Below are 55,473 nucleotides of genomic sequence, written 5' to 3'. Positions count from 1 at the left end.
TGACCGCGTGGTCGACCTCCGGAACCAGGATTACTTGCAGATCCTTGATGTCGGCATTGACCGGCACGAGGTAATCCTGCAGATCGCGGTTCACGTAGCGGGCATAGCGCCTGTCGACCTCGGTCGCTTCATGCAGCGCCTGGCCGATGCCCCAGATCATCCCGCCCATCAGCTGGCTGCGCGCGGTGCGCGTGTTCATGATGCGGCCGGCCGCAAACGCGCCGACGATGCGCGGCACGCGGATTTCCCTGGTGTAGCGGTTGATGCGCACTTCGACGAACTCGGCGCCGAAGGCGTATTTCACCGAATCTTCGTCCTGATCGCCGCCGTGGAATTCCGGCGTGCCGGCATAGAGCTTCTTCAGTGCCTCTGGAGTCGCGCCCTTGGGCGCGAACTCGGCATATTCCTCGATCGCGCCGACCTGCATGGTTTTCAGGACGTCCTCGACCTTGGCCGACGCACCGCTCTTCGCGACGATCTTTCCGTCGGCAAGATCGAAATCCTCATTGTGGGAGCCGGCCAGCGGACCGCCCTCGGCAGTCGCGGCGGCATACAGCTTGGTTCGGATAGCATCGCAGGCCTTGAGCACGGCCGAACACACGCTGGCCGTCGAGATAGAGCCGCCCGAGACGGGCGCCGGCGGGAGGGTGCTGTCGCCCATTTCGACACCGACCCTGTCGATAGCGACGCCGAGCCGCTCGGACGCCATCTGGCCGGCCACGGTGCGAATACCCGTGCCGATCTCATGCGAACCGCATTGCAGGCGCACATCGCCATCGACCGTCAGGCGCACGCGCGCCGCGCATGGCGCGACGGCCGTTGGATAGATCGCCGTAGCGCAGCCCATGCCGACCAGCCAGTCGCCGTCGCGCATCGCGCCAACCTTCGGATCGCGCTTGGCCCATCCGAAGGCTTCCGCCGCCTGATCGTAGCACTGGATCAGCGAGCGGCTGGAGAACGGCTTCTTGCCGATGGGCTCTGTCTTCGGTTCGTTGATCCGGCGGAACTCGACCGGATCCATGCCAAGCGTTGCCGCCATCTCGTCCATGGCGTTTTCAAGCGCATAGACATAAGGCGTCTCGGGCGGCGAACGCATATAGCCCGGCGTGTTGCGATCCGCCTGCACCAGCGAGACATGGGTCAGCACCGAGCCGTAGCCGTACATGCGGCCAGTCGCCGACGTGCCGCCGACGACGTAGAGGTCGGGGCGCGAGGTCACCTCCCAGCCTTCATGCGCGAAAGCGGTGATGCGRCCGTCCCTGTCGGCGCCGATCCTGATGCGGTGCCGCGTTTCGGCCCGGTAGGTCTGGGTGCCGAACGCCTGCATGCGGCTTGTCACGCAACGCACCGGACGCCCGAGCCGCTTGGCGGCGACCGCGACGATCGCGGTGCGCGGCGTCATCGGGCCTTTCGAGCCGAATGCGCCGCCGATGAAGGGGCTTACGATGCGCACATTCGCCGGGTCCATCTTCAACTGCCTTGCAAGCTCGACTTTCCAGCCGGTGACGTTCTGCGAGGGCTCATGCACGACGAGCTGGTCGCCCTGCCAGTACGCGGTCGTCGAAAACAGTTCGATCGGATTGTGGTGCTGGGTTGGTGTGGAATAGCGCTGGTCGATCTTGACCGCCGCCGCGGCAAAGGCGGCGTCGAAGTCGCCGGCCTTCACGTCTTCCTTGAACATCGGGCTTTTGCCGGCCGCCGCAACGGTCTTCGTGCCCGGACTGTCGAAGCTCGCGGTTGGCTTTTCCTCGTCATATTCCGCGCGGATCAGCTGCGCCGCCTCTTCGGCCGCCTCGAATGTCTCGGCAACGGCGAGCGCGATGATCTGGCCGTCATGGAAGATCGTCCGGTCATGCAGTGGTCCGATCGATGTGGCGCTGGAATTGCCGAATTTCGGCTTGTCGACCTTGTCCATGTCGCCATAGGTGACGATGTCGAGCAGGCCCGGCACCGCGCGGGCGTCGTCGAGACGAAGCTTCGTCACCTTGCCCCTGGCGATGCTGCTGGTGGCCAGCGCGCCATAGGCGATGTTGGCGGTCGGCAGGTCGGCGGGGTAATGCGCCTGCCCGGTGACTTTCAGCCGAGCATCGACGCGCGGCAGCGGTTCGCCCTGGTTTTCCTTGGGTTTTGGAGCGGCAGCGTCCATGGTCACACCTTCATGTCACGGGTTTCGAGCAGCGCGCGCACCAGCGTCCGCTTGCCGAGCTCGATCTTGAATGCGTTGTGCTGGTGCGGCTGGGCCTCGGCGAAGGCGGCGTCCGCCGCCGCTCCCGCCGATGCCTCGTCGAGCTTCTTTCCTTGCAGGGCGTCCTCGGCCACGCTGGCGCGCCAAGGCACCGTCGCTACCCCGCCGAGGGCGATCCGCGCCTCGCGCACCGTCTCGCCGTCGAGGTCGAGCGCGACGGCCGCCGAAGCCAGCGCAAAGGCATAGGATTCGCGGTCACGGATCTTCAGGTAGAGCGAGCGCCGTGCCCAGGGCAGAGCCGGGACCTCGATCGCGGTGACGATCTCGTCAGCGGCGAGATCGGTCTCGATATGCGGCGTGTCGCCCGGCTGCCGATGCAGCTTGCCGAAGGGGATTTTGCGCGCGCCGCGCGAGCCCTCGGCATGAACGACGGCATCGAGCGCGATCAGCGCCTGGGCGAAGTCGCCATGATAGGTGGCGATACAGGCGTCGCTGCCTCCAAGCACCGCATGCTGCCGGTTGAAGCCGCCCATCGCGGCGCAGCCGGATCCAGGCACACGCTTGTTGCAAGCCCAGGACGTCTCGCGAAAATATTCGCAGCGCGTGCGTTGCAGGACATTGCCGGCGAGGCTTGCCATGTTGCGAATCTGGCCGCTTGCCGCCAAACGCAAACTGTCGGCAATGACCGGATAGCGCTCCTTGACCTCACGGTGATCCGCAGCTTCGCCCATCCGCACCAGGGCACCGAAGCGGATGCCGTCTTCCGTCACCCGGATCTGCCTGAGCTTTTGCTCCTCGAGCCGGTTGAGATCGAGCAGGCGGTTCGGCTCAGCGACCCCTAATTTCATATAATCGGCGAGATTGGTGCCGCCCGCGATGAACTGCGCATTGGCCCGCGTCGGCTGATCGTCACGGGTCGTGAAGTTGGACGCCAGCGCGACCGCTGCGGAGATGTCCGTCGGCTGTTCATAAATGAAAGGTCGCATCTCATGYCCCTCTCGTCTCGCCGCGTGCCTGCAGAATGGCGGCGACAATGTTGGGATAAGCGGCGCAGCGGCAGATATTGCCGCTCATATAGTCGCGGATGTCATTCTCGGAATCGGCGTGACCTTCATTGACGCAGCCGATCGCCGATACGATCTGGCCCGGCGTGCAGTAGCCGCACTGGAAGGCATCGTGATCGATGAAGGCCTGCTGCATGGGATGCAATTTGCCATCTGTCGAGGCGAGGCCTTCGATCGTCGTCACATCCTTGCCGTCGTTCATCACCGCGAAGCTCAGGCAAGAGAGAACGCGCTTGCCGTCGACCAGCACCGTGCACGCGCCGCACTGGCCGTGATCACAACCCTTCTTGGTGCCGGTGAGCCCGATATGGTCGCGCAAAGCGTCGAGCAGGCTGGTTCTGGTATCAAGCGAAAGCTCATAGGCCTGCTTGTTGATCCTGAGCGACGTCACGACAGGCTGCCTCAGTGTCGGCTGGGTTGCGGTCGGCGCTTCGGCCCGTGCGGTCGAAGTCAGCAATGGCGCGGCCGCGGCCGCCGAGACCGTGCCCGCCATGAACTTTCTTCGGCTGAGACCATTGGTGGACAGGGCTGAAGGCTGGGACATGGCTCGCTCCTGGCTGGCTGGTGTTGTGCGCTAACCTTTCAATGGTGCCATTGTTCCGACGGTGAGCGCAAAACCGCGACGCTTCACCGAAGTGTGAGGCTTCCGGCCCGAACTGGAATGCCGCGAGGTTTCACCCCCTGGCTGGAACATGCGGCGTGGCCGGGCGTTCTGTCCCATTCCATCTCTCCGTCTGCAGGGCATCATGAAATCGAAACTCGTCGCCGAGACCTCCGGACAAAGAATATTCGTGGTCGTGCTCGATCCGGGCGAGGAAGCCTTCGCGTCCCTTACCGCYTTCGCCGGTCAGAAGGGACTTACCGGCGCCTCGTTGACGGCGATCGGCGCGTTCGAGAGAGCGACGGTCGGTTGGTTTGACTTCGGCTCGAAATCGTACCGGAAAATTCCCGTGGACGCGCAGTGTGAGGTGCTGAGCRCCATCGGCGACGTCGCCGTCGACGACAGCGGCAAACCAAGCCTGCATCTCCATGCCGTGCTCGGACTGAGCGATGGGTCGACCCGAGGTGGGCATCTGCTCGAAGGCATCGTCCAGCCGACGCTCGAAATCACCGTGACGGAGGCGCCCGTCCATTTGCGGCGCACGAAACGACCCGAACTCGGCATCGCCCTGATCGATCTCGACGCCTGAGCCGAGCCTCAATTCCAGGCCGAAAGAACGGTCTCCATTTCGACCGTCTCCACCTGCTGGGCAAAGCGTTGATGATAGACGGTCATCAGCGCATCGTGCGTCGCATCGGAAGAGCTGCAAAGCGCGTCGGTGACCAGCACGACGCGGTAGCCGATGTCGATCGCTCCCAGGACGGTGGCAAGCACGCACACATCGGTCTCTCCGCCGGTGACGATCAGCGTATCGATCTGGCGAGCGGCAAGCACGGCCTGCAGCCTGCCTTCCGGCCAAGGCGAATAGACATGCTTGTCGATCACCTCCGCCGGCGGACAAAATGGCGACAGCTGCGGCAGCAATTCGATCATACCCGGACCGACATTCTCGATCGTCATCGATGCCCAGCGCTCGTAGTAGCGCTTCCAGGTGCCGGCGCCCTGCCCCGGCCTCGACGCCGGTATGAAGCGCGTGAAGATCGTCTGCCCGGCCCTTCTCTCCACGAGACTCACAATTCTCGGAAGGACCCTCGTAGTCCAGGGCGTCGCCCATTCCGATGGCTCGGCAAACAGCCTCTGCATGTCGACACAAAGGTGGGCGCAGCGGTCGCCGAGAGGACCGTAGATCAAGCCAGGGGCTGACATTGCAATGCCGTAAAGACTGCTTCCCCGACCTGCGGGGCCGGGGAAGATCGGGACGGTTTGGAACGGGCGACGTGGTATTTCAGGTACAAGCCTAGATCCTCGCACAGCTGGACCAACGCGTTGCTTCGACAGCTGTTCCGTCGAAACACAACTGCCGCCGATGCGTTCAAGATGGATGGAAACATCCGCGACCGCCGCCCAAGCCGCTGCCGTCGAACGAACGGGAGGATGCCTCTGCGRCAGGATCCGTTACCGCGTCACCGGCGACCCACGCGTTCACTATTGCCATTGCGACATGTGCCGCCGAGCCACCGGCAGCGCCTTTGCGGTTCTCGCCTGGGTGCCTTGCGCAAGCCTCTCCTGGCTTGATGAAGAGCCAGCCAGCCGCCGGTCCTCGCCCATCGCCAGGCGAGGCTTCTGTCGGGACTGCGGTTCTCCGCTGACCCTTTCCTACGATGCCGCCCGGGACGAGATCGCGCTGCACATCGGAAGCTTCGACGATCCGGCGGAGCTTCCGCCCCAATACAATTATGGATCATCGCAGCGCCTTGGCTGGGTCTGCTGCGGCCTCGACCTGCCCCATCACGATACGGAAGAGCGATGGTAGCGGCTTCGACCAAAGGATTTCCGCTGCCTCCCGGCACACCGCCGATGGAAGCGCATACCGCCGACGCGCTGCCGGAGGAGAAAGACGCCTGGCAGTACGAGCCAAAATGGGATGGATTTCGATGCCTTGCCTTCAAAGGCAGCGAGGCGGTCGAACTGCGGGCGAAATCCGGCAAGCCTCTCGGCCGCTATTTTCCGGAGCTGGAGGCAATGTTGCGCGGCCTGGATGCAAAGGATTTCGTCGTCGACGGCGAGATCGTCATCGAGATCGGCGGCCGCGCCTCCTTCGACGCGCTGCAGATGCGGCTGCACCCGGCAGAGAGCCGTATCCGCAAGTTGAGCGTGGAGACGCCGGCACGGCTGATCCTGTTCGACGTCCTGGTCGCCCCAGGCGGCAAGATCATGCTCGAACGACCCTTGCACGCCCGGCGCGACGCTTTGGAAGCCTTTATGTCCAAGGCACCGAATACCGCGCTCCGCCTGTCGCCATCCACCACTAAGATCGCCACCGCCAGGCAATGGCTGCAAGGTGCCGGCCATGGCTCAACCGACGGTGTCGTCGCCAAAAGGCTCGACGAACCCTATCAGCCCGGCGAGCGCGCCATGATCAAAGTCAAACGGCTGCGCACCGCCGACTGCGTTGTGGGCGGCTTCCGCTATCTGAACGCCAGGCGGCAGGTCGGGTCGCTGCTGCTCGGCCTCTACAACGACAATGGGAAGCTCGATCATGTCGGCTTCACCTCGACCATCGCCAATGACGAGCGCGCGGCGCTCACGGAGCGGCTCGAAGAGTTGCGCGGCGGCCCGGGTTTCACCGGCAAGGCGCCGGGCGGGCCGAGCCGCTGGAGCACGGAGCGCAGCGGAGACTGGGAACCGGTGAAGCCGGAACTGGTCGTCGAGGTTCGTTTCGACCATGTCACGAGCGAGCGTTTCAGGCACGGCACAAGACTCTTGCGCTGGCGGCCTGATAAAGCGCCGCGCCAATGCACGTTCGAGCAGATCGCGTAGCTGCGCCCTTGCCGGAACAATCGGCCGCCAGGGCGGTTCCTGAGGAAACAGTCAGCCAGCATTGGAGGACGACATGGACCCCCGTAACAAGCAACGATCCGAACGGCAGGACGAAGTCGAAGCGCCGACCATCGAACAGCAGGACTGGGATTCCTTCGAGGGCAACAAAGTGCTCCCTGACAGCGTGGTCACCGAGAATGGCCCCGATCAGCGCGAGACCGAGGGAGCCTTGCCTGACGAGGATGATGACAATCCCGATCAGGAGAGCGATGAGGCTCTGCCGGACGACGAGGAGGAACGCGTGCTGTCGCGAGATCCTTCCAAGGAAGGCAGCCGCTTCGACGAGGTCTAAAGTTCAGATTTCGATCAATGCGTAAGGCCGGCCCGTCGGCTTCGTGATGTGCATGGCGACGTTGTAGACTTTGGCGCCGCCGGGGGTTTGCCCTTCGTAGCTGCCGCGATGCGCATGGCCATGCACCACGGCGCTCACCTTGAAGCGGTCGATCGTTTCCGCAAGCCGGGATGATCCGAGGAACGGAAAGATTTCCGGCGGCTCGCCGGCGACGGTCTCCACGATTGGCGCATAGTGAAGGACCACCAGCGTGCGCTTGGCGCGGACTTGCCGCATGGCGTTCTCCAGCCGCATCGCTTCATTGACGCTCTCGGCCACCATGGTCTTGATTGCCGGCTCGCCGAAGGAGCCAAGCATCCTTGGCCCGAAGCCGCCGATAAAACCCTTGACGCCGACAAAGCCGACATCCATCAGTTCCGTCGCCTGACCATCGAGGAGGTAGACGCCGGCCTGACGGAGCGTGGCCGCGATCTGGTCGACGCAGCCGGATTCGTAGTCGTGATTGCCGAGCACTGCGACGACGGGGATCGAGCAGGCGCGCAGGTCCTCGGAGAGAAGCTCGGCCTCTTTGGGCTTGCCGAGATTAGTGAGATCGCCGGTAAGCACGAGGATGTCGGCTTCGCGCGAAACCTCGCCGAACAGATCTCGGTAGGACGTCTGCGAATCTTCCTGAACATGCAGATCGCCTACGGCGGCGATTTTGACCTTGCCGTTGCCATTCGCTTTGCGGTCTGCCTTGCTTGGTTCAGCCATCGCGGAGTTCTCCAACACCGCCGACGCCCGCAAAGCCCCATTCCTTGACGTCGATCTCATAATCGATCTGCGACAGCAGCCGGCCACGGCAGATCTTCATTCTGGGCGACGGCAGCCGCCGCTGCGTGGCCAGCCGCTTGAGCAGATCGTCGAGCAGCCAGTCGGGAACGAGGTCGCGCTCGCTCGGATAGATCCAGCGGAAGTTGAGCAACTGCATCAAAAGCACCTCCCAGTGGACATCGAGATAGGAAAGCAGCCTGTGCCAGTCGATCTGGTCATGCGCCTTGAGGATGGTGTGGGCGATGTCGGCGCCGTCGTGACGGCCCCTGTCCTGGATGAAGCATTTCGACCAGATGAGCTCCGTCGGTCCGATGATCCGGACACGGCTGCCGAGCAGCTCGACCTGCCGGGCATGCTCCAGCCACTGGTCCTCGACCTGCATGGTGCCGTTGGCTGATGCAAAGATCACATCGAAGAAATGCGGGCCTTCGAAGACCTTTCCCAGCCAGCGATCGTCTTCGATCTCGACGGCATAACCGATATCCTTGAAATGGGCGAGGATGCGCGGGCAATCGCCAGCCTTGCAGAAGATATCGAGATCCTTGGTCTGGCGTACGACGCCGGTATAGGCGCTTACCGCATAGGTGCCGGCAACCAGGAAGGGAATGTCGGTGGCGGCGAGTTCGCGGATCGCGTTCGTGTAGAAGGCCTCCGCCTCGGCGCTCTTCAGCGTCGGCTCCGCCTTTGCGTCGATCACCGGCAGCGTCGCAAGCACTCCCGGCAACTCGTCATTGGTCATCAACCGTTGCTCCGGTTTTTGATCTTCATCCATACGTTCCGGTAAACAGCGGTGATCCGGCGTTGTTCCGCGCTCGACGTCACGCTTCATGACGAGCGTCGCCGGGACAGAGGCGCTAGTCCCCTTCCTCTTGATAGAGGCGTTCGACCGCCCGGTCGCTCTCGCGCCGCTCCGCCGGTCCTCGGCGGCGGCGTGTAACGAGGACGTAGATGATCGCAAGCAGGAGGATGAGGGGACCGCCCGCGACGACGATGAGCCACAAATCGGTGCCGGACATTGCTCCTCCCTTCCCGGGTCGAAGGTGCCGCTCCAGCAACGAAGATGTTGCCGGTTCCCACGCTAACCGGTGAAGGGCTCGAATGTTCCGTCCGGCGCGGCAAACAATCCGCGGGCCGCTGCCCGCCGCTACCGCCTATTGCCGGCATCCATCGGCATCGTCCGCCAGCGCCGACTTGGCGTTTGGCCAAGAGGCAACGGGACATTGGCCCAAGAGTCCACGGCTGTGGCTGAAGATATCCGTGCCCGGTTCAACCGGCTTTTGATGGTGCCGATAGCGCAGCCGCAGATGCTCGCTGTCTCCTCATAACTTACGCCGAGGATGGCTATCAGCACCAAGACCTCCCGCTGCTGGGGAGGCAGTTTGCCGATAGCGGCATGAACCTCCTGGCTGCGAAGATGCCATTCCTGGTCACCATAGGTGATTGAACGGGCCGATGCGCAATCATTCACTCCCGGCGCCTCGCGCGTATAGACCTTGTGCTTCGTATAGAAGGTATTGCGCATGATCGTGAACAGCCATGACTTGATCCGGGTGCCAGGTTCGAATTGATCGATATGCGCTATCCCCTTGAGCAGGGTTTCTGCACAAGATCGTCGGCGTCAGTCTTAAGCGCAACGTATTGATATACAATAATTTGGTGGGCCCGGAGGGTCGTCGTTTTCTACAGGAAGTCAATACGTTAGCGGCTGGTTCGCCAACCCGTTTCCTTCGTATTCTCTCGTATGGTCTGGCGAACCCAAACACGACGAAAGAGATTAGACGATCGGAAACTATCGATGATTCCCACTCAAATCAGACGGCGCCATGGGATTCATGCGCTCGAGCGTCCGGTCTTTCAGAACGAATTGATGCCAAAGCGCGATCAGAGCATGCAGGCCGGCGAGCCAAAGGATCAGCGTTCCGGCGGTTTCGTGCAAGTCGGCAATCTCTCCTGGCGCGCCCTGCACTGCCGCCGTCAGGCTCGGCAGACCGACACCAAGAAAGGAGACTGGCACGCCGAGCCGAGAGGCGGCGTACCAACCGCTTAGCGGCAGCGCGATGAGAAGAACGTAAAGCAGAGTGTGTCCGGCACGCGCTGCGAGGTCGAGCCATGGATTCTGCGGATCTTCGATCCGGGGCGCGGCGCCCAGCCGTCGGGCCAGTAGACGAGGAATGACCAACAGCAACACGGCAAGCCCTACTGTAAAGTGAACGTAGGAGGGATCGGTCCGCGCGTGTCGGCCCCCTACGGCCGTGAACCACGCGACCACCACGAGCACCACCGTCAGCCAATGAATTGCGATCGTGATCTGCGAATAGCGATGCATCAGAGGTGCCTTTGAGGTCGTTTGGCGCTCTCACAATCGCACAAGCGCCGATATGTTCCAGATAGCTCCTCCACCGGCGCCGAGACGACATATGGGCCACTTGGACAGCGAAACATAAGAATTGGCATTCGCCTCTCGCTGGATAAAGCTTCAACGAGCCATGATGATCGGCAGCCTCGGGTCCTCGATCATCGATCTGGTGACGCCGCCGAAAATCCTCTCGCGCAGCCGGGAATGGCCGTAGGCCCCCATGACCATGAGTTCGGCGCCAGTGTCGACGGCATGTTGGCGCAGAACATCGGCGATCGAGTAATTTGAACTCGGCAGTCGGTCTACAGCCACCTTCACGCCATGACGGGAAAGATAAGTAGCCACGTCCGCGCCGGGCTCCGCGCCGTGATGCCGTTCGTCCTCGATCGGGTCGACCATGACGATCCGCACCTCATCGGCGCCCGAAAGGAGGTCGAGCGACTCCCGCAAGGCGCGCGACGCTTCCAGGCTGGCGTCCCATGCGACCAGAACGCGTTTCGGCTTCAACGTCGCAGTTGCCCCATCGGGGACAAGCAGGAGTGGCTTCCCAGACGAAAATAGCGCGCCTTCGATGACTTTCTCCTTGAGCGTTTGGCTCGTCAGCAAGTCTGGCCCAAGCACAGTTAGATCGGCGTAGCGCGCGCGCCGGCCAATGACCTCATCCGCCCAGGCATGGTCCGGGTAGTCATCGCTCAGGTCCGTCGATACCGGGCTCGCCGACAGCATTTTGGAGACGGCCGAATTCCGCTTCTGCAGCATTACCATCTCGGCTTCCCGCTCCGCGAGCCAAGCCGGCGAAACCACCTCGGCATATGCTCCGCCAGAAGGAGGCGCCGCGATGACCAGAACAAGCACCGAGAGATGGGCATTGATTTCTTCGCACAGGCCCGTGGCAAGCCTCAGATCATCATCTCCCTGATCGGCCCCTGTAACCGTGAGCAATGTCTTGAATGGCATGGCGGCTTCTCCTTGTTCGGGAAAGTTCACAGAGGAGCAGCCATAGCCAGGTGGTCGGAAACCGTCCTTGCGCTGAATCAAACCGATCCGCTCTCGAGATTGATCCCAGTCAACGCCATGCGCGCGACAAGCCTTAGCCTGTCCCCATGGCTGGAGGCGGATCAAATGAGATTCGGAACGACGATAGGTTTCTTGGTGCTGACGCTGAGTGCCGCGGCGGCACAGCAGATGAGCAATGGAGAGCAGGAATATCTGAATTCCTGCGCCGTCTGCCACGGTGTGGACGGCAGGGGTGACGGACCAATGGCTGACGTATTGCGCAAGCGCCCCGCGAACTTGACCACGCTTGCGAAGCGCAATGGCGGGGAGTTTCCGTACTGGCGGGTCTACGCGACAATCGACGGCCGCGGCCTCGTGCCCGAGCATGGCGAGCGCGACATGCCGATCTGGGGCAATCAGTTCCTGCCTGACGACGTGAAGAAATACGGGCCCTATGGCGGAGAGGCCGTCACCACGGAACGCATTCAAAACCTCGCCGGTTACGTCAAGACGCTCCAACGCTAGAGGGGCTCATAGGGCTTCAACCGGCAAGACCGAGGGACAATGCAATCAAGGTCGAGGACGCACTTTATGATCACTGAGAACCAAGACATCGTGGTCGACATGCTGAAGGACCCCGCCACCTATGGTGAGGCTGGTCCCGTCGAGGCGATCGAAACCCACATTTCGCGGATCTTCCTTGTTGGCCAACGCGCATTCAAGATGAAGCGCGCAGTCAAGCTGCCCTATGTCGATTTCTCAACGCCGGAGTTGCGGGTCGCCGCGTGCGAAAAGGAAGTGGAGTTGAACTCCAGAACGGCGCCCGGTCTCTATCTCGATGTCCACCGCATCACACGCGCGGGAGACAGGCTTGCATTGGATGGATCGGGCGAACTGGTTGACGCCGTTATCGAGATGGTTCGCTTCGATCAGTCGAACCTCCTCGATCGGATGGCCGCCGCGGGAGCGTTGACCCCCGCCCTGATGACGGGCGTGGCGCGCATGATTGCGCAATACCACCGCGGCGCCGACGTGATCCATGCCGGCGGCGGATCGGCGAACATCGGCGGGGTGCTTGAAATCAACTCGGCCGGATTTGCGACAAGCCACGTCTTCGACGGAAAGGAGATTGAAACGCTCGACGCAACATTTCGCGCCGCCCTCGCCCGCCATGCCGGCCTGCTTGACCGGCGCGAGGCGGCGGGCCGGGTCCGCCGCTGCCATGGCGACCTGCATCTGCGCAACATCTGCGTCTTCGATGGCGAGCCTCGCCTTTTCGATTGCATCGAGTTCAACGATCAGATCGCCACCGTCGATGTCCTTTACGATCTCGCATTCCTGCTGATGGACCTGTGGCATCGCGGTCTTCCTGAGTTCGCCAATCTTGTGATGAATCGCTATCTCGACGACGCCGACGACGAGGACGGCTTCATCCTGCTGCCTTTCTTCATGGCGGTACGCGCGGCGGTGCGCGCTCACGTGACCGCGACCCAGGTCGAGGAGGGCAGCCGCGACTCGACAAAGCTGATAGCTGAAGCGCGCGCCTATTTCCGACTCGCGCAGGCTTTGCTCGTCGAAACGCCACCTCGACTCGTCGCGATCGGCGGTCTGAGCGGCTCGGGCAAGACGACGGTCGCCGAAGCGATCGCTGCCCAAATCGGCGCGCCACCCGGTGCGCGGATTGTCGAAAGCGATCGCATCCGTAAGGCCATGCATGGCGTACCTGCCGAGACCAAGCTGCCCGACAAGGCCTACCGGCCCGGCGTGTCGGAACGCGTGTATCGCCAGATCGCCTGGCGTTCGGAGCTGATCCTTGCCGAAGGCGGTTCTGTCGTCGCCGACGCTGTATTCGACAGGTCGGAGGATCGCGACAGGATCGAGCGCGCCGCGAGCGAGGCAGACGTTCCTTTTGCCGGATTTTGGCTGGCGGCAGATCCGTCTGTGCTTTGGCGTCGTGTCAGCGAGCGCAGGGGCGGCCCGTCGGATGCCACGGTCGACATCCTGTCACGGCAGTTGCAGCGTGACGCCGGTGCATCGACCTGGCGCAAGATCGAGGCGGACCGCAAGGTGGGCGAAATCACGGCCGAGATGGTGCCCTTGATTGAAGGCAAGACTTCAACTGCACAGAGCTTCAGACAGACAGGATGATAGACACTGCCGCCGCTTAGCTGACCTCCAGCCTCGCTACAGACAAGCCCGGCTCGCTGGCATGGTGCGCAACCGAAAAGCCGAACTCCCGGCACATTGTGAGCATCTTGCTATTTTCATTGAGGATCATGCCTTCGATACGACCGATGCCGTCAGCCTTCGCATAGTCGATGAGCTGGTTCAGCAGGTCCCATCCGAGACCATGGCCCTGCAGGTCCGACCGGACGAGCAAGGCATATTCGCCTGTCCGGTGATCGGGGTCGCAGGAAAGCCGACCGATTCCGGCCAGCGCTCCGGTGTCCTTTTCCAGCGCGACGAAGGCGATGTCGCGATCGTAATCCAGCTGGGTGAGCCGCTTCAGCATTTGATCCGGAAAGTTCTTCCGCAGTGACAGGAATCGCAGCCGCAGATCATCGGGTGAAATCTTGGCCAGGAACGCAGGATAGAGCGCTACGTCCGCCGGCATGATCGGCCGGATGTGGAAGGAGAGACTATCCGAGACAAAATCCCGGTCCCATCCCGACGGATAGGGTCTTATCGCAAGAGCCGGGTTTGGCGCCGGATCGTCCACCCGTCGCGGGTCGATTTCGATGCGGGCGTCGAGCGCAATCACACCCTCGGCGTCCGCCAGCAGCGGGTTGATGTCGAGGGACACCAGGCAGGGAAAGTCGACGATCATTTGCGACAGGCCGTTGAGCGCGGCGATGATCGCGGCTCGATCGGCGGGCTTGTGATCGCGATAGCCGGCAAGCAGGCGACCTATCCTGGTCGCGTCGATCGCATCCGCGGCCAGCACGTCGTCAAGCGGCGGCAGGGCGATCGCGGTGTCGTTCACGACCTCGACCGCTGTGCCGCCGGCGCCGAACAGAATGACGGGCCCGAACATAGGGTCCACGCTCATGCCCAAAATGAGTTCCTGCGCATCCTCGCGCGCGACCATTGTTTGCACGGTATAGCCGTCCGGCTTCGATCCCGCCGCCTGCGCGCGCAAGCGTGTCTCGATCGACCGCGCGGCCTCCGCGGCCTTCTCGGCGGTCGCAATGTCAAGAACCACGCCGCCGACGTCCGACTTGTGTGAGACCACCTTCGACAGCAATTTGACGACCACTCTTTCCGAGCTTTCGAGAAGCTCGCCGGCCGCCCGCGCCACTTCCGCGACCGAGCCGGCGACAATGGTTCTCGGCACGGCGATGCCGTAGGCGGAGATCGCCGCCTTTGCTTCCGGCTCCGTCAGCATGCGCCGCCCTTCGCTGGCCACCTGCCGGAAAATCGCATGCGCCGCGGCCTTGCCGTGGACCTGGTCATCACCTTGGCTTGAGGGCGTGCGCAGGAGCGCCCGCTGGGCCTGCGACCATTCGCTGAGATAGGACGCTGCGATCGCCGCGTCCTCGGGCGTTTCGAAGCTGGCGATGCCGGCCTCCGTCAGGACGCGCCGGCCCTCTCGCGCGGTATGCTCGCCGAGCCAGCACGCGAGAAGCGGCTTTCCACCGATCTCGCCTTCGTCGCCAAGCTCGGCCACCTTCCTGGCCGCGTTTGCCGAAGAACCAAGCCCGGTGGGGCAGTTCATCACCAGGATGACGTCCGTCCCCGGATCCGCCGCCAAGGCTTCGAGCGCCGCCCCGTAGCGCTCCGGGGCCGCGTCTCCGACGATGTCGATCGGGTTCGCATGCGACCAGGTCGGCGGGAGCACATGGTCGAGTCGCGTGATCGTCGACGGCGCAAGTTCAGCCAACTCGCCACCACGATCGACGAGCTTGTCGACGGCAAGAACGCCGGCGCCGCCGCCATTGGTGACGATGCCGACGCGCGCCCGCTCGAGCGGAGCGTGGCGCGCGACCGTCTCCGCCGCATCGAGCAACTCGGCCAGATCATCCACACGCAGCACCCCTGCCCTCCGCAAGGCGGCGTCCACCACCCTGTCCGCGCCCGAAAGCGCGCCTGTGTGTGTCGCCGCCGCCCTGGCCGCCTGTTCGTGCCGGCCAGGCTTGATTGCGATGACCGGCTTGAGCCGCGCCGCCGCCCGCGCGGCCGACATGAACTTGCGCGGATTGGGTATCGTTTCGAGATACATCACGATGGCTCGCGTGTGGAAATCACCCGCCAGCATGTCGAGGCAGTCACCGACGTCGACGTCCGCCATGTCGCCAAGCGAGATGATCCGGGAAAAGCCGACATTGTTCTCGGCTGCCCAATCAATCAGCGATGTAGCGATTGCGCCTGACTGCGAGATCAACGCGATGTTCCCCGGTCGGGCCGCCATGTGGGCAAAACTTGCGTTGAGCTTCGCGGGAGGAACCATCAACCCGACCGTGTTCGGCCCGATGATGCGCATGAGCGACGGCTCAGCGGCATCGAGCATTGCCTGGCGCAGACCGTTTCCGTGATTGAGCCCCGCGGTGATGACGACGGCTACTCGCGTTCCTTTCTCACCCAGCTCGCGCACGATACCGGGGACGGCGTTGGGAGGGGTAACGATCACGGCCAGATCGGGAATGCCCGGCAGGTCGGCAACCCTGCCGTAGCAGCGGTGGCCGGCCACCTGCGAGTGTTTGGGATTAACCGGCCAAATCTCTCCCTCGAAACCGCCGACGACGATGTTGTCGAAGACGACACGACCGACCGAACCAGCGCGTTCAGTCGCGCCGACGACGGCGACGGATTTCGGTGAGACTGCGTACTCAAGATTTCGGATCGTCATTCCGGAAAACTCCTCGCCGCCACATTCACTGAAGGCGATGAACATTCATTGCGCTGGATCAAAGCGTCACCGGCACCCCAAGGCTAGCTAAAGCGACGCTGCGGCCAGGCTGCTCTGCGGGCGAAGACCGTCCGTCGAAGGAGAATCCCGATGAGTTACTATTTCAGCAAAAACCTCGACATGCCATTTGACGCGGCGATCGAACATGTCACCAAAAAGCTTGCCGGCAAGGGCTTCGGCATCCTGACGCGGATCGATGTCCAGCACACGATGAAGGTCAGGCTGGGCGTCGACTTCAAGCCTTACATGATCCTCGGCGCCTGCAATCCGCATTTCGCATGGCGCGCGCTGCAGGCCGAGGACAAGATCGGCGCGATGCTGCCCTGCAACGTGATTGTAACCGAGATCTCGCCAGGCAAAGTCGAGATTGCCGCGGTCGATCCGGCAGCGGCGATGGGGGCCATCGAAAATCCAGCGCTTGCCGCAACAGCAAAGGATGTCCGGTTGTTGCTGCAGGAACTGATCAACGAACTTTGACGGCCGACGCCATGGACGAGTCCGCATTACGGCGCGCGCTGCTGCTCATAGCCACAACGGGTCTGGCACTTGGGTTGGGCGTGTGGCGGAGCGGTGCTGGCCCGCTCTCGCCCGACACAATCTGGGCAGCGGCAACCCTGCCGGTCGTTATCACCCTCGCCATCTCCATCTTTCGCGATTTCTGGATCGGCCGGATCGGTGTCGACGCGATCGCGCTGGTTTCGATGTCGGCGGCCCTGTTGCTGGGGCAAGCACTGGCGGCGGTGGTTGTCGCCATCATGTATGCCGGCGGCACGGTGCTGGAAGACTTTGCGCGCGGCAGGGCGGAACGCAATCTCAGAGCGCTGACCGACAGGGCGCCGCGAGTGGCGCATTTGAAATCGGCACTCGGCACGGAAACCGTTCCGATTGATCGCGTCGCGGTCGGCGACGAGCTTCTGGTGCGCGCCGGCGAGTTGCTGCCGGTCGACGGAATCCTGCTCGACGCTTCGGCCTTATTGGATGAATCGGCCGTCACCGGCGAGCCCCTGCCGGAGCGTCGCGGCGCCGGCGACACATTGCGCAGCGGCACAGTCAATGCCGGCGAAGCCTTTGTCATGCGGGCCTCGGCCATCGCCGATAATAGCACTTACGCCGCGATCGTGCGCATGGTCGCGGCCGCGCAAACGGCCAAGGCGCCGTTCATACGCATGGCTGATCGCTTCGCGCTGCTCTTGCTTCCGGTCACGCTGCTGCTCGCCGGCATCGCCTGGCAGCTTTCGGGTGACCCGATCCGCGGCCTTGCGGTGCTGGTGGTCGCCACGCCCTGTCCGCTGATCCTCGCAGCGCCGGTTGCATTCATCGGGGGCGTGTCGCGCGCTGCCCACGCCGGCATTCTTATGAAAGGCAGCGCAGCGCTCGAGGCGCTCGCCCAGATACGCACCGCAATCTTCGACAAGACCGGAACTTTGACGCTCGGCGGCGCCGAACTGATCGAGATCGACGTCGCTCCGGACCAGCAAGCCGATGAACTGCTGCGGCTGCTGGCCTCGCTGGAACAGGCCTCCCACCATGTCCTCGCGGATTCGATCGTCCGCACCGCCCGCCATGGAAAGCTGACGCTTTCCCAACCCTGTGATGTCCGCGAGCATCGTGGAGAAGGCCTCAAGGGTCTGGTGGACGGGATGTCGGTCGCTGCGGGGTCGCGGTCACTCGTTCTTGGGGGCGAGCCGCTGCCAGGATGGGCTGAAAGTGGAGACAAACGGCACCGGAGCGCGCAAGTGCTGAGGGTGTTCATCGCCTTGGACGGTCGACTTGCCGGTATCTTCACATTCGGAGACGCCATCCGCGAGGATGCTGTCGAAACGATTGGCGCCTTGCGTTCGGCAGGCGTCACGCGGATCGTGATGCTGACCGGCGACGATGGCGCGGCCGCCGAAAAGATATCCGCATCGCTCAAACTCGACGCCATGTTTGCCGATGCCACGCCGGCCGACAAGGTCGGAACGGTCGAGACCGAGAAGGCGACGGCGCCGACGATGATGGTCGGCGACGGCATCAACGATGCTCCCGCGCTGGCCGCGGCGACCGTTGGCATCGCGCTGGGAGCTCGCGGCGGCACGGCCTCCTCGGAGGCCGCCGATGTTGTTGTGCTGACCGATAGCCTGCAGCCAGTCGCGGAAGCACTGTGGGTCGCCAGGCGCACGCGCGGCATCGCTCTTCAGAGCATCATCGCCGGACTGGCGCTTTCTGGCGCCGCGATGATTGCGGCCGCCATGGGGCACCTGACGCCCGTGGCAGGCGCATTGCTTCAGGAGGGGATAGACGTCGCCGTCATCCTCAATGCGCTGCGTGCGCTTGGCGAGGGGCGTTTGGAACGTAGGAGACCTGAAAGGTCATGACGCAGGACAATCTGGTGGTTTGCACCAAATGTGGTGTGGTCAATCGCCTGCCGCTCAGCCGCAACAGCGCCGATGCCAAATGCGGAAAGTGTGGCGCCTTGCTGTTCTCGGGGCTTCCACAGGACATCGACGCGGCAAACTTCGATCGCCAGGTCGGGCGCGGCAGCCTCCCCGTCCTGGTTGACGTCTGGGCCCCCTGGTGCGGTCCCTGCAAGATGATGGCGCCAGCCTATGAGGCGGCCGCCAAGACCCTCGAGCCTCACATTCGGCTGGTCAAGCTGAACTCCGACAAGGAGCAGGCCGTCGCGGCGAGGCTGGCTGTTCGCGGCATCCCCACCATGATCCTTTTTCACCGCCAGCATGAGATTGCCCGTATCTCGGGCGCGATGGGCACAAGCCAAATCGTGAATTGGGTTCGCAGCCACATTCCGACCGGCGGCAACTGAGCTCCACCCAGCAACCAAGCAGCCGTTTGATCCTGGTCAAGGTGGCGCCCAGGCGCTGCGCTAGGAATTGCCTGAAAAGGAGAATGCTATGACCACTTTGCAGGATCTCACCCCGAACTTCAGGACCATCCGCCTGCTTCTGGCCCGCGAAAAGAGCCATCCGGAGGGCGACCGCGAGGAAGGTTACGACGTGCTGGCGCCGCTTACCGATGAGGGACGGTTGAATGCCGATGAATGGAAATCGCACAAGGGTTTCTGTCGTGTCCGTCGCTTCCGCACCGGCGAAGACGATCTCATCGGCCGTTTGCGCCGCAAACCCGGCGGGCAATGGTATTTTGACTATGCAGAGGGTGATCGTGACGACGAGGTTGGCTTCCATCTCGGCGACGAACGCTTTGTGACCGGAGAATACGTCTCGATCACCCGCAACGGAGCCATGCACACTTACCAGGTCGCCCGCGTGGAACGGCCCTAGCAGTCCCTCCGTGGTGGGAGCCAAATGGTGCCTCGCCGTATCCTCATTGTCATCGGCCACCCCGATCCGTCCCCGGAGCGGCTCTGCCGCGCCTTGGCCTCCGCATACGCCGACGGCGCTGAACGCGCTGGCCATATCGTGCGCAAGATCGATCTGGCCTCGTTGGACATTCCGTTCCTTCGGACGATGCAGGAGTTCGAGCACGGAGCGATCCCCGACAGTCTCAAGGAAGCCGCCGAGGCGGTCGTTTGGGCGGAGCATTTCATCTTTGTCTTTCCGCTTTGGCTGGGCACTGTGCCGGCTCTGCTCAAAGCATTCATCGAGCAGGTGATGCGACCGGGAACGGCGTTCGCCTATCCCGCCAAGGGCGAAGGTTTCGCCAAAGCCCTGCTGTGCGGCCGCTCAGCCCGGCTGGTGGTGACGATGGGCATGCCCGCAACCCTCTACCGAATCTGGTTCCTCAGCCACGGGATAGCCGGCATGCGCCGCGGCATTCTCAACTTTGTCGGCATCAGGCCGGTGAGAGAAACTTTGTTTGGCATGGTCGCAAGCGCCAGTGAGGCAAAACGGGCGAGTTGGCTCAAACAGATGCAACGGTTGGGCGAACGCGCGGTCTAAAGCATGTCTCCCGAAGTGGGAACCGGTTTCGGGATAAAGACATGCGGAAAATCAAAAACCCAAAGCGCATGGAACGAATCTGAAAGATCGCGACGCGTTTAGTCTGCCGAATGTCACGGCACCAGAACAGCGGCGCCGCTCACCCTGCCCATCCGCAAATCGTCCAGCGCCTGGTTGGCCTGCGCAAGCGGATAGACTTTTGTGTGCGTGCGCACCTGAGCGCGCTTCGCTATCGGAAAGAATTCCTCCGCGTCTCGCCGGGTAAGATTGGCGACTGACAACAACTCTCTTTCTTCCCAGAGAAGTCGGTATGGCATCGACGGGATGTCGCTCATGTGGATACCGCCGCAAACCACGCGACCACCTTTGAGTACAGCCCGCAACGCTGCCGGCACCAGGTCGCCGACCGGGGCGAAAATGATCGCCGCGTCGAGCTCGGCGGTGGGCGGTTCCTCGGACGATCCTGCCCAGACAACGCCCAACGAGCGTGCGAATTCCTGTGCCTGAGCATCGCCAGGCCGGGTGAACGCAAAAATCTCACGCCCTTGCCAGACCGCGACCTGCGTGACGATATGCGCCGCGGCGCCGAAGCCGTAGATCCCCAGCCGCTTGCCACCGCCCGCCTTCTTGAGGCAGCGCCAGCCGATCAGTCCAGCGCACAGGAGCGGCGCCAGCGACATAGGGTCCGCCGTGGCATCGAGATCGAAGGCGAAACGCTCGTCGGCAACGACATGACTGGCGAAGCCGCCGTCACGTGTGTAGCCGGTGAAAAAGGGCAGATCGCAAAGATTCTCCGCGCCGGCGACACAATAGGGGCAATGGCCGCAAGTATGTCCCAGCCAAGGGACGCCCACTCTCTGGCCGAGCCGCGACTGTGACACGCCCTCGCCAACCAGGTCCACGATACCGACGATCTCGTGGCCGGGAACAAGCGGCAACTTTGGCCGCGGCAGATCGCCATCGACGATATGCAGGTCGGTCCGGCAGACGGCGCAGGCTTCGACCCTCAGCCTTATCTCGCCCGGTCGCGGCGTAGGGTCGGAGCGATCGACGAACTTCAGAGGAGTGCCGGGCCTCTCCAGCACCATTGCCTTCATGACGCACCTCGGTCCGGAAATGGTTGGGACGGATYGTTCCGCGTTCGCAAAAATCGGGAATGCACGGCCTGATGTCGAACGGTCCTATCGCGTATGCTTGCCCTTCACCGTGTGCGACCGCTCGTGGCGGCCGAAGCCGTAGCTCGCCGCAACGTGCAGGCGCTTCCGAGCGGACAGCATTTCGAAATAAAGGCCTAGGGCGCCGAGATAGGCCAGGCCGAGTATCCCAGCCCAGATTTCGACGGTGTCGGAGGTCATGGCCACATTCCCTTGGTTGGCTGGTTCTGACCGAATAATCGCCCAGCCAATTCCTGCCGACCTTGATCGTGGTCAATTGCATAATGCGCCACACGCTCGGCGATGCATGGATCGATCGGGTGATTTCGAGCTCGGCTCTAGGTAGTTTCCCGTAGGGACATAACCGAATTTCGGCGTGGCGGGATTTGCGCGATTGCTGTTGTCACGAATTCACCGGGACCACAGCCATGTACGCTCAAGCTTCCGCCAAGATCGAACTGCCGTCTTATCTGCCAAAGCAGGATTCCTCGCCCGTCTTCGAAGGAGCGATGGTACAGCCGGTCAGCTTCTTCCCGGCAGGCGCCGAGATTTACGCCCAGGGCGAAAAGGCAGGCGCCCTCTACCAGGTCGAATTCGGCGCCGTGCGCATCTATCGCCTGCTCACCGACGGCCGCAGACAGATCAGCGCGTTCCATCTGGCGGGCGAGACATTCGGCTTCGAGGCCGACGCTACCCATCACTTCTTCGCCGAAGCGATCAATGCAACCGGGGTCCGCGTCTATCGCACTCCCTCGGGCATGGACATGTCCCGCCAGCTCCTGCCCCTCGCCCTCAAAGGCCTTACCCGGGCACAGGAACATCTCCTGGTGCTTGGCCGCCAGAACGCCATCGAGCGCGTCGCGGCATTCCTCGTCGAAATGTCGGAGCGCCAGGGCGGGTTGAGGCAGGTGGAGTTGCCGATGTCGCGCAACGACATCGGCGATTATCTCGGCCTCACGATCGAAACTGTCTCGCGGGTCTTCACCCGCCTGAAGGAGAAAGGCGTGATCCGTCTGCTCAGCCTTCGCAGCATCGAGATCCTCAAGCGGGACACGCTGCTGGCAATGGGGGAATGAAGCATTCGAGCCAGTTCCACGCACCAATCCTGAAAGGGACGACAATGACAAGCACGCTCATCACGCACACCGGATTTCGGTTCGAAGTGCGCCGTGCCCGCCCTGATGACGAGCCACTCGTCGCCGAGTTCTTCAAACATGTAACGCCGGAGGATTTGCGCTTCCGTTTCCTCGGCGCCGTGCGGGAAGTGTCGCATGAGCGCCTGGTGGCGATGACCCGTTCCGACGATCCCCACATCCATAACTTTCTCGCCTTTTCGACCGATGGAATGCTGATCGCGGTGGCGACCCTCGCCGCCGATCCGGCCGACCGGCGCGGCGAGGTCGCCCTCTGCATCCGGGAGGATCGCAAGCATCTCGGCGTCGGCTGGGAATTTCTCGGCTACATCGGGCATTACGCAGACGATCACGGCATCGAGACAGTCGAGTCGATCGAGAGCCGCGAAAACCGCGCGGCGATCGAGCTCGAGCGCGAGATGGGCTTCACTGTGACGACGGATTCTGACGATCCGACCCTTGTCAGGGTCCAGCGGAAGCTCGGCGCCAAATTGGCGAGTTAAGACCTTGCCGTTTTCGACCGCATGGGAGCCCGCTACCAGGGTCGTCGAGACCGGTGGCGAGCCGGCAAATGGCTGCACCGCTGAGGGATCGACCATCCACCTCAACTGACAGCTCTGGCATTTGATCGACGTTCCGCCAATAGGCGAGCGGTTCAAATCCTGTCACGGCTGCGGGCCAGACTCAAGGCATCAGCCGCGCAATGCCCCACGAAAGCTCCACCCCCTAGGTGTCCACAGGTCTCACTGACTCTTCAACCAGAGCTGCCACGAGGGTGCGTGAGCACGGCCAATCCGAAGAGCCGCTTTTCGAATAAAGCCACCGATACACCCGTAGCCAGTTGCTCCTTCTTTGTCCCAGCGCAACGAGCATCCAGGCAACCGGATGCAAGATGCCGATCCTTAACGCGGACAGTCGGCATGAAACGCAAACTGAAGGATGACGCGACGATGGACGGGATCATGCGCGAGACGCCGGCGGCAATTCGTGTCGTTCTCCAGCACGGAATGCTGTGCGTCGGCTGTCCGATCGCTTCCTTCCACACCGTTTCGGACGCGGCACGCGAGCATGACCTGGACGAGGACCAGCTTCGCTGCGACCTGGAGGCGGCCATCGACGCCGGCTGAGCAGGCTAGCCCTTTGCCGAGCGGCCTTCGGCTATGACCAGGAGGCGATGGGGTTCGACCACGACCACCCTTTGTCGCCCGCTCTTGACCAGCCCCTGGTCTTCCCAGGCGGAAAGCAGCCGGCTGACCGTATGAAGCGTGGTGCCCGTCATCTCGGCAACGTCCTGGCGTGAAATGGGGAAGTCGATCATGATGCCTTCCTCGGTCTTTTTCCCCGACTGCTTGATCAGCTTCAGCAAGGCATGCGCAACGCGCTGCTCCACCTGCTCGGTGGACATCTCGATGACGCGAGCATGAGCATCCTGCAGCCTTGTTCCCACCGCCTTGTAGGCATTGGCGCCGAAGCTTGGGTAGCTCGCCGCGAATGTGGCCCAGAGCTGGCTCGGCCAGGCAAGCGCCACGCAATCGACCGCCGCGAGGGCATTCGCCGGATAGGTCGTCCGGCCCAGAGCGCTGGCGATCCCCATCAATTCGCCCGGGCTGATGTAGCGCACGGTCACCTCATGCCCATCCGGAGTCGATTTCACCACGCGCACATGGCCGTCGAGCAGCAGGAAGAACGAATGGGCCTCCTGCTCCTGCTCGAACACCGGTTGATCCTTGGCGATACGAATGGACCTTGCCTGTCCGATTATGCGATCGAGGTCCGCCGCGGCGATCCCGTCGAAGACGGGCAGCCCGGCAATCAATGACCGATCAAGGCTTGCCAACTGCCTTCCCTCCCCAACTCAACCGCGCTGCCCCCGACTTGCGGACCAGACTGTGTCACGAGGGACAGGCCGTCGGCAAGCGAAGCCTTGTGCCGGTAGCGCCAACCAACCGCTCTGTTGTTTGCGCTAAGGCCAATGTCTCTTCCTGAGGCCGGGGTAGAAGAGGCGCATGGGCACTTTTGCCCGGATTCAACGAGGCATGTCATGGCAATTCCGCGGACGCGGCCAAGCGCCTATCCGGCGATACTCTCCTACGGCTTCCGACCATTCTTCCTGCTGGCGTCGCTGCAAGCCGCCACTGCCATGCTTATGTGGCTGCCGCTCTATTACGGCAGGCTTGAAACCCTTAGTCTGTTCCAGCCTGTGGACTGGCACATCCACGAACTGCTCTTTGGCTACCTGACGGCGGTCGTGACAGGCTTCCTGCTCACTGCGATCCCAAACTGGACCGGACGCCTTCCCGTGCAGGACGGTCGCTTGCTGATACTGGTGCTGCTCTGGATCGCGGGGCGCTTGGCAGTGTTCTTTTCTGCGCAAATGGGCTGGCTCTTGAGCGCGATCATAGACTGCTCGTTTCTTCTAGCGGTGGTCGCTGCCGCGGCAACCGAAATCGTCGCCGGCCGAAACTGGCGAAACCTCAAGGTCCTACTGCCCGTCACAGTCCTTTTTGTGGCGAACGTCATGTTTCATGCCGAGGCGCACTACCAGGGCATCTCCGACATCAGCCGCCGCTTGGGTCTTGGGGCCGTCGTCGTCCTCATCATGATCATCGGCGGGCGGATAGTCCCCAGTTTCACCCGCAATTGGCTGGTCCGCGAGAAGCCCGGCCGGCTTCCCGCACCATTCAGCAGGTTTGATGTCGGGACGATCGCGCTGTCGGCCTCCGGCCTTGCCGCATGGACCTTCTTTCCCGAAAACACAGGCACGGGCGCGTTGCTGATTGCCGGAGCAATGTTCAACGCCGTCCGGCTCGCTCGTTGGGCGGGCGACCGGACACTGGCCGACCCGTTGGTCCTGATCCTGCACGTTGCATTCGCCTTTGTGCCATTAGGCCTGCTGCTTGCCGGACTGGCCGCGCTCGCGCCGGGAACTGTTCCTGTGGTGGCCGGCATTCATGCGTTGGCCGTGGGAGCGGTGGCCTGCATGACCCTGGCCGTCATGACCCGCGCCTCCCTCGGCCACACGGGCCGCGAATTGGCGGCGGACGCCGGAACACGGGCGATCTTTGCTGCAATCGTCATCGCCGCCATTTTGCGCGTGGCGGCCGCCATGGCTCCCGACATGGCCCTTCTCCTTCATATGTCGGCGGGGCTCTGGGTTGCCGCCTTCGTCGGCTACGCTGTGCGCTTCGGCGGAATGCTGATGCGGCCACGCCTGCTAACGCGCCGCAAGAGCGCCGCCTGACGGTTGGCGGAGACGTTCCGCCATGACCCGGTTTCTTGCTTCCGCGCCGCTCATTTTCGTCGAGCAATTTGCGCCAGCGCAAATCGCCAAGCCGTCCGGCGATCTACAAGAAGGCAACGGTTGATGCCGTGGTGAACCAAAAGAAAGGACTATTCCAATGAAACTGCCCCTCATTGCCGCGGCGATCGCGTTGCTCTCAATTGCCGGCGCCGCAAATGCCGAAGAACATGTCGTCCAGATGCTGAACAAGGGTGACAAGGGCTCGATGGTCTTCCAGCCCGACTTCGTCCGGGCCGCCCCCGGCGACACCATCAAGTTCGTGCCGACCGACAAGACCCACAACGCCGAGATCATCAAGGGCATGATCCCGGACGGCGCCGAAGCCTTCAAGGGCAAGCCGAGCGAGGAGATAACGGTCACCCTCACCAAGGAAGGTGTCTATGGCGTGAAATGCGCGCCCCACTATGGCATGGGCATGGTGGCGCTGATCGTCGTCGGCAAGCCGGTCAACCTGGACGCAGCAGAGGCCGTCAAGCAGATCGGCAAGGCAAAGCCGGTCTTCGCCGAGTTGTTCGCCGAGGCGACCAAAGCTGCTTCGAACTGATCCGAGAGACTGCCTCCGGCGATGGCGAGCCGGAAGCATTGGCCGGGCGGACCTGGTGAGAGGTCTGACCCGGCCATTTTCATATTGAGATGGTACGTCGCTGTACGGCAACCCCGCACCGACATGGCCCAGCAATCGCCTCCAAAGTTGAAAATTCATTTCATTCAGATTTGCGCAAACGCAAAGACGCACCGCGCGAAGACACTATCTTGGCTTTATCGAAACGTTGAAGTCGAGGAGATGAAGAATGCTTACGAGACGCGAAGCTTTGCTGGGCTCTGTTCTGACCGCCGCCGCCGTCGCCACCATCGGCTCGACGCCGGTAATGGCAGCCACGAAGGATGTGTCCGGGCTGCCCCGCGAAAAGGTGACCCTGGTGGCGCCGCCTTTCGTGCACGCTCACGATCAGGTGGCCAAGGGCGGCCCCAAGGTCGTCGAGTTCACCATGAAGATCGAGGAGAAGCCGGTGGTCATCGACGCCGACGGCACGCAACTCAATGCCATGACTTACAATGGCTCCATCCCGGGCCCTCTGATGGTCGTGCATGAAGGCGACTATCTCGAGCTCACGCTGATCAATCCCGATACCAACACGCTCGCCCACAATATCGACTTCCATGCGGCGACCGGCGGACTCGGTGGCGGCGCGCTGACGCTGATCAACCCGGGCGAGCAGGTGACGCTCCGCTTCAAGGCGACCAGGTCGGGGACGTTCGTCTACCATTGCGCCCCTGGCGGCGCGATGATCCCGTGGCATGTCGTGTCGGGGATGAGCGGCGCGGTGATGGTCCTGCCGCGCGACGGCCTGAAGGACGAGAAGGGCAAGCCCGTCCGCTACGATCGCATCTACTATATCGGCGAGAATGACTTCTATATCCCGCGCGACGAGCAGGGAAAATTCAAGAAGTACGACTCGGCCGGCGACAACTACGACGACACCGTTAAGGTGATGCGCGGCCTGATCCCGACCCATGTCGTGTTCAACGGCAAGGCGGGATCGCTGACTGGCGAAACCGCCATGAAGGCCAAAGTCGGCGAAACGGTTCTGATCGTCCATTCTCAGGCCAATCGCGACACCCGTCCGCACCTGATCGGCGGCCACGGCGACTTCGTCTGGGAAGCTGGCAAGTTCGCGAACCCCCCTGCCAAGGACATGGAGACCTGGTTCATCCGCGGCGGTTCGGCGGGCGCGGCGCTCTACACCTTCCGGCAGCCCGGCGTCTATGCCTACGTCAATCACAACCTGATCGAGGCTGTCGAGCTCGGCGCCACCGCGCACTTCACCGTCGATGGAACCTGGGACGACGACCTGATGATGCAGATCGAAGCTCCCAAGGCGATTGCCTCGTAAACCGGAAAGGCGATCTTCCACGACCCGCCGGCATCGCCGGCGGGTCGCGGTCGCAGGCGGATTTTGAACATGTCCTTCGATCCTGTCTTCACATTTGGAACCATGGCTGCCGCCGCCCTCATCGGATTGGGCCTCAGCAATGCGATCGACGGGACGTCCCCTCGGTCCCGGGTTCCAGCCGCGGCGGCGGAGCTGGTAGCCCTGAAGCGCGGGTCATTCGAACACCCACAGCCTGGCGAGTTCCTCAGAGACAGCCATCCCGCGCCCGCACCCGTAGCGAGGGAAACCATCGACGCGCCTCTGGAAATCATGAAGTTCCAGGTGACCGCATCCGACTATGACCGCTGCGTTTCGGACGGCGCCTGCAAGCCTGCCGACTCAAGCATCGTCGGCAACGTTCCGGCGACGGGCGTCAGCTTCCTCGATGCGCAGGCTTACGCGAATTGGCTATCGGCAAAGACAGGCGAGACGTGGCGGCTGCCGACCGACGTCGAGTGGGCCTATGCCGCGGCCGAGCGGTTTCGGGCTGACATAGAAGCTGGTGAAGGCGACCCGGCGGATCCGGCGAGGCGGTGGCTCACCCAATATCGCAACGAGTCGGCGCTCGGCCGCAAGGCCGATCCTGAACCGCGACCTGCCGGGGCATTTGGAACCAACTCGAAGGACGTTGCGGATATTGCCGGGAATGTCTGGGAATGGACATCGACCTGCTATGCCCATGTGACGATGTCCGGCGACGGCGCCGCCAGTTCGCTGAGCAATTGCGGCGTTCACGTTGTGGAGGGATTCCACCGCACCTACATGTCGAACTTCATCCGCGACGGCAAAAGCGGCGGCTGCGCGGTCGGCACCCCGCCGGACAATCTGGGCTTCCGTCTCGTGCATGATCGTGCAGGCTTCCTGCAGGCGGCGCTTCGCCGCCTTGGCCTCGCCTGATCGCTCCAAAAAAGGAATGCGAATGACTTCAAAGCCGGTCTTCCTCGACAGGATTCGCCCTGCCGCCGAACAATCCCTGGCAAGCCCCGGCGTCGACCGAGCCTCGATTGGAGCGCTGGTCCGCGAATTCTATTCCAGGGTGAGAAAGGACGAGCGGCTCGGACCCATCTTCGCCCGGGAAATCGCTGGCGATTGGGAGCCTCATCTGGAGAAGATGACGGATTTCTGGTGCTCCGTCATTCTGAAGAGCGGCGACTATCATGGACGGCCGGTGCCAGTTCACCTGAGGCTTACGGACGTCACCGAAGCCGATTTCAGTATCTGGTTGGCTCTCTTCGGCAAGACGGCGTCCGAGCTCTTCATCCCCGAGATCGCGGCGGTGTTCGTCGAGCGGGCCGAACGGATAGCAACAAGTCTGAAGCTCGCGATGTTCTTCCGTCTCGGCTCCGCCGTCAGTGAGTAGCTGCGATCCCGCCGGCGCGGAGAATTCACCGGACTGATGGCAGGCTTGATTTTGCGCAAGGACCGCGGCGGTCGGGGTTCGTAGTTTCCGCCGATGATCCTCGATCTTTGCTTCGGTACGATCGTCATAAGCCTGACGGTCGGGATTCACACCTTCGGCCTTATCGCGATCACTCACGTGATGGCACGCCTTGTGGCGTTCTTCCGCATGCATGGGCGGCGCAGCCGGGTGCTGGCCATGATCACCGTGGTCATGGGACTTTTCGCCGTGATGACGGTGGAAGTCTGGCTGTGGGCTGGAGTCTACCGGCTGCTCGGAATCCTGAGCGATTTCGAGACGGCGCTTTATTTCTCGACCATCACCTTTTCAACGGTCGGCTATGGAGACGTGGTGCCCGCTCACGGCTGGCGCGTGCTGGCGGCCCTGGAGGGCATCAACGGCTTTCTGCTGATCGGCTGGTCGACCGCCTATCTGATCGCCGCCGGCACCCGTGTGGGCCCTTTCAGGGTAGGCGAGCATTTTTGATCCGCGGCCCGAGCCATCGCTCAGACAGCCAGCGAGTGCCGGCCGATCCCATTGCCAAGATATCTGTCGAATTTCGCCGCCACGGTCCTGACGAGAGGACGGCTTTCCTCGGGCACCACGAAGCTCTCACCATCGAGTCGAAGAAATCGGCCGGCGCCGCTGATGGCCAGGCGGCTTGCTTCGCAGAGCAGCGTTTGGCCGACCGCTCCAAAGCGTTCGACAAGGTCTATGGCCGAGAAAGCGAAGTTGCACATCAGCCGCTCGATGATCCAGCCCCGCGCCAGGTCATCCAGGCTGAACTCGATGCCCCGCGCTATTGCCAGTTGTCCGCGATCCACGGCCTTTTGATACTCACCGGTGGCAACGATATTCTGGGCATAGCCTTGGCGAAACCTGCTGATCGAGGACGGGCCGAGGCCGATAAGGGTCTCGCATTGATCTTCGGTATAGCCCTGGAAATTGCGCCGGATCTTGCCGGCGCGAGCCGCGACCGCCAACGCATCCTGCGGTTTGGCGAAGTGGTCCAGCCCCAGGGCTTCATAGCCGGCATCGACAATTATCTGGGCGGCAAGCCGCGACTGCGCCAGGCGAGCGGCGGAATCGGGCAGCCATGCCTCATCGATCATCGTCTGATGCTTCTTGAACCAGGGGACATGCGCATAGCCGAACAGGGCCAGCCTGTCGGGCGCCAGTGTCAGCGCCTGGGAGACGGTCGCCGCAACACTCTCGCTGGTCTGGTATGGCAGCCCGTACAAGAGGTCCAGGTTGACGGATAGAACGCCTCGGGCCCGCACCGCATCGACGATGCTCTTGGTCAGCGCGAAGCTCTGCTCGCGATTGATCGCCTTCTGCACCTTGGGATCGAAGTCCTGGACACCAAGACTCGCTCGCGTCATGCCGATGGCCGCGAAGGCGTCGAGCCGGCCCTCGTTCATGTCGTTCGGATCGATCTCTACGCTGATGCTGGCATCGGCAAGGAAGTCGAACCGTTCCCGCAACGCCTTTCCAAGCATGAGGATGTCGTCGGGCTTCAGCATCGTCGGGGAGCCGCCGCCGAAATGAACGGCACGGACCCTGCCGTTCACAAGGCCACCGACCGTTTCGATCTCTTTGTGGAGCGAGCGCAGGAAGGTCGCCACCGGCGCATAGTGACGCGTCTGCTTGGTATGGCAGGCGCAGAACCAGCACAGCCGGTCGCAATAGGGGATATGCAGATAGAGCGATATCTCGTCATCGCCTTCAAGCGCATCCATCCACCCGCGAACCGTTACCGCGTCAACGCCCGGATGAAAGTGCGGCGCCGTCGGATAGCTCGTGTATCGCGGTACGTTGTCGCCCAGGCCCTTGGCCGGAATTGAGTGCGGGGGCTGGATGATAGCGACAGGAGCGGTCATGACGGTCAAGCTACCTGAACGGCACCGCCAAAACCTTGATTTAGATCAAGGCAGCTCAAGCCAAAACCGGCGCAAATTGCCGCTCTATTTGACCACGGGCGTCACAATGGCCGGCATACAAGATGCTCAACAGGCTGAGGTTCCCGCAATTTGCAACTCCTGCGAAGCGCGGCGGGCCGGATTATGCGGTGCGTTCAACAACCGCCAACTTGCCGATTTGGCCAAAGCCTCCTCCAGGCACGAGATCTTGGCCGGGACGGACCTGCCCGACGACGGAACCTACTCGAACCTATTGTCCGGGGTGGTCAAGCTCACGATAAGTCTTTCGGATGGTCGTCAGCAGATCGTCGGTTTCCATTTCGCGCCCGATTTTCTGGGCAGGCCGTTCGAGGCGAAAAGGCCGATCAAGGCCGAAGCCTTGACGAATATGGCGCTATGCTCGTTTCCAAGAGCGATCGTCGATCAAATGACCAACGAGGTGCCGGAACTTGGACGCCTGCTGCTGAGGCGCGCGCTGAACGAACTCGACGACGCGCGCGACTGGATGGCGGCGCTGGGGCGCAAGACCGCCTCCGAGAAAGTCGCAAGCTTCCTTCTTATGTTCGCCGGACACATCGGCCCCTCCAGACATCCAGCAGACTCTATCAGCTTCGATCTGCCGCTGACACGCGGGGAAATCGCCGATTTCCTTGGGCTGACGATCGAGACGGTAAGTCGGGAATTCTCCAGGCTGCGAGTGGACGGGGCGATCCGGATCGTAAACAAGCGGCACATCAGCCTCGCAAGCATCGCTCAGCTCGAGGAACGCTGCGGCGACTGATCGGCTATCGAACCGTCGTCTGGCTTTGACCCTCCAGAGTCGCCGACTTCGGCCCTGCGGGTCGTTTCATCGGCGCTGCTGCCTGTTCACATCACTGCCAAAGCTGTGCTCCAACGGTCGCGGCAACCTTCCCCAAAACAAAAGCGCGTCGCGTTTGACTTGAATCAAGGCCCGGGAACGGAAAATCCCAAAATGGTGCCGCGAGCGGGCATTTCCGCCGGAACTTTCGAGACGAGATCGGGGACTTGCGATGAAATTTGGCACGGAGATCGTCCTTTTAGGCCTGTTTGCTTTTGCTGCCCTTGTGGCCGCCGGCTTCGGCGCGGATGAGCCTTTTCGCCAGCACATGTGGGTTTTGTTCTTCGCGGTGGCTGGCTTTACCGCGATCTTGCTGCGCAATTCGGATTTCAAGCCCGCGGCGCCGATCGACCCCTCCGCCTACATGGATGGTCCGATCCGCTACGGGGCCATCGCAACGGTCTTCTGGGGCGTCGTTGGCATGTTGGTCGGCGTGATCATCGCGCTGCAACTCGCCTACCCTGACCTCAACATCCAGCCTTGGTTCAATTTCGGCCGGCTGCGGCCGCTCCACACCTCCGGCGTCGTCTTTGCCTTCGGCGGCAACGCGCTGATTTGCACCTCGCTTTACGTCGTCCAGCGCACCTGCCGGGCGCGGTTGTTCGGCGGCAACCTCGCCTGGTTCGTCTTCTGGGGGTATCAGCTCTTCATCGTCATGGCCGCGACCGGCTATCTGCTGGGCATCACCGAAAGCCGCGAATATGCCGAGCCGGAATGGTATGTCGACATCTGGCTGACCATCGTCTGGGTCGCCTATCTCCTGCTCTTCCTCGGCACGATCCTGAAGCGCAAGGAACCGCATATCTACGTCGCCAACTGGTTCTACCTCTCCTTCATCGTCACCATTGCGATGCTCCACGTCGTCAACAATCTGTCGATGCCGGCATCATTCCTGGGATCGAAAAGCTATTCGGCCTTTTCCGGCGTCCAGGACGCACTTACGCAGTGGTGGTACGGCCACAACGCGGTCGGCTTCTTCCTGACGGCCGGCTTCCTCGGCATGATGTATTATTTCGTCCCGAAGCAGGCGAACCGGCCCGTCTACTCATACCGCCTGTCGATCATCCACTTCTGGGCGCTGATCTTCCTCTACATCTGGGCTGGGCCCCATCACCTCCATTACACCGCCCTGCCCGACTGGGCGCAGACACTCGGCATGGTGTTCTCGATCATGCTGTGGATGCCGTCATGGGGCGGCATGATCAACGGCCTGATGACGCTGTCAGGCGCCTGGGACAAGATCCGCACCGATCCGATCATCCGCATGATGGTTACGGCCATCGCCTTCTATGGCATGTCGACCTTCGAAGGTCCGATGATGTCGATCAAGACCGTCAACTCGCTCTCGCACTACACCGACTGGACCATCGGCCATGTCCATTCGGGCGCGCTCGGCTGGGTCGGCATGATCACGTTCGGCGCGATCTACTACATGGTGCCGAAGCTCTGGAATCGCGAGCGGCTCTATTCGCTGCGGCTTGTCACCTGGCACTTCTGGCTGGCCACGCTCGGCATCGTCGTCTACGCCGCGGTGATGTGGGTCTCGGGCATCATGCAAGGACTCATGTGGCGCGAGTACGATGAGCAGGGGTTCCTCGTCTACTCCTTCGCCGAGACCGTCGCCGCCATGCATCCCTACTATCTCATGCGTGCGGCGGGCGGCGCCATGTACCTCACCGGCATGCTGATCATGGCCTGGAATGTCACCATGACCATTCGTGGCTACCAGCGCAAAGAGCAGCCTTTGCCAGGTATCGCCCCCGCCCTCCAGCCTGCCGAATAAGGAGCCAGACATGGGCCTGATGGATAGACACGCGCTGATCGAGAAGAACGCCACGTTGCTTCTTGTCGGATCCCTGCTGGTGGTGACCGTCGGCGGTATCGTCGAGATCGCGCCGCTCTTCTATCTCGACAATACGATCGAGAAGGTCGAGGGCATGCGGCCCTACTCGCCGCTCGAGCTCGCCGGCCGAAATATCTATGTGCGAGAGGGATGCTATCTCTGCCACAGCCAGATGATCAGGCCCTTCCGGGACGAAGTGGAACGCTACGGCCACTACAGCCTGGCGGCCGAGTCGATGTACGATCACCCGTTCCAGTGGGGATCCAAGCGAACGGGGCCGGATCTCGCTCGCGTCGGCGACCGCTACTCCAACAGCTGGCACGTCCAGCACCTTACCGACCCGCGATCCGTCGTGCCCGAGTCGATCATGCCAAGCTACGCGTTCCTGAAGGACACGCCGATCGAGGTGAAGGACTTCTCGACGCATCTCGTCGCCAACCGGCGTGTCGGTGTCCCCTACTCCGATGACATGATCGCCAATGCCAATGCGGATCTGATGGCACAGGCCGATCCCAATGCCGACACGTCAGGCCTGGAGAAGAGATATCCGAAGGCCAAGGTCGGCGACTTCGACGGCAATCCGCAACAGGTCACCGAGATGGACGCCCTGGTGGCTTACCTTCAGATGCTCGGCACCTTGGTCGATTTCAAGAACTACGACGAAGCCGCCGGCTACCGCTGAGGAGCACAGACCGATGGAATACAATTTGATGCGGGAGTTCGCCGACAGTTGGGGCTTGCTTGCAATGGCCCTGTTCTTTGTAGGCTGCATCGCTTTTGCGCTTCGCCCCGGCGGCAAGGCGCATGCCGACCACGCCGCACAGATACCTCTCAAGGACGATTGATCATGAGCAGCGAGCATGTCGACGAAATCTCCGGCGTGACGACGACCGGCCATGAGTGGGACGGCATCAAGGAACTCAACAATCCCTTGCCACGCTGGTGGGTGATAACCTTCTACATTACCATCGCCTGGGCACTCGCCTACACCATTGCCTACCCCGCCTGGCCGATGCTGAGTTCCGCCACCAAGGGCGCCCTGGGCTTTTCCAGCCGCAACGACGTCAAGAACGAAATGGCCGCGGCTGAGGCTGCCAAGGCCAAATATGTCGCGGCGATACAGTCCAAAACCGTTTCGGAAATTGCTGCTGACGACACTTTGCGCGAGTTCGCCGTCGCGGCCGGCGGCGCGGCATTCAAGGTCAACTGCGTGCAGTGCCATGGCTCCGGCGCGCAAGGGTCGACAGACTTTCCGAACCTCAACGATGACGATTGGCTCTGGGGTGGCAAGGCGGAGCAGATCCAGCAGACGATCACGCACGGCATTCGTTTCGCCCCAGACGCGGATACTCGCCAGTCGGAGATGCCTGTCTTTGCCGACGTGCTCAAGCCGGGTCAGATCGCTCAGGTCAGCGCTTTTGTGGCCAGCCTCTCAGGGCCGGTGCGGGACAAGAGCCTGATCGAGCCCGGCGCCAAGGTTTTCGCGGACAATTGCGCGGTCTGCCATGGCGACACCGCGAAGGGCAACAGGGACCTCGGTGCTCCCGATCTGACGGATGCGATCTGGCTCCACGGTTCCGGCGAAGCCGCGATTGCTTCGCAGGTGCGAGCTCCGAAGAACGGGGTGATGCCTGCCTGGGTCGGTCGTCTCGGCGAGACGACGGTCAAGGAACTGGCTGTCTATGTCCATTCGCTTGGCGGCGGAGAATAGGAGCGGGGCCTATTCTCGGCCCTCAGCCGTTCAAGCGACGAGGCCCGGCCATGCCGGGCCTCGACTTGCTTTTGCCGATTCAATTTGACCTGCATCAACGCGCCGAGCGCGAGCGATGGCAAGACTGCTGGAGAAAGGCGGCGTCATAGGCCGCGATTGGAGATCGTCGTGCTGGATCAGTCGCAGGTAGAACGGCTCGAGGCTGAGGCGGTCAACTCCGCAAAGACGCGGCAGCCGCTTTATGCCGCGCGCAAGAAAATCTTCCCAAAGCGGGCCTCCGGCCGCTTCCGCCAGTTCAAATGGCTGGTGATGGCGATCACACTCGGCATCTATTACCTGACCCCCTGGCTGCGCTGGGATCGAGGTCCCTTCGCTCCCGACCAGGCCGTTCTCATCGACCTGGCCAACCGGCGCTTCTACTTCTTCTTCATCGAGATCTGGCCGCAGGAGTTCTACTACGTCGCCGGCCTCCTCATGATGGCGGGCGTCGGTCTTTTCCTGATCACATCGACAGTCGGGCGAGCCTGGTGCGGATACACCTGTCCGCAGACCGTCTGGGTCGACCTGTTCCTTGTCGTGGAAAGGGCGATCGAAGGCGATCGCAATGCCCGCATGAAACTGGACGCCGCTCCCTGGAGCGCGCGCAAACTCTTGCTGCGCATAACCAAGCACGCCGTCTGGCTCGTCATCGCGGTAGCCACCGGCGGCGCCTGGATTTTCTATTTCGCCGATGCGCCCAAGCTGCTCGGCGAACTCGTCACCGGTACGGCGGCGCCCGTCGCCTATGTCACGATCGCCGTCCTGACCGGCACGACCTACGTCTTCGGCGGACTGATGCGCGAACAGGTCTGCACCTACATGTGCCCCTGGCCGCGAATTCAGGCCGCCATGCTCGACGAAAACTCACTGACCGTCACATACAACGACTGGCGCGGCGAGCCGCGTTCGCGCCATGCCAAGAAGGCTCTCGCCGCCGGTCTGCCGGCCGGCGATTGCGTCGATTGCAATGCCTGCGTTGCCGTCTGCCCGATGGGGATCGACATCCGCGACGGGCAGCAGCTCGAATGCATCACCTGTGCGCTCTGCATCGATGCCTGCGATGGTGTCATGGACAAGCTCGGTCGCGAGCGCGGACTGATCTCCTACGCGACCCTGGCGGACTACAATGCCAACATGGCGGTGGCGACCGTGGGCGGCACAAATCCAGTCAATCCATCGCTCGTAAGAACAGCGAGTGGCGCTTTCGTCGACAGCCTGGCACATTTCCATCTGGGCAAGATCTTCCGGCTGCGCACCTACATCTATCTCGGCGCATGGTCGGCGATCGGCCTGGTGCTCGTCTATTCGCTGCTGACGCGCGAGCGGTTGGAGCTCAATGTCCTGCATGATCGCAATCCTCAGTTCGTGACGCTCTCGGACGGCTCGATCCGCAACGGCTATACGGTCAAGCTGCTCAACATGATACCCGAGCCGAGGATGATCGAGGTGACACTGGAAGGCCTCGACGGCGGCGAGATGAGCATCGTCGGCATCGAGCAGCCCCCGAGCCGCTCATTCTCCATTGCAGTCGAGCCGGACCGGTTGAAGACGCTCAAAATCTTCATCCGGCAACCGGCCGACCAGATCAGGAGGCCGGCGCAAAGGTTCGAATTCCGCATCGACGACAAGGCAAGTTCCGAGACCGCCGAATATACCGCCACTTTCAATGCCCCGGAGCACAGAAGATGAACGCCGAAATGCGGAAGCCGCGCGAGTTCACCGGCAAGCATATGTTGATCTTCGTTCTCGCTTTCTTCGCGGTGGTGATCGGGGTCAACGTCACCATGGCCACGCTCGCCCGGAAGAGCTGGACCGGCCTCGTCGTCGAGAACACGTATGTTGCCAGCCAGCAGTTCAACGAAGAAGCGAGGAAAGGAAAGGCGCAGGCGGCGCTAGGCTGGACAGGCAAGCTGACCGTCGCCTCCGGCGAGGTCAGTTACAGCCTTGTCGACAGCCAGGGCAAACCGGTGCCGCTGCACGGGGTCAGGATGCTGTTCCGCCACCCGGCCTACGAGGCCCAGGACGAAGCTCTGACACTTGCGGCGGTGCCCGGCGACACTTCGGGGAACATGGGCGCGTTTGCCGTTCGGCACACGCCCAAGAATGGCGTCTGGATCGTGGAGATCGATGCGGACGCCGGGCTGACGTCGCCGTTCCGTGACGTTCGCCGCATCATGATCTCGAACGGGGCCCTGCAATGAATTGCTGCGCGCCAGGGGCCGAGATGGCATTGGAGGTTGCCGGCGCGGCGTCCGCCGTGCCGTCCAGCGACGAAATAAAGCTGGCCAGCCGCACATTGGACGGGGGCTGTCGCCAGACGGACCTGTCGGTTCCGTCCGTTCATTGCGCAGGCTGCATCCAGGCGATCGAGGCTGCGCTGGCCAAGCTCGAAAACATCGATTCCGCCCGCGTCAATCTCTCGACCAAGCGAGTATCCGTTCGCTGGCGCGGAGAACAGGTCCCGCCGTTTTTCGCAGCGCTTTCAAGGCTGGGCTATCAGGCGCACCTGTTCGAGCCGGAAATCCAGGAAAAGGACAGGACACTCTCGGAGCTGATCCGCGCTGTCGCGGTGGCCGGCTTCGCGGCAGGCAACATCATGCTGCTCTCGGTGTCGGTCTGGTCCGGCGCCGAAGGCGCGACGCGAGATCTGTTCCACTGGTTGTCCGCGCTGATCGCCATTCCGGCTCTCGCCTTCGCCGGCGGCATCTACTTCCGCTCAGCCGCAAACGCGCTGCGCCATGGCCGCATGAACATGGACGTGCCGATCGCGGTGGGGGTTTCGCTGGCTTACGCGATGAGCCTCTACGAGACCATCACTCATGGCGAACACGCCTATTTCGACGCCTCGGTATCGTTGCTCTTCTTCCTGCTGATCGGCCGCACGCTGGACCATGTGATGCGCGAACGCGCGCGAACCGCCGTCAACAGCCTTTCGAGGCTCGCGGCGCGGGGCTCGATGGTTCAGCGGGACGACGGCACGCGCGAATACGTGCCGGTCGCCGAACTGATGCCGGGAATGCGCCTGCTTATTGCGGCCGGAGAACGCATACCGGTCGACGGCGACATCGTCAGCGGGAATTCCGACCTCGACTGCTCGATCGTCTCCGGGGAGAGCGCGCCAAAGGCCGTCGGGGCCGGCGCCCATGTCCAGGCTGGCACGCTCAACCTGACGGGTCCGCTGACGATGCAGGCAACCGCTGCGGCGAAGGACTCCTTCCTGGCGGAGATGGTCCGACTGATGGAGGCTGCGGAAGGTGGCCGCTCGCGCTACCGGCGCATCGCCGATCGCGTATCGGCGCTCTACGCGCCCGTCGTCCATCTGGCGGCCTTTGTGACATTCCTCGGCTGGATGGTCGCGTCCGGCGATTGGCACCGGGCTCTCACCATCGCTATCGCCGTGCTGATCATCACCTGCCCCTGCGCGCTCGGTCTCGCGGTGCCGATCGTCCAGGTCGTCGCGGCCCGACGCCTGTTCGAGGCCGGCGTCATGGTCAAGGACGGTTCTGCTATGGAGCGTCTCGCGACGATCGACACGACTGTGTTCGACAAGACCGGCACGTTGACGCTCGGACGCCCAAAACTGATGAATGCGTCCTCCATCGATCCGACCATGCTTGCGATCGCGGCAGACATGGCCGCCCATTCCCACCACCCGTTCTCGAGGGCCATCGCCAGCTATGCGGGGCACTCCGGCCAACCCGGCGTCGAATCCGTCGCCGAGCACCCGGGCTTCGGCGTCGAGGCCATAGCGGAGGGGAATACGTGGCGGCTCGGACGACGCGGATGGGCGGGCTGGAAGGCTCGCACCGGCGGCGAAGGCAAACCCGGCGGCTATGGCGGCACCGTGCTTTCCAGGAATGGGAACATCGTAGCCTGCTTCACGTTCGAGGACGCGCTTCGACAGGACGCCAGGGCAACGATCCAGCGGTTGAAGGATGCCGGGGTTTCGGTCGACATGTTGTCCGGAGACACTTCCAGGGCCTGCGACGAGGTTGCCAAATCATTGGGGATCGAAAGTTTCGTGCCGGCTCTGCTACCCTCCGGAAAGGTCGAGTGGATTGAAGCGCTGACCCGCGCCGGCCACAAGGTGCTGATGGTGGGCGACGGCCTCAACGACACACCGGCGCTGCGAGCGGCGCAGGTTTCGATGGCTCCCGCAACCGCGGCCGACATTGGCCGGCAGGCCGCGGATTTCGTATTCCTGCGCGAGAGCCTGTTGGCGGTGCCGCTCGCCCTGGATGTCTCGCGCAAGGCCGGCCGGCTCATTCGCCAGAACATCGCCATCGCGATCGTGTACAACACCTTCGCTGTTCCGATCGCCGTCTTGGGCCATGTGACGCCGCTCATCGCGGCGATCGCAATGAGCGCCTCCTCGTTGGTCGTGATCGCAAATGCGATGCGGCTTCACGCAACGTCGAAGACAGCGCCTGAGGCCGTGCCGGCCCGACGCCGCACCGATGTCATAAACGCGGTCCGTCCATGACCACGCTCGTCTATCTCATTCCGGTGGCCCTGTTCCTGGGAGCACTCGGTTTGTCCGGCTTCCTGTGGGCTTTGCGCAGCGGCCAATACGAGGACCTCGATGGAGCCGCGGAGCGGATATTGATCGAACCTGATCAGCGAGACGGCGAAGGCCGGCAATCGAACTGACGTAGATCAAGGCGGCGTCGTTCTCGATGTCCGAAAAGCGGTTGACGAAAAGCCGGAGATTTCGATGCAAGCTCGGGACATCATGACGACACCGGTGGTCACGATCACCGCCTCTGCCTCGGTTGCCGAAGCGGCGGATCTGATGTTGACCAGGAACATCCGCTGCCTGCCGGTCGTGGGAGACGATGGATCGCCGGCTGGCGTCATCAGCGAAGGCGATTTCCTGCGCCGAGGCGAACTTGGCACCAGACGGGGGCGGCCTCGCTGGCTGGAGTTTCTTGTCGGTCCTGGCAAGCTCGCCGACGAGTATGTCCGCTCGAACGGCCGCCGGGTGGGCGAGGTTATGACCACCGGCGTCGTTTCGGCAGCGCCCGGCGCCTCGCTCGCCGAGATCGTCGAACTCATGGCGACCCACGACATCAAGAACGTACCCATCCTTGACGCGGGTAAGATCGTCGGCATCGTCAGCCGCTCCGATCTGATGCGCATCCTGCTTCGCGCTCTGCCCAAGTCAGGCTCTGCGACTGTCGATGACGAGGTCATCCGCAGGAACATTCTTGCCGAGTTGCGGGGGCAATCCTGGAGCGTCGGCGGCGACCTTATCGGCGTCACCGTCAAGAAGGGAGAGGTAGAATTGAATGGCGCCATTTTCGACGAGCGCCAGAGAAAGGCCGCAGTCGTCGCCGCGGAGAACATCGCCGGGGTCAAGAAAGTCACGGACAAGCTCTTCTACGCGGGACCGTTGTCGGTCGTGCTCGTCTCCTGACAAGCGTGCGTCGGCGTGTAGCGCTCGTCCCGACCCTGGGCCGCACCGCGCTCGGGGCTTCCTGTCCAGCGTTAGACCGCAGCCGCGATCAACAACGGTCGAAGCAGCAACAGCGCAAATCCAACAAGCGCCGCGCCCGCGATCTTGTCGGCTATCCGCCTGCCTCCGCCCAGCCACTTGCCCAGCAAAACCCATAGCGATCCTGTTATGGCGGTGGTCCCGACAAGCATCAGCCAGAAGATGCCAAGTTCGTCCCAACCGGCATCCATCGGCACCATCGCCAGGCAATAGATGAAAGCCTTTGGATTGAGCGCGGTCGTTGCCAGCACGGAAACGCCGTCGTGGCGGCCCGGTGCACCGCTGGAATTGCCGGCCATCAGGCGCAGCCCCAGGACTGAAAGCCATCCAACCGCGACGAATTTCAGAATCTGGACGGCGTCGGCCGGCATCAAAGGACGCGACAAAAGCCAGAAAGCCGCCGCGATCCCATAGCCGCACGCCTGTGCCGCCAAGAGCCTGGTCGCCTGCTCACGTTTGACCGCGGCCGCCATCAGGAGAGCGTTGGTTGGCCCTGGAGCGACAAAGAGCAGAAATGCTTCCAGAAGAAATAGATCGTTTGACATCAGTCAGCCGCCATGTGGCCTTCCGGGCTTGTTTGCTGCCCGCTCGCCAAGCAGCTCGTTGCGTCCAGCATCAAGGTTCAATCAGCGGACGGACTGCAATCGAGCGATCAAGTCGCTATTGCGGCAATAGGCCGGCGGATGATCGGCATGCGCGGTTTCGTCGAGCCAGGCGGCGCATTCGTCCTGGTGGCCGCAAGACCGGCACCGGTCAACGGCACGACTGGCGACGGCTGGGTGATCCGCCACAACTTTCAGCTGCCTGTCGACACCCATCTTCCGCATCATGCGTTCCATCAAGGCGGTTTTGGCGTCAGCCCCGATCAGATATTCGAGAAAGCTCATGTCGGCACACTCCTCAGACCGCAAATCATTGCCATCTCAGGCGGCGTGTGGCGTTGACTTCGATCAACGAAAGAGCCCGTCTGCCTGAGAGGACGTAACCTGAAGTGCAGACCATGCTCGGTGAAGCGGCCTAACCGACCGTGCCGAATATCGCGCCGATACCTGCGGTCAGGGCCATTGCCAGCGCTCCCCAAAAGGTGACGCGAATGGTGGCCTTCCATACATTGGCGCCGCCAGCCCTCGCGCCGATTGCGCCGAGCACGGCCAGGAACAACAGCGATGCGATCGAAACGACGGCAACAAGTCGGGAGGGCGGTGAAAGAAGCACCATAGCCAGCGGCATGATCGCGCCGATTGAAAACGCCGCCGCCGAAGCCAGCGCTGCCAGTATCGGTCGTGCGGCGGTCACCTCGGAAATGCCAAGCTCGTCGCGGGCGTGTGCGCCAAGAGCGTCCTTGGCCATCAACTGATCGGCCACCTGCAACGCCAATTGAGGTTCCACACCGCGATCGATGTAGATCTGGGCAAGCTCCTGCCTCTCGAACTCGGGTTGGCTTGCGAGTTCGTTCCGTTCACGCGCGAGATCCGCGTGCTCGGTGTCGGCCTGGGAACTGACGGATACATATTCGCCGGCGGCCATCGACATGGCGCCCGCAACCAGACCCGCGACGCCGGCTACCAGCACGCTGGCCGTGGTGGCATTGGCGCTCGCAACGCCAATGATCAGGCTGGCGGTCGAGACGATGCCGTCGTTCGCGCCGAGCACCGCGGCCCGCAACCAACCGACGCGTGAAACCAGGTGATTTTCGGTGTGAAGACGACTCATCTAAGCAAAGGGACAGTTGTCGGTTCGGCTAGGGTTTAAGTCCACATCGGCAAGCCAGGAAGGCAGCCCGACCGTTCACTGCCCCGCGATCCGAACAAATGCCTTGATCAAAGTCAATCGGCGACCCCGGTTCGTCGACCCGGTATTTTTCGCTAGCCAGAGCGCTGACAGCCAGTTGTCAGCTAGCTCATGAGATATTGCTCCTAACCTGCACGAAACGGCTCGGCCGGAGCGTGCTCGAAATCGGAACGATGCTCATGAAACAGATCGCCTTGTCCCTCTTCGTGATCGCCTCGTCCGGGGCCTATGTCTGGGATCAGGCGGGCAAGCTTCCCGGCAACGATCCGATCGACACACAGGGGACCGCGGCTGCGGCGGAGCAGGCCCCGTTGGCGCCGATCGCTCCGTCCTCTCCTGCCAGCCCGGTCCCGGCAGCGGCGGCAACCCTGCCGGCAGCTTCCCCGGTGAATGTGCCACGGGAGCCGGTGCCACGCACAACGGTCGAGGCCAGGAAGGATGCTTCCACGACGATTGCGGCCGCGGCGCCGCAGCCTACCTTTGCCGACAGGCCGCCGGAGGTCACACCGGCACCGTCCCCGCCGCCGAAGCCAAAGGTGGAGCCCCTAAATACCAATGCCGCCCTGCCGCAGACACCGTCTTTCGCGGTGACGCCTGCCGTCTACATTCCCATCCCGCAGCCGCGGCCGGATTATCCCCAAGCGCGCATCCTCCATACCGGCATGAAGCTCGCGGCGCACGGTTATGCCGACGGGGTCTACACCGGTCCAGCCGCCGATGCCTATTACGGCATCATCCAGATCCAGGCGCTTGTCCAGGGTGGCCGGGTCACTGCACTCAAGGTGCTGAGATACCCCAATGACCGCCGTACCTCGGTCAACATCAACCGGCAGGCGTTGCCGATGCTGCGCGACGAAGCGATCGGCGCGCAAAGCGCCGATGTGGATATCATCTCGGGCGCGACGCTGACCAGCAAAGCCTTCATCCAATCGCTCGGCGGCGCCCTGAGGAAGGCTTCTTCCTGACCCCATGCGCGAAACCCGAATTCTGATGGGAATGCCGATCACGGTCGATGTCGGTGGCGCCGCCGGCTCGCTGATCGACTCCGTCTTCGGCTATTTCGAGCAAATCGATCGGCGCTTCAGCACCTACAGGACCGACAGCGAGATTTCCGCCATCAACCGAGGCGACGTTCCGGTCAAGGATTGGAGCGGCGAAATGATGGAAGTGCTGGCGCTGGCCGAGCGGACAAGAAGCGAGACAGGTGGATTTTTCGACATCCACAAGGCCAATGGCTCGCTTGACCCGTCCGGCATCGTCAAGGGCTGGGCCATTCGCAATGCAGCCGAAATTGTCTGTCAGGCGGGGGTTCGGGACTTCTTCATCGAAGCGGGCGGCGACATCCAGTCCTTGGGCAAGAACGCTTCCGGGCAAGACTGGAGCGTCGGCATCCGCAACCCCTTCAAGACGGATGAGATCATCAAGGTCGTCTATCCGCGCGGGCGCGGCGTCGCCACGTCGGGCACCTATGCGCGCGGCCAGCATATCTACAATCCCCATGAGCCTTCCGACGCTATCACCGACATCGTCAGCCTGACGGTCGTCGGATCCGACGTGCTCGAAGCCGATCGCTTCGCCACCGCGGCCTTCGCCATGGGTCGCGACGGTATCCTCTTCATCGAGCAGGCTCCGGGGCTGGAGGGTTATGTCGTCGACAGCAACGGCCGCGCCACGCCGACAACCGGATTCGGAGACCTTTGCGAACCATGATCAAGGCAATCGACCGGTTCCTCGACCACCTGACCATGTACCGGCTGGTGCTCCACTATCTGATGGCGCTGCTGGGCACAGCCTTCGCCTTCTGCTTCGTCAAGCTCGTGCCGCATGATCCACTTGCGCTCGCTTTCACCGCAGCGCTGGCAGTCAGCGCCTGCTGGATCACCAACAAAGCTTTCGCGCTGGTCTTCGAGGTCCCGGCAAACAACGAATCCGTCTATATCACCGCGCTCATTCTGGCCCTCATCCTCGACCCGGTCGCCGTCACGGACCTGAAGGGCATCGCGGCAGTTGCTTTCGCCTCTGTCTGGGCGATCTCATCGAAATACATTCTGGCCGTTGGTCGAAAGCACCTTTTCAATCCGGCGGCCGTCGGCGTGGCGTTGTCGGCACTGTTGCTGAACCAGCCCGCCACCTGGTGGGTCGGTGGCAATCCATGGCTGCTTCCCTTCGTCCTCATCGGCGGGATTCTGGTCGTCCGGAAACTGCGCCGCCTGGATCTTGTCGCGACATTTCTGGTCGTGGCCATTGCGACCGTCCTAGCAACAACCGAGCCAGCGCAATATGGCGCCGCCTTCAAGGAAACGCTGGGCTCATCGCCGCTATTGTTCTTTGCTTTCGTGATGTTGACCGAGCCCCTGACGGCGCCCGCACAGCGCTGGCCGCGGATCGCCTTTGCCRCCATCGTCGGTTTCCTGTTCGCACCCAACATCCATGTCGGCTCGCTCTATTTCACACCCGAGCTTGCGCTTCTGGTCGGCAACCTCTTCGCCTATTCGATCGGTCCGAAAGGGCGCTTCGTGCTGACCCTGGAACGCATCGAGCAAACCGCCGCCGACAGCTATGATTTCATCTTCAGGTCACAGCGAAAGCTTGCCTTCCAGGCTGGCCAGTACCTTGAGTGGACACTTGGCCTCGACCATTCCGACAATCGCGGCAACCGGCGTTATTTCACCGTCGCCTCATCGCCTACCGAGCAATCCGTGCGGCTTGGCGTAAAATTCTATCCGCAATCGAGCGCCTTCAAGCGGGCGCTGGGCGCCATGAGGCCCGGCGCCACGATCCACGCTTCACAACTGGCCGGCGATTTCACGCTGCCATCCGATCCGAAGACGAAGATCGCTTTCCTGGCGGGCGGCATCGGCATCACGCCGTTTCGTTCGATGCTGCAATATCTCATCGATCGTCAGGAAATTCGGCCCATCGTCGTTCTCTATGGAACAGAGGGACAAGACGACATCGCCTATCGCGACGTGCTTGGCTCAGCGAGACGCGAACTGGGCATAAGGACGTTCCATGCCGTGGCCAAGGGTGCTGAGCGTGGCCAGTATCCGGGCTATATCGACGCCCGCCTGGTACGCCTCACCATGCCCGACTACCTGGAACGCACCTTCTACATCTCCGGCCCGCAGGTCATGGTCAAGGCGCTGCGCGGGAAGCTGCTGACCATGGGAGTTCGCCGTTCCAGAATTAAGGTCGATTACTTCCCCGGATTCGCCTGAACGCGCTCAACCAGGCCGAGGCAGGTAAATGGTCACCGCCAGACCGGAGTTGGCGTTCGCCATTTCGAGGCGGCCGCCATAAGCTTCGACGATGTCCGAAACGATCGCCAGGCCGAGGCCGCTGCCGCCGCCCTTGCTGTCAAGCTGGACACCACGCAACAAAGCGGCATTCCGGGCGGCCTCCGGAATGCCCGGCCCATCGTCGACGACCTTGATGATGACTTCGCCGGCGCTTGCGGATGCGCTCACACGAACCAGCGATTTCGCGAAGCGCGTCGCGTTCTCCACCAGATTGCCGAGGACCTCGGATAGATCGCCCTCGTCGACCGGCGCCGTGAAATCCTCGGCGACGTCGATCGCGAATGACAGCTGCTTGCCCCTTGGCGTTCGTTTGAGGACGGCAATCACGCCGTTCGCCACCTCCCGGACAAGGCAGGCGGCATCGCCGGAAACGCCGGGCGCCAGGCGAGCACGCGCCAATTCCCGCTCGACGTGGCGGCGAATTGCGCCGGCGCTTTTCTCGATCTCCTCGGCAAGTTCGGTTTCACCCTTCTTGCGCAAGGTCCGAATATCGGCAGAAAGCACCTGCAGGGGCGTCTTGAGGCCGTGCGCCAGATCAGTGGCGCGCGAGCGGGCGCGAGACAGGGCCTTCTCCTGGGCGGCGAGCAGGCGATTTATCTCCTCAGCAAGTGGCTGGACTTCGCTCGGCGCGGCGACATCAAGACGAGCCTTTCGCTGCGCAATCACGTCCCTGACGGCGACTCGCAGGCCTTCCAATGGCGCCAAGCCGACGGTGATCTGGATGAAGAATGCGCCCATCAGGGCGAATGCGAGCACCGTGAGCGCCGGCGCGAGATCACGGACATATTCCCCCACCGAGACCTCGACATTGCGGTGATCCTCCGCAACGACAGCACGAAACGCCCTCCCGTCGGCGTCGGTAATCGTACGCAGAACGGCGACGGTGAGCTCGCCGCCTGGCCCCCTGAGCTCTTCCTTCCTCAGTTCGCCATTCGCTGCCTGCTCGGGCAAGGCGAGCGTGGCATCCCACAAGGAGCGCGATCGAACGAGGTTGCCGGTCGCAAGGTCTTCCACCTGCCAGTAATGCCCGGACAGCGGACTGGCGAAGCGCTGATCCGCCAGCGTCGATGCGACCAGCAGGCGGCCGTCGGCCGCGAAGCTCGTCGCACCGATCAACTCATTGAGGTCGACGGTCAACTCGCTGACGACCCGCCGCTCGACGTTGAGCTCGAACAGATAACGCAGGCCGACGCCGGCTATGCCAAGCGCGATCACAATCGATATGGCTGCGGCCGACCATAGCCTTAGGCGGATCGAATTGCGCATCAGCCGGGCCCGCCAGGCCCGTCCGGCACGAAATATCCGAAGCCGCGTCGGGTTTCGATGACATCGCTGCCAAGTTTCCGCCGCAGACGCGCAACGATGACTTCGATCGTGTTCGGGTCGCGTTCGTTGTCGGAACTGTAAAGATGCTCCGCGAGCTCGGTCGGCGCGACCACACGACCGGCATGATGCATCAGGAACGCGAGAAGCCGATACTCGAGCGGCGAAAGTGCCACGGGAATGCCGCGAAGCGAGATGCGCATCTGGCGCGTGTCGAGCAACAAGGGGCCCGACGTCAGGACTGGCGCCGCCTGCCCGCTTGAGCGGCGCAGGATGGCGCGCAATCGTGCGAGCAGTTCCTCCATTTCAAAAGGCTTGGGAAGGTAATCGTCGGCACCGGCGTTGATGCCTTCCACCCGCTCGGTCCACAGTCCGCGCGCCGTCAGGATCAGCACCGGAAAGCGCCGGCCATTGGCGCGCCAGCGCTTCAGCACCGTGAGGCCGTCGAGCTTCGGCAATCCCAGGTCGAGGATCGCCGCATCGTAGTTCTCGACGTCGCCCGCAAACCAGGCGGCTTCACCATCGCTCACGATATCGACGGCCATGCCTGAGGCCTTCAAAACCGCCGCGATGTCGGCCGCAATACGCGGTTCGTCTTCTGCCACGAGGATCTTCATTTGTGGTCGCCTTCATTGCTCAAAACGCCGCCGGCGCCGGCGCCGGCGTCGATGTCAACGACCCTGCGCCGGCCATCGGCTGCAACCACCTGGAATCGATAGATCCACTTGCCTCCGGCGCGGATGAGGTCGACCGCAACGATCTCACCGGGAGCTCTGGCGCGGACAATGGCCATGATATCGGCAAGGCCCTCGATTTCGCCACGCTCATAGAGGTCGCGCGCCCGATCGTGGTCATCGTCGTCGTCCTGCGCCCGGACGGCCGACGGCGTGGCCAGCACAAGTGCGGCCGTCCCCAGGGCGGCCAGGCGCATCAAAGCGGTTTTCATGGAGGAGAGCTGTCGCATGCCGAAGCTGTCAAACCGCTGTCAATCATCGTCAGCCGGCGGCAAGGAGCACGTCTCTATCAAGGGCCGCCGCGCCCGATGACGGGCGCGCAAAGAAGGATTTGAAACCATGCGCAATCTTCCGGTCCTGCTTGTCGCTCTTGGAGGTCTGGCCGCCTTTGTCCTGCCCGCGGCCGCGGAATCCGACCATGAATCGTGCGGGGCCGCATCCCCCACATCTTCCTCAACAATCGACTTCGAGRCCATCCCGATGATGAGCGCCGCCGGACCCAAGGCGGTGAAGGGCATCGGCGACGACGAAGGTGACGGCCGCATATCCGCATCCAGTGCGCGCAGCGAACGAGCCGACGAACCCGGCAATAGCGACGACTGATTGGCCATCCGACTGATTATTTGCTCAATCTTTCTGGAGAATATCTGCAATGCCTGAAATTCAGCATATCCATCCCATTCTGGTGCATTTTCCTATTGTTCTGATGTACACGCTCGTGGTCATCGACCTCGCCGCGCTCGCGAACCGCAATGCCGTTACGACACGCAGTGGCGTGGGTACGATTTCCAGTTTTGCGGCGGCGGCCGCAGGAATATTCGCCGTCAGCACCTGGTTCTTTGGCGGCATCGCCCTCGACCATGCCGAGGCCGCGGGATTCAGCAGCCAGATAGCCGAGATCCATGAGGGCCTGGGCGGGATCAGCGCCCTGGCCTTTCTGGGCTGGGGTCTCCTCCGGCTCGCTCTTTGGGTGCGCAATCGCGAACTGAAAACGCTGGGACCGGCCATACCCGCCATTGAAGTTGCCGGCGCGGCCCTGGTCACGGTGACAGCGTATTATGGTGGGCAGCTGGTCTACGACCTTGGCGTTAACGTCACCAAGGCCGCCGTCGGCGGTTGACGTCGCAGTCTTGGACCTCGGGTCGTCCACGTTGGTCCGCGTCCCTTGGCTCAGCCAGGGATGCGGACCGGCGCGGTCCGGTGCGGATTTGAGGCCGGAGTTCTTCGGCGGGGCTTGGCTCGGCTGCCATGATCGAAAAGCCGGCTCTTTGTAAGCTCGGACACAAGCACGTAGAGCGCGGTGATCGCGAGCAGCCCTGCCAGTACCGGCGCTGCCAGAGGCACAAATCCGAACCAGCCGGCGAACGGGGCAAAAGGAATGGCGATGGTGGTAAGGCCAATGCCGACGGCGAGGCCCGCAAGCAGAAGGCTCGGACGGCTGCGCCAAAGCCTCCTGCGGGTCCGCACGACGAGCACGATAGCGAGTTCGGTGAGCACGGATTCCACGAACCAAGCCGTCTGGAATGTAGCTGCAGTGGCATGAACGGCCAGAAGGAGAAACGCGAAGGTTGTGAAGTCGAAGAGCGAGCTCACCAGTCCAAAACTCACCATGAAACGTCTCACGAAATGGATGTCCCAGTGACGCGGCCGGCGCACCTGATCGACATCGACATTGTCACCTGCGATCGCGAGAGCCGGAATGTCGGAAAGAAAATTGTTCAGCAGGATCTGCTTGGCCAGCAGAGGCAGAAACGGCAGGTAAAGGGAGGCGGCAGCCATGCTGATCATGTTGCCGAAATTGGCGCTGGTCGTGATGGATATGTATTTCATCGTATTGGCGAAGGTTTTGCGGCCATCGTCGACGCCCTTCACCAGCACGCTCAGGTCGCGCTTGAGCAAGATGACGTCCGCCGCCTCGCGCGCCACATCGACAGCCGTATCGACCGAAATGCCGATGTCGGCTTCATGAAGCGCCGGCGCGTCGTTGATGCCATCGCCGAGATAGCCGACCACGTGGCCGCTCCGGCGCAACGCCTCGACAATGCGCTCTTTCTGGTTCGGATCGATCTCGACGAAAAGATCGGTATTGCGGACGCCGGCCAGAAGCCCGTTCTTCGTCAGCTTCGATAGATCTTCGCCGGTCATGATCCTGTCGGCCTGCAGACCCACGGCCTCGGCCAGATGCGCCGCGACATAGCGGTTGTCGCCGGAAATGACCTTTACGCCAATGCCTCGGTCGGCAAGCGCCGACAGTATCTCCCGCACCCCCTCCTTTGGCGGATCGAGAAACAGCAGGAACCCCGCGAACGCCATTTCAGTCTCGTCGCCACGGCTAAAGCCCGCCTTGTCCTGAAATCGCCGGATCGCCAGGCCGAGAACGCGATACCCTTGGGCGCTCCAGCGTCTGAATCGTTCGTCGATCGCCTCGCGTTCCGTCGCGCCGAGGGGTTTCAAGCCATTCGAACCCTGCACGAAGCCACAAGCGTCGAGGACATTCTGCACCGCCCCCTTGGTGACAAGGATCTGTTCTCGCTTGCTATCGTGGACGGCGACCGACAAGCGCTTGCGAACAAAATCATAAGGGATCTCGTCGATCTTGGAGAACCCGGACAAATTCCCCTGTCCACGCGGAGCGCCCGCAATTGCCTCGTCCAGAGGATTCTTGAGGCCCGTCTGCAAAGTCGCGTTGAGCCGGGCCCACTGCAGGACGTCAATCGACGAATTGCCCTCGACGTCGAACCAGCCATCAAGGCGGATGACGCCCTCCGTGAGCGTCCCGGTCTTGTCAGTGCATAGCAGATCCATGCTGCCGAGATTCTCGATGGCATCGAGACGGCGCACGATGACACCGTTGGCAGCCATCGTCCGAGCGCCTCTTGCCAAGGTTACGCTGATGATCGCCGGAAGCAGTTCAGGCGTCAGGCCAACCGCCAGCGCCAGCGAAAACAATAGGGATTCGATGAAGGGCCGGTTGAGCATCACATTGGCGAAGAACACCAGGATGACAATCACAAGCATGATCTCGGTCATCAGATATCCGAACATCCTGATGCCGCGCGCGAACTCGGTCTCGGGTATCCGTCGCTCCAATGCTTCGGCGATCGATGCGAATTCGGTCTGCGTCCCCGTGGCGACGGCCAGCACCTTCGCCGTTCCGCTGCGAACCGACGTGCCGGTGAAGACGGCATTGGTTCGCTGCGTAATGCCGGCCTCGGGCGCGGAGCGGCCCGCGGACTTCACGACGGGAAAAGTTTCGCCGGTCAGAACGGATTCGCTGACGTTGAAATCCCGCGACTCCAGGATGACGCCGTCGACAGGGATGAGACTGCCAGCCGACAGGCAGACGACGTCGCCAGGGACAATCTCCCCGACATCGACGGTGCGTTCGAAGCTGTCCCGCAGCACGGTGGCCTTGCGGGAGATGCGCTGTTGCAGCACCTCCATCGCCCGAGACGCGCCATATTCCTGAGTGAAGCTGAGGGCGCAGCTGGCAAGCACAATCGCGCCGATGATTGCAGCTTCATGCCCCTCCCCGACGAACGCCGAAACGGCGGCGGCAAAGACCAGGATCAGGACCAATGGGCTGCGAAACTGACGCGCGAATACGCTCAGCGCCGATCCGCCGGATCGAGGCGCCAGTTCGTTGCGACCGAATTTGGCCAGCCTGGCTGCTGCATCGACGCGCATCAGGCCGGAAGTGGAGGTCTCCAGCCGGCCGACCAGCTCATCCGTTTCGAGCGACCAGTAGGCAGGCTCAACACGGCCAGAAAAGCGGCTGATCGATTTCTCCTCACCCGCTATGCCCCCCGGCCGGTCCGTGCCATCTGCCGCCTCGATCACCATGGTTGTAAGTCAATTCGAAAACAGGYGGCTGATACCGCTCTCGCCAATCAGCGAAAGTGTGATGCCGCCGAAGGCCCATTCCCTGAGCCGGCTGTGACCGTAGGCGCCGCACACGATCAGATCGGCGTCGACCGAGCGAGCAAACGCCATCAGCCCCTCGCCATTCGCCGCACAGGCGATCACTTCGGTTCGCGCCATGATGCCATGCTGCTCCAGAAACACCGCGACGTCGGCAAGGCTGTCTCGAACATCCTTTCCCGAGGCTGCTTCCATCGTGGCGACTACAACCTCTTTCGCCTTGGCGAGGAGCGGCAAGGCATCGGACAAAGCCCGTCGTGCTTCCCGGCTGTCCTTCCAGGCGACCAGGACGGTTTTCCCAAGCAGGTGTTCGGCATTGCCGGCCGCAACCAGCACGGGGCGACCGGCCCCGAGCACCAAGCTTCCTACATCGAGGGCACGGAACACATCATCGCCGCCATTGGTGGTCACGATGAGATCGGCTGAGCGAGCTACCAGTCCTAAAGCGCGAGTCGGACCGCAAATATATTGTTTCCATTCGCTGCTGATGGAGTGCGGGACAAACTTCTCAAAGGTGTCGCGCAGTTCGGCAAGACGCTTCTCGATCTCCTGCCGTTTGACCTGCATGACCTCGCCTTCATAAACTAGGCCTTCCCCCGTGGCCACCAAGGGCGGAACATCCGCGGCAGCGAAGCCGATGAGGTGAGCATCGAAGCGATGCGCCATTTCTGCCGCAAGCTTCACGATTGGCGCCGGATCGGTATCGACGGCCAAGTTGACGACAATCGTTTTGTAGGACATGCGGCACCTTCAGGAGACGATGATCGATTGATGGTGCCACTCCGAGAGGTGCACGACCTTGATGCTGATCAAACTCCGGTAGCTCTATGTTTGCGAATGCCTGCTTGAGTGCTAAACCAGTGATCGCCAGTGTTCCTTCAAAAGCAGAGTGGATGTGACCCAGAAGAGCCCAGTTTCCGCGGGAGCCATCGCCGAATCGGCCGCTTCGCTTGACGGTTTGCCGCGAAGTGATGATTTGCCGGAACATGAGTTGCTTGCATTGATGTTTGAGCAAGCACCGGGTTTCATGACGTTGCTAAGAGAGCCCGGGCACGTGTTTGAACTGGCGAATGCCGCCTATCAACGAATGGTCGGCCAGCGAAATGTCATTGGCAAATCGGTGCGCGAGGCCTTTCCCGACCTCGACGGCCAAGGTTTCTTCGAATTGCTGGACCGCGTCTACGAGACTGGCGAACCCTATGTGGGCCGAAGCGTCAAGGTCGTATACCGCAACGTCGAGACGGGCAGTGCGGAAGAACGCATCTTAGACTTCGTCTATCAGCCCATTAAAGCGAAGGACGGCCGGATCACCGCGATATTCGTTCAAGGCACGGACGTCAGCGAGCTGTCCTTCGCCAACGCCGCGCTGCAACTGCGTGAGGATCACCTGCGTTCGATCCTGGCGACTGTACCCGATGCCATGGTCGTTATCGACGAACAGGGTCTGATGCAGTCCTTCAGCACTGCTGCCGAAATGCTGTTCGGTTATAAATCCAGCGAAGTCATCGGTCGAAATGTCAGTTTGCTGATGCCCAATCCCTATCGAGAGGAACATGACGCCTATCTGCACAGATACCTTTCCACCGGAGAACGCCGCATCATAGGACTTGGACGCACCGTGACCGGGATGCGCAAGGATGGCACGACCTTTCCCATGGAATTGGCCGTCGGCGAAATGCATCCGGGAACGGGCCGTTTCTTCACGGGCTTCTGTCGCGACCTGACCGAACGCCATAGGACGGAAGCGAGGATGCAAGAGCAGCAGCAGGAGCTGCTTCATATGGCAAGGTTTACCGCGCTCGGCGAAATGGCTTCGACATTGGCGCATGAGATTAACCAACCGCTGACAGCCATCACAAACTATCTCAAAGGCAGCCGTCGTCTGCTCGAGAAAAGCGATGACGAGAACGCGACTATGTTGCGAGAGGCCGTCGAAAAGGCCGCCGAGCAAGCCTTGCGCGCGGGCGACGTCATTCGTCGCCTCAGGGACTTCGTTGCCAGGGGCGAAAGCGAACGCCAGGTCGAACGCCTGCCAACGCTTATCGAGGATGCCTCTTCGCTCGCTCTGGTTGGCGCGCGGGAGGCCGATGTTCGCGTTACATACGATCTCGACCCAGCGGCCGAGCTCGTTCTGACCGATCGAATTCAGATTGAGCAGGTGTTGCTGAATCTTATGAGGAACGCCGTCGAGGCCATGCAGGGCGGGGCGCGCCGTGAACTGCGTGTCTCTACCACAGCCCGGCATGACGGGATGGCAGAGGTTGCCGTTATCGACACCGGGCCGGGGCTGGCGCCCGAGGTTTCGGCCCAGCTCTTCCAGCCCTTCGTCACTACGAAGAAGCAGGGGATGGGCGTAGGGCTGTCTATTTGTCGCACTATCGTCGAGTCGCACGGTGGTCATATCTGGGCAGAGACTCCACCCGGCGGTGGAACCGCCTTTCGGTTCACTCTGCGCGCGGTAGAAAAGGAAGAGGTCGCCAGTGGCCAATGATGTCGTGCATGTGGTTGACGATGACGTCGATGTCCGCAAATCGCTGGGCTTTCTTCTCGCGACAGCCGATTTTGCCGTGCGCCTCTACGAGTCGGCGACCGCATTTCTGGCGACAGAGCCAAAGGACGTCGACGGTTGCATTGTCACTGATGTGCGCATGCCTGGTATCGACGGCATCGAGTTCCTGCGGCAATTGAAATCCCGCGGGTTGAACGTGCCGGTGATTGTGATGACCGGGCATGCCGATGTCGCGCTTGCCGTCCAGGCAATGAAGGAAGGCGCTGCCGACTTCATCGAAAAGCCGTTCGACGACCAGGTTCTCATCGATTCACTGCGTTCGGCCCTGACCCACCGCAGCCAGCCCATCGCGGCCCACCCGCAATCAACCGAAATCCGGAAGAACCTTGCCACTCTCTCGGAACGCGAGCGCCAAGTGCTCGATGGGCTCGTCTCCGGCTTGCCCAACAAGACGATTGCCTACGATCTCGGGATCAGCCCGCGCACGGTTGAAATCCATCGTGCGAATGTCATGAGCAAAATGGGAGCGGGCAGTCTCTCGCATCTGGTACGCATGGCACTTATTGCCGAGCCCAAACATTAAGCACCGCTTTTGTTTGCACGCGCCTTTGGCCAACGTCAGGACAGGTCTCGCAGCAAGCTCGCCCGCCGCTCTTTTGGATCCCAGTCTCGCCAGTGGGTCGGCCTGATATCGACACGAACGCGGGTAGCGACATCCACCCATCCATCCCGACTTTTTTCGCAAGGAAAAACAAGCGCGTGCAGACCTTCCTCGTCCAGAACGGCTAGTTCGAGGCTACGGCCAAAGGGGGCGCTTGCTATTGGATTCCACATCCGCCTACCGTGGATCGAGATGCCGGCGAACGCTTTGATTTGAATCAGTTTTCGAAAGGATGGCCACAAGGCTCGTTTGACTTCGGCACGGGAATTGACCTAGCTCAAAGTCCAGACCGGCAAACTGAGTATGGTGACCCAACAGGACAGGCCTGCCGCGACCGGCGGTGGGTGTCCGGCAAAGGAGCTCACCATGAATTACCAGCGGTTCTTCGAAGATGCGATCGACCAGCTCCACGCCGAGCGTCGCTACCGCGTCTTCGCCGATCTCGAGCGCATGGTGGGCA

60 protein-coding genes (1 of these 60 only partly in view) are annotated in these 55,473 nt (G+C 62.3%); 37 read left to right on the top strand and 23 right to left on the bottom strand.

Annotation, left to right across the window (positions count from 1 at the left end):
* The 3 genes in view from LCM4577_RS15555 to LCM4577_RS15545 are tightly spaced (at most 2 nt apart) and all read right to left on the bottom strand, a layout consistent with a single transcriptional unit that may run on beyond the window.
* On the bottom strand, positions 1-2,146 hold the 5' portion of the coding sequence (locus LCM4577_RS15555) for a xanthine dehydrogenase family protein molybdopterin-binding subunit (protein WP_071072072.1). 134 nt of this gene lie to the left of the window's left edge; only the first 2,146 of its 2,280 coding nucleotides appear in the window; it begins with the start codon at positions 2,144-2,146; the stop codon falls past the left edge of the window.
* A 2-nt stretch (positions 2,147-2,148) separates the two neighbouring features.
* Positions 2,149-3,171, bottom strand: coding sequence for a xanthine dehydrogenase family protein subunit M (locus LCM4577_RS15550; protein ID WP_071072070.1), 1,023 nt, complete (start codon positions 3,169-3,171; stop codon positions 2,149-2,151).
* Between the two features lies 1 nt (position 3,172).
* Entirely contained in the window at positions 3,173-3,793 is a 621-nt protein-coding gene (locus tag LCM4577_RS15545; RefSeq protein WP_071072068.1) for a (2Fe-2S)-binding protein, read from the bottom strand.
* Between the two features lie 202 nt (positions 3,794-3,995).
* Between LCM4577_RS15545 and LCM4577_RS15540 the strand changes: the two genes are divergently transcribed.
* Positions 3,996-4,439, top strand: a complete 444-nt coding sequence (locus LCM4577_RS15540; RefSeq protein WP_071072066.1) for a PPC domain-containing DNA-binding protein — start codon at positions 3,996-3,998, stop codon at positions 4,437-4,439.
* 8 nt (positions 4,440-4,447) lie between these two features.
* Here LCM4577_RS15540 and LCM4577_RS15535 read toward each other — a convergent pair whose 3' ends face one another.
* Positions 4,448-5,056: a cysteine hydrolase family protein gene (locus tag LCM4577_RS15535; RefSeq protein WP_071072064.1), complete on the bottom strand. Its 609-nt coding sequence runs from the start codon at positions 5,054-5,056 to the stop codon at positions 4,448-4,450.
* A 160-nt stretch (positions 5,057-5,216) separates the two neighbouring features.
* On the opposite strand from LCM4577_RS15535, the gene LCM4577_RS15530 reads away from it, so the two are divergent.
* From LCM4577_RS15530 to LCM4577_RS15520, 3 genes are all read left to right on the top strand, one after another.
* Positions 5,217-5,663: a GFA family protein gene (locus tag LCM4577_RS15530; protein ID WP_338012033.1), complete on the top strand. Its 447-nt coding sequence runs from the start codon at positions 5,217-5,219 to the stop codon at positions 5,661-5,663.
* The gene (locus LCM4577_RS15525) at positions 5,657-6,670 is read left to right on the top strand and encodes an ATP-dependent DNA ligase (RefSeq protein WP_071072060.1); all 1,014 of its coding nucleotides are present in this window, start codon (positions 5,657-5,659) and stop codon (positions 6,668-6,670) included. Before LCM4577_RS15530 ends, LCM4577_RS15525 begins: the two co-directional genes overlap by 7 nt.
* Before the next feature lie 73 nt (positions 6,671-6,743).
* Complete coding sequence (locus tag LCM4577_RS15520; RefSeq protein ID WP_071030520.1) at positions 6,744-7,022, top strand: hypothetical protein; 279 nt, start codon at positions 6,744-6,746, stop codon at positions 7,020-7,022.
* Between the two features lie 3 nt (positions 7,023-7,025).
* Here LCM4577_RS15520 and LCM4577_RS15515 read toward each other — a convergent pair whose 3' ends face one another.
* The 6 genes from LCM4577_RS15515 to LCM4577_RS15490 all read right to left on the bottom strand — a co-directional run bounded on the left by LCM4577_RS15515 (position 7,026) and on the right by LCM4577_RS15490 (position 11,148).
* Positions 7,026-7,775 (bottom strand): metallophosphoesterase, encoded by a 750-nt coding sequence (locus LCM4577_RS15515; protein WP_071072058.1) that lies wholly within the window; start codon positions 7,773-7,775, stop codon positions 7,026-7,028.
* Positions 7,768-8,574, bottom strand: coding sequence for a nucleotidyltransferase (locus tag LCM4577_RS15510; RefSeq protein ID WP_052467763.1), 807 nt, complete (start codon positions 8,572-8,574; stop codon positions 7,768-7,770). Before LCM4577_RS15510 ends, LCM4577_RS15515 begins: the two co-directional genes overlap by 8 nt.
* A 115-nt stretch (positions 8,575-8,689) precedes the next feature.
* Positions 8,690-8,851, bottom strand: a complete 162-nt coding sequence (locus LCM4577_RS15505; RefSeq protein ID WP_181170376.1) for a hypothetical protein — start codon at positions 8,849-8,851, stop codon at positions 8,690-8,692.
* A gap of 128 nt (positions 8,852-8,979) precedes the next feature.
* Positions 8,980-9,381, bottom strand: coding sequence for a sigma factor-like helix-turn-helix DNA-binding protein (locus LCM4577_RS15500; RefSeq protein ID WP_338012035.1), 402 nt, complete (start codon positions 9,379-9,381; stop codon positions 8,980-8,982).
* A 243-nt stretch (positions 9,382-9,624) separates the two neighbouring features.
* The gene (locus LCM4577_RS15495; RefSeq protein ID WP_071072056.1) at positions 9,625-10,161 is read right to left on the bottom strand and encodes a cytochrome b; all 537 of its coding nucleotides are present in this window, start codon (positions 10,159-10,161) and stop codon (positions 9,625-9,627) included.
* 150 nt (positions 10,162-10,311) lie between these two features.
* Entirely contained in the window at positions 10,312-11,148 is an 837-nt protein-coding gene (locus LCM4577_RS15490) for a universal stress protein (protein ID WP_041006329.1), read from the bottom strand.
* Between the two features lie 195 nt (positions 11,149-11,343).
* Between LCM4577_RS15490 and LCM4577_RS15485 the strand changes: the two genes are divergently transcribed.
* The gene (locus LCM4577_RS15485; RefSeq protein ID WP_371410052.1) at positions 11,344-11,712 is read left to right on the top strand and encodes a cytochrome c; all 369 of its coding nucleotides are present in this window, start codon (positions 11,344-11,346) and stop codon (positions 11,710-11,712) included.
* 66 nt (positions 11,713-11,778) lie between these two features.
* Positions 11,779-13,335 (top strand): bifunctional aminoglycoside phosphotransferase/ATP-binding protein, encoded by a 1,557-nt coding sequence (locus LCM4577_RS15480; protein WP_041005826.1) that lies wholly within the window; start codon positions 11,779-11,781, stop codon positions 13,333-13,335.
* A 16-nt stretch (positions 13,336-13,351) separates the two neighbouring features.
* On the opposite strand, the gene LCM4577_RS15475 is transcribed toward LCM4577_RS15480, so the two are convergent.
* Positions 13,352-16,033: a bifunctional acetate--CoA ligase family protein/GNAT family N-acetyltransferase gene (locus tag LCM4577_RS15475; RefSeq protein WP_071072506.1), complete on the bottom strand. Its 2,682-nt coding sequence runs from the start codon at positions 16,031-16,033 to the stop codon at positions 13,352-13,354.
* A 150-nt stretch (positions 16,034-16,183) separates the two neighbouring features.
* Between LCM4577_RS15475 and LCM4577_RS15470 the strand changes: the two genes are divergently transcribed.
* The 5 genes from LCM4577_RS15470 to LCM4577_RS15450 all read left to right on the top strand — a co-directional run bounded on the left by LCM4577_RS15470 (position 16,184) and on the right by LCM4577_RS15450 (position 19,989).
* The gene (locus LCM4577_RS15470; protein WP_071072054.1) at positions 16,184-16,570 is read left to right on the top strand and encodes a DUF302 domain-containing protein; all 387 of its coding nucleotides are present in this window, start codon (positions 16,184-16,186) and stop codon (positions 16,568-16,570) included.
* Between the two features lie 11 nt (positions 16,571-16,581).
* Positions 16,582-18,450 (top strand): heavy metal translocating P-type ATPase, encoded by a 1,869-nt coding sequence (locus LCM4577_RS15465; protein ID WP_071072505.1) that lies wholly within the window; start codon positions 16,582-16,584, stop codon positions 18,448-18,450.
* The gene (trxC, locus tag LCM4577_RS15460; RefSeq protein WP_071030526.1) at positions 18,447-18,896 is read left to right on the top strand and encodes a thioredoxin TrxC; all 450 of its coding nucleotides are present in this window, start codon (positions 18,447-18,449) and stop codon (positions 18,894-18,896) included. The genes LCM4577_RS15465 and trxC overlap by 4 nt, the downstream gene beginning before the upstream one ends.
* 88 nt (positions 18,897-18,984) lie before the next feature.
* Entirely contained in the window at positions 18,985-19,371 is a 387-nt protein-coding gene (locus tag LCM4577_RS15455; RefSeq protein WP_041005817.1) for a hypothetical protein, read from the top strand.
* A gap of 24 nt (positions 19,372-19,395) precedes the next feature.
* Positions 19,396-19,989 carry an NAD(P)H-dependent oxidoreductase gene (locus LCM4577_RS15450; protein WP_071072052.1) on the top strand — a complete coding sequence of 198 codons (594 nt, stop codon included), beginning with the start codon at positions 19,396-19,398 and terminating at the stop codon, positions 19,987-19,989.
* 113 nt (positions 19,990-20,102) lie between these two features.
* Here the strand turns inward: LCM4577_RS15450 and LCM4577_RS15445 are convergent, their stop codons facing one another.
* Positions 20,103-21,086: a zinc-dependent alcohol dehydrogenase family protein gene (locus LCM4577_RS15445; RefSeq protein WP_071072050.1), complete on the bottom strand. Its 984-nt coding sequence runs from the start codon at positions 21,084-21,086 to the stop codon at positions 20,103-20,105.
* 84 nt (positions 21,087-21,170) lie between these two features.
* On the bottom strand, positions 21,171-21,344 hold the full coding sequence (locus tag LCM4577_RS15440) for a hypothetical protein (protein ID WP_157900468.1): 174 nt from the start codon (positions 21,342-21,344) through the stop codon (positions 21,171-21,173).
* Between the two features lie 227 nt (positions 21,345-21,571).
* Here LCM4577_RS15440 and LCM4577_RS15435 point away from each other — a divergent pair, with 227 nt between their 5' ends.
* The 3 genes from LCM4577_RS15435 (at position 21,572) to LCM4577_RS15425 (ending at position 23,403) form a co-directional block, all read left to right on the top strand.
* The gene (locus LCM4577_RS15435; protein WP_041006344.1) at positions 21,572-22,219 is read left to right on the top strand and encodes a helix-turn-helix domain-containing protein; all 648 of its coding nucleotides are present in this window, start codon (positions 21,572-21,574) and stop codon (positions 22,217-22,219) included.
* A 44-nt stretch (positions 22,220-22,263) separates the two neighbouring features.
* Positions 22,264-22,779, top strand: coding sequence for a GNAT family N-acetyltransferase (locus tag LCM4577_RS15430; RefSeq protein ID WP_071030584.1), 516 nt, complete (start codon positions 22,264-22,266; stop codon positions 22,777-22,779).
* Between the two features lie 417 nt (positions 22,780-23,196).
* Positions 23,197-23,403, top strand: a complete 207-nt coding sequence (locus LCM4577_RS15425) for a DUF1858 domain-containing protein (protein WP_071072048.1) — start codon at positions 23,197-23,199, stop codon at positions 23,401-23,403.
* A gap of 5 nt (positions 23,404-23,408) precedes the next feature.
* On the opposite strand, the gene LCM4577_RS15420 is transcribed toward LCM4577_RS15425, so the two are convergent.
* Positions 23,409-24,113 (bottom strand): Crp/Fnr family transcriptional regulator, encoded by a 705-nt coding sequence (locus LCM4577_RS15420; protein WP_071072046.1) that lies wholly within the window; start codon positions 24,111-24,113, stop codon positions 23,409-23,411.
* A gap of 204 nt (positions 24,114-24,317) precedes the next feature.
* Between LCM4577_RS15420 and LCM4577_RS15415 the strand changes: the two genes are divergently transcribed.
* The 6 genes from LCM4577_RS15415 (at position 24,318) to LCM4577_RS15390 (ending at position 29,396) form a co-directional block, all read left to right on the top strand.
* Positions 24,318-25,517, top strand: coding sequence for an NnrS family protein (locus LCM4577_RS15415; RefSeq protein ID WP_071072044.1), 1,200 nt, complete (start codon positions 24,318-24,320; stop codon positions 25,515-25,517).
* Positions 25,518-25,674: 157 nt separating this feature from the next.
* Positions 25,675-26,121, top strand: a complete 447-nt coding sequence (locus LCM4577_RS15410) for a pseudoazurin (RefSeq protein ID WP_041005804.1) — start codon at positions 25,675-25,677, stop codon at positions 26,119-26,121.
* Positions 26,122-26,368: 247 nt separating this feature from the next.
* The gene (gene nirK, locus LCM4577_RS15405; RefSeq protein WP_041006349.1) at positions 26,369-27,472 is read left to right on the top strand and encodes a copper-containing nitrite reductase; all 1,104 of its coding nucleotides are present in this window, start codon (positions 26,369-26,371) and stop codon (positions 27,470-27,472) included.
* A gap of 69 nt (positions 27,473-27,541) precedes the next feature.
* Entirely contained in the window at positions 27,542-28,408 is an 867-nt protein-coding gene (locus tag LCM4577_RS15400; RefSeq protein WP_071030535.1) for an SUMF1/EgtB/PvdO family nonheme iron enzyme, read from the top strand.
* Positions 28,409-28,430: 22 nt separating this feature from the next.
* Positions 28,431-28,871, top strand: coding sequence for a group III truncated hemoglobin (locus tag LCM4577_RS15395; RefSeq protein WP_071072503.1), 441 nt, complete (start codon positions 28,431-28,433; stop codon positions 28,869-28,871).
* Between the two features lie 93 nt (positions 28,872-28,964).
* On the top strand, positions 28,965-29,396 hold the full coding sequence (locus tag LCM4577_RS15390) for a potassium channel family protein (RefSeq protein WP_041005800.1): 432 nt from the start codon (positions 28,965-28,967) through the stop codon (positions 29,394-29,396).
* Between the two features lie 20 nt (positions 29,397-29,416).
* Here LCM4577_RS15390 and hemN read toward each other — a convergent pair whose 3' ends face one another.
* Positions 29,417-30,790: an oxygen-independent coproporphyrinogen III oxidase gene (gene hemN, locus LCM4577_RS15385; protein ID WP_052468859.1), complete on the bottom strand. Its 1,374-nt coding sequence runs from the start codon at positions 30,788-30,790 to the stop codon at positions 29,417-29,419.
* Between the two features lie 106 nt (positions 30,791-30,896).
* Between hemN and LCM4577_RS15380 the strand changes: the two genes are divergently transcribed.
* From LCM4577_RS15380 to LCM4577_RS15335, 10 genes are all read left to right on the top strand, one after another.
* Positions 30,897-31,610, top strand: coding sequence for a Crp/Fnr family transcriptional regulator (locus LCM4577_RS15380; protein ID WP_041005798.1), 714 nt, complete (start codon positions 30,897-30,899; stop codon positions 31,608-31,610).
* Between the two features lie 250 nt (positions 31,611-31,860).
* Positions 31,861-33,471, top strand: a complete 1,611-nt coding sequence (ccoN, locus tag LCM4577_RS15375) for a cytochrome-c oxidase, cbb3-type subunit I (RefSeq protein WP_041005795.1) — start codon at positions 31,861-31,863, stop codon at positions 33,469-33,471.
* Between the two features lie 10 nt (positions 33,472-33,481).
* Entirely contained in the window at positions 33,482-34,213 is a 732-nt protein-coding gene (gene ccoO / locus LCM4577_RS15370) for a cytochrome-c oxidase, cbb3-type subunit II (protein WP_041005793.1), read from the top strand.
* A 13-nt stretch (positions 34,214-34,226) separates the two neighbouring features.
* The gene (locus LCM4577_RS15365) at positions 34,227-34,376 is read left to right on the top strand and encodes a CcoQ/FixQ family Cbb3-type cytochrome c oxidase assembly chaperone (RefSeq protein WP_041005791.1); all 150 of its coding nucleotides are present in this window, start codon (positions 34,227-34,229) and stop codon (positions 34,374-34,376) included.
* A gap of 2 nt (positions 34,377-34,378) precedes the next feature.
* A complete protein-coding gene (ccoP, locus tag LCM4577_RS15360) occupies positions 34,379-35,242 on the top strand; it encodes a cytochrome-c oxidase, cbb3-type subunit III (RefSeq protein WP_071072042.1) in 864 nt (287 codons plus the stop codon).
* A gap of 168 nt (positions 35,243-35,410) precedes the next feature.
* Positions 35,411-36,970, top strand: a complete 1,560-nt coding sequence (gene ccoG / locus LCM4577_RS15355; RefSeq protein ID WP_071072501.1) for a cytochrome c oxidase accessory protein CcoG — start codon at positions 35,411-35,413, stop codon at positions 36,968-36,970.
* The gene (locus LCM4577_RS15350; RefSeq protein ID WP_071072040.1) at positions 36,967-37,482 is read left to right on the top strand and encodes a FixH family protein; all 516 of its coding nucleotides are present in this window, start codon (positions 36,967-36,969) and stop codon (positions 37,480-37,482) included. The genes ccoG and LCM4577_RS15350 overlap by 4 nt, the downstream gene beginning before the upstream one ends.
* Positions 37,479-39,764 carry a cation-translocating P-type ATPase gene (locus LCM4577_RS15345; protein ID WP_071072039.1) on the top strand — a complete coding sequence of 762 codons (2,286 nt, stop codon included), beginning with the start codon at positions 37,479-37,481 and terminating at the stop codon, positions 39,762-39,764. Before LCM4577_RS15350 ends, LCM4577_RS15345 begins: the two co-directional genes overlap by 4 nt.
* On the top strand, positions 39,761-39,931 hold the full coding sequence (gene ccoS, locus LCM4577_RS15340; RefSeq protein ID WP_041005784.1) for a cbb3-type cytochrome oxidase assembly protein CcoS: 171 nt from the start codon (positions 39,761-39,763) through the stop codon (positions 39,929-39,931). Before LCM4577_RS15345 ends, ccoS begins: the two co-directional genes overlap by 4 nt.
* A 64-nt stretch (positions 39,932-39,995) precedes the next feature.
* Entirely contained in the window at positions 39,996-40,697 is a 702-nt protein-coding gene (locus LCM4577_RS15335) for a CBS domain-containing protein (protein ID WP_041005783.1), read from the top strand.
* Positions 40,698-40,768: 71 nt separating this feature from the next.
* Here the strand turns inward: LCM4577_RS15335 and LCM4577_RS15330 are convergent, their stop codons facing one another.
* From LCM4577_RS15330 to LCM4577_RS15320, 3 genes are all read right to left on the bottom strand, one after another.
* Positions 40,769-41,248 carry a hypothetical protein gene (locus LCM4577_RS15330; protein ID WP_244508333.1) on the bottom strand — a complete coding sequence of 160 codons (480 nt, stop codon included), beginning with the start codon at positions 41,246-41,248 and terminating at the stop codon, positions 40,769-40,771.
* Between the two features lie 153 nt (positions 41,249-41,401).
* Positions 41,402-41,593: a DUF6455 family protein gene (locus LCM4577_RS15325; RefSeq protein WP_244508349.1), complete on the bottom strand. Its 192-nt coding sequence runs from the start codon at positions 41,591-41,593 to the stop codon at positions 41,402-41,404.
* 199 nt (positions 41,594-41,792) lie between these two features.
* Positions 41,793-42,488 (bottom strand): VIT family protein, encoded by a 696-nt coding sequence (locus LCM4577_RS15320; RefSeq protein ID WP_071072035.1) that lies wholly within the window; start codon positions 42,486-42,488, stop codon positions 41,793-41,795.
* 257 nt (positions 42,489-42,745) lie between these two features.
* Between LCM4577_RS15320 and LCM4577_RS15315 the strand changes: the two genes are divergently transcribed.
* Genes LCM4577_RS15315 through LCM4577_RS15305 form a run of 3 tightly spaced genes read left to right on the top strand, consistent with a single transcriptional unit; the run spans position 42,746 to position 45,784 of the window.
* Positions 42,746-43,531 (top strand): FMN-binding protein, encoded by a 786-nt coding sequence (locus LCM4577_RS15315; protein ID WP_071030588.1) that lies wholly within the window; start codon positions 42,746-42,748, stop codon positions 43,529-43,531.
* 25 nt (positions 43,532-43,556) lie between these two features.
* A complete protein-coding gene (locus LCM4577_RS15310) occupies positions 43,557-44,276 on the top strand; it encodes an FAD:protein FMN transferase (RefSeq protein WP_244508332.1) in 720 nt (239 codons plus the stop codon).
* Positions 44,273-45,784: an RnfABCDGE type electron transport complex subunit D gene (locus tag LCM4577_RS15305; protein WP_071072031.1), complete on the top strand. Its 1,512-nt coding sequence runs from the start codon at positions 44,273-44,275 to the stop codon at positions 45,782-45,784. The genes LCM4577_RS15310 and LCM4577_RS15305 overlap by 4 nt, the downstream gene beginning before the upstream one ends.
* Before the next feature lie 6 nt (positions 45,785-45,790).
* Here the strand turns inward: LCM4577_RS15305 and LCM4577_RS15300 are convergent, their stop codons facing one another.
* Genes LCM4577_RS15300 through LCM4577_RS15290 form a run of 3 tightly spaced genes read right to left on the bottom strand, consistent with a single transcriptional unit; the run spans position 45,791 to position 48,152 of the window.
* Positions 45,791-47,131: a HAMP domain-containing sensor histidine kinase gene (locus LCM4577_RS15300; RefSeq protein ID WP_071030549.1), complete on the bottom strand. Its 1,341-nt coding sequence runs from the start codon at positions 47,129-47,131 to the stop codon at positions 45,791-45,793.
* Positions 47,131-47,805, bottom strand: coding sequence for a response regulator transcription factor (locus LCM4577_RS15295; RefSeq protein ID WP_071030550.1), 675 nt, complete (start codon positions 47,803-47,805; stop codon positions 47,131-47,133). The genes LCM4577_RS15300 and LCM4577_RS15295 overlap by 1 nt, the downstream gene beginning before the upstream one ends.
* Positions 47,802-48,152, bottom strand: coding sequence for a PepSY domain-containing protein (locus LCM4577_RS15290; RefSeq protein ID WP_244508331.1), 351 nt, complete (start codon positions 48,150-48,152; stop codon positions 47,802-47,804). Before LCM4577_RS15290 ends, LCM4577_RS15295 begins: the two co-directional genes overlap by 4 nt.
* Before the next feature lie 109 nt (positions 48,153-48,261).
* On the opposite strand from LCM4577_RS15290, the gene LCM4577_RS15285 reads away from it, so the two are divergent.
* Both LCM4577_RS15285 and LCM4577_RS15280 read left to right on the top strand, forming a co-directional pair.
* Positions 48,262-48,525, top strand: coding sequence for a hypothetical protein (locus tag LCM4577_RS15285; RefSeq protein WP_131803465.1), 264 nt, complete (start codon positions 48,262-48,264; stop codon positions 48,523-48,525).
* A 49-nt stretch (positions 48,526-48,574) separates the two neighbouring features.
* Positions 48,575-49,042: a DUF2231 domain-containing protein gene (locus LCM4577_RS15280; protein WP_041006384.1), complete on the top strand. Its 468-nt coding sequence runs from the start codon at positions 48,575-48,577 to the stop codon at positions 49,040-49,042.
* A gap of 50 nt (positions 49,043-49,092) precedes the next feature.
* On the opposite strand, the gene mgtA is transcribed toward LCM4577_RS15280, so the two are convergent.
* Both mgtA and LCM4577_RS15270 read right to left on the bottom strand, forming a co-directional pair.
* Positions 49,093-51,765, bottom strand: a complete 2,673-nt coding sequence (mgtA, locus tag LCM4577_RS15275) for a magnesium-translocating P-type ATPase (RefSeq protein WP_083354736.1) — start codon at positions 51,763-51,765, stop codon at positions 49,093-49,095.
* Between the two features lie 9 nt (positions 51,766-51,774).
* Positions 51,775-52,584: a universal stress protein gene (locus LCM4577_RS15270; protein WP_071072028.1), complete on the bottom strand. Its 810-nt coding sequence runs from the start codon at positions 52,582-52,584 to the stop codon at positions 51,775-51,777.
* A gap of 262 nt (positions 52,585-52,846) precedes the next feature.
* On the opposite strand from LCM4577_RS15270, the gene LCM4577_RS15265 reads away from it, so the two are divergent.
* Positions 52,847-54,334 carry a PAS domain-containing sensor histidine kinase gene (locus LCM4577_RS15265; RefSeq protein WP_244508348.1) on the top strand — a complete coding sequence of 496 codons (1,488 nt, stop codon included), beginning with the start codon at positions 52,847-52,849 and terminating at the stop codon, positions 54,332-54,334.
* Positions 54,324-54,935 (top strand): response regulator FixJ, encoded by a 612-nt coding sequence (gene fixJ / locus LCM4577_RS15260; protein WP_041006392.1) that lies wholly within the window; start codon positions 54,324-54,326, stop codon positions 54,933-54,935. The genes LCM4577_RS15265 and fixJ overlap by 11 nt, the downstream gene beginning before the upstream one ends.
* The last annotated feature ends 538 nt before the right edge of the window (positions 54,936-55,473 follow it).

This window comes from Mesorhizobium sp. LCM 4577 (genome assembly GCF_001854795.2).
Classification (GTDB): Bacteria; Pseudomonadota; Alphaproteobacteria; order Rhizobiales; family Rhizobiaceae; genus Mesorhizobium; species Mesorhizobium plurifarium.
The sequence above is the reverse complement of the archived record's forward strand: the minus strand, read 5'-3'. Positions and strand labels throughout refer to the sequence as shown.

Coding starts and splice junctions, on each gene's coding strand:
- LCM4577_RS15550 (WP_071072070.1), bottom strand. CDS start 3,171: ATGCGACCTTTCATTTATGAACAGCCGACGGACATCTCCGCAGCGGTC.
- LCM4577_RS15535 (WP_071072064.1), bottom strand. CDS start 5,056: ATGTCAGCCCCTGGCTTGATCTACGGTCCTCTCGGCGACCGCTGCGCC.
- LCM4577_RS15525 (WP_071072060.1), top strand. CDS start 5,657: ATGGTAGCGGCTTCGACCAAAGGATTTCCGCTGCCTCCCGGCACACCG.
- LCM4577_RS15520 (WP_071030520.1), top strand. CDS start 6,744: ATGGACCCCCGTAACAAGCAACGATCCGAACGGCAGGACGAAGTCGAA.
- LCM4577_RS15515 (WP_071072058.1), bottom strand. CDS start 7,775: ATGGCTGAACCAAGCAAGGCAGACCGCAAAGCGAATGGCAACGGCAAG.
- LCM4577_RS15510 (WP_052467763.1), bottom strand. CDS start 8,574: ATGACCAATGACGAGTTGCCGGGAGTGCTTGCGACGCTGCCGGTGATC.
- LCM4577_RS15505 (WP_181170376.1), bottom strand. CDS start 8,851: ATGTCCGGCACCGATTTGTGGCTCATCGTCGTCGCGGGCGGTCCCCTC.
- LCM4577_RS15495 (WP_071072056.1), bottom strand. CDS start 10,161: ATGCATCGCTATTCGCAGATCACGATCGCAATTCATTGGCTGACGGTG.
- LCM4577_RS15490 (WP_041006329.1), bottom strand. CDS start 11,148: ATGCCATTCAAGACATTGCTCACGGTTACAGGGGCCGATCAGGGAGAT.
- LCM4577_RS15480 (WP_041005826.1), top strand. CDS start 11,779: ATGATCACTGAGAACCAAGACATCGTGGTCGACATGCTGAAGGACCCC.
- LCM4577_RS15475 (WP_071072506.1), bottom strand. CDS start 16,033: ATGACGATCCGAAATCTTGAGTACGCAGTCTCACCGAAATCCGTCGCC.
- LCM4577_RS15470 (WP_071072054.1), top strand. CDS start 16,184: ATGAGTTACTATTTCAGCAAAAACCTCGACATGCCATTTGACGCGGCG.
- LCM4577_RS15465 (WP_071072505.1), top strand. CDS start 16,582: ATGGACGAGTCCGCATTACGGCGCGCGCTGCTGCTCATAGCCACAACG.
- trxC (WP_071030526.1), top strand. CDS start 18,447: ATGACGCAGGACAATCTGGTGGTTTGCACCAAATGTGGTGTGGTCAAT.
- LCM4577_RS15455 (WP_041005817.1), top strand. CDS start 18,985: ATGACCACTTTGCAGGATCTCACCCCGAACTTCAGGACCATCCGCCTG.
- LCM4577_RS15450 (WP_071072052.1), top strand. CDS start 19,396: ATGGTGCCTCGCCGTATCCTCATTGTCATCGGCCACCCCGATCCGTCC.
- LCM4577_RS15445 (WP_071072050.1), bottom strand. CDS start 21,086: ATGAAGGCAATGGTGCTGGAGAGGCCCGGCACTCCTCTGAAGTTCGTC.
- LCM4577_RS15440 (WP_157900468.1), bottom strand. CDS start 21,344: ATGACCTCCGACACCGTCGAAATCTGGGCTGGGATACTCGGCCTGGCC.
- LCM4577_RS15435 (WP_041006344.1), top strand. CDS start 21,572: ATGTACGCTCAAGCTTCCGCCAAGATCGAACTGCCGTCTTATCTGCCA.
- LCM4577_RS15430 (WP_071030584.1), top strand. CDS start 22,264: ATGACAAGCACGCTCATCACGCACACCGGATTTCGGTTCGAAGTGCGC.
- LCM4577_RS15425 (WP_071072048.1), top strand. CDS start 23,197: ATGAAACGCAAACTGAAGGATGACGCGACGATGGACGGGATCATGCGC.
- LCM4577_RS15415 (WP_071072044.1), top strand. CDS start 24,318: ATGGCAATTCCGCGGACGCGGCCAAGCGCCTATCCGGCGATACTCTCC.
- LCM4577_RS15410 (WP_041005804.1), top strand. CDS start 25,675: ATGAAACTGCCCCTCATTGCCGCGGCGATCGCGTTGCTCTCAATTGCC.
- nirK (WP_041006349.1), top strand. CDS start 26,369: ATGCTTACGAGACGCGAAGCTTTGCTGGGCTCTGTTCTGACCGCCGCC.
- LCM4577_RS15400 (WP_071030535.1), top strand. CDS start 27,542: ATGTCCTTCGATCCTGTCTTCACATTTGGAACCATGGCTGCCGCCGCC.
- LCM4577_RS15395 (WP_071072503.1), top strand. CDS start 28,431: ATGACTTCAAAGCCGGTCTTCCTCGACAGGATTCGCCCTGCCGCCGAA.
- LCM4577_RS15390 (WP_041005800.1), top strand. CDS start 28,965: ATGATCCTCGATCTTTGCTTCGGTACGATCGTCATAAGCCTGACGGTC.
- hemN (WP_052468859.1), bottom strand. CDS start 30,790: ATGACCGCTCCTGTCGCTATCATCCAGCCCCCGCACTCAATTCCGGCC.
- LCM4577_RS15380 (WP_041005798.1), top strand. CDS start 30,897: ATGGCCGGCATACAAGATGCTCAACAGGCTGAGGTTCCCGCAATTTGC.
- ccoN (WP_041005795.1), top strand. CDS start 31,861: ATGAAATTTGGCACGGAGATCGTCCTTTTAGGCCTGTTTGCTTTTGCT.
- ccoO (WP_041005793.1), top strand. CDS start 33,482: ATGGGCCTGATGGATAGACACGCGCTGATCGAGAAGAACGCCACGTTG.
- LCM4577_RS15365 (WP_041005791.1), top strand. CDS start 34,227: ATGGAATACAATTTGATGCGGGAGTTCGCCGACAGTTGGGGCTTGCTT.
- ccoP (WP_071072042.1), top strand. CDS start 34,379: ATGAGCAGCGAGCATGTCGACGAAATCTCCGGCGTGACGACGACCGGC.
- LCM4577_RS15350 (WP_071072040.1), top strand. CDS start 36,967: ATGAACGCCGAAATGCGGAAGCCGCGCGAGTTCACCGGCAAGCATATG.
- LCM4577_RS15345 (WP_071072039.1), top strand. CDS start 37,479: ATGAATTGCTGCGCGCCAGGGGCCGAGATGGCATTGGAGGTTGCCGGC.
- ccoS (WP_041005784.1), top strand. CDS start 39,761: ATGACCACGCTCGTCTATCTCATTCCGGTGGCCCTGTTCCTGGGAGCA.
- LCM4577_RS15335 (WP_041005783.1), top strand. CDS start 39,996: ATGCAAGCTCGGGACATCATGACGACACCGGTGGTCACGATCACCGCC.
- LCM4577_RS15330 (WP_244508333.1), bottom strand. CDS start 41,248: ATGGCGGCCGCGGTCAAACGTGAGCAGGCGACCAGGCTCTTGGCGGCA.
- LCM4577_RS15325 (WP_244508349.1), bottom strand. CDS start 41,593: ATGGGTGTCGACAGGCAGCTGAAAGTTGTGGCGGATCACCCAGCCGTC.
- LCM4577_RS15320 (WP_071072035.1), bottom strand. CDS start 42,488: ATGAGTCGTCTTCACACCGAAAATCACCTGGTTTCACGCGTCGGTTGG.
- LCM4577_RS15315 (WP_071030588.1), top strand. CDS start 42,746: ATGAAACAGATCGCCTTGTCCCTCTTCGTGATCGCCTCGTCCGGGGCC.
- LCM4577_RS15310 (WP_244508332.1), top strand. CDS start 43,557: ATGGGAATGCCGATCACGGTCGATGTCGGTGGCGCCGCCGGCTCGCTG.
- LCM4577_RS15300 (WP_071030549.1), bottom strand. CDS start 47,131: ATGCGCAATTCGATCCGCCTAAGGCTATGGTCGGCCGCAGCCATATCG.
- LCM4577_RS15295 (WP_071030550.1), bottom strand. CDS start 47,805: ATGAAGATCCTCGTGGCAGAAGACGAACCGCGTATTGCGGCCGACATC.
- LCM4577_RS15290 (WP_244508331.1), bottom strand. CDS start 48,152: ATGCGACAGCTCTCCTCCATGAAAACCGCTTTGATGCGCCTGGCCGCC.
- LCM4577_RS15280 (WP_041006384.1), top strand. CDS start 48,575: ATGCCTGAAATTCAGCATATCCATCCCATTCTGGTGCATTTTCCTATT.
- mgtA (WP_083354736.1), bottom strand. CDS start 51,765: ATGGTGATCGAGGCGGCAGATGGCACGGACCGGCCGGGGGGCATAGCG.
- LCM4577_RS15265 (WP_244508348.1), top strand. CDS start 52,847: ATGTTTGAGCAAGCACCGGGTTTCATGACGTTGCTAAGAGAGCCCGGG.